The sequence below is a fragment of the Croceibacter atlanticus HTCC2559 genome (genome assembly GCF_000196315.1).
Lineage (GTDB): Bacteria > Bacteroidota > Bacteroidia > Flavobacteriales > Flavobacteriaceae > Croceibacter > Croceibacter atlanticus.
The window spans coordinates 749,730-807,400 of record NC_014230.1 but is presented as its reverse complement, the minus strand read 5'-3'; the positions used below and the strand labels follow the sequence as shown (position 1 = coordinate 807,400).

At 32.8% G+C, this 57,671-nt stretch carries 55 protein-coding genes and 2 tRNA genes (2 of these 57 cut by a window edge); 33 read left to right on the top strand and 24 right to left on the bottom strand.

Annotated elements, in window-relative coordinates; translation table 11 throughout:
- Both CA2559_RS03545 and CA2559_RS03540 read left to right on the top strand, forming a co-directional pair.
- Positions 1-457, top strand: the 3' portion of a protein-coding gene (locus tag CA2559_RS03545; protein WP_041240893.1) for a DUF4292 domain-containing protein. It extends 320 nt beyond the left edge of the window; the window shows 457 of its 777 coding nt (coding positions 321-777); its start codon lies beyond the left edge, outside the window; its stop codon occupies positions 455-457.
- Positions 454-1,677, top strand: coding sequence for a murein hydrolase activator EnvC family protein (locus tag CA2559_RS03540; protein WP_013186471.1), 1,224 nt, complete (start codon positions 454-456; stop codon positions 1,675-1,677). Before CA2559_RS03545 ends, CA2559_RS03540 begins: the two co-directional genes overlap by 4 nt.
- 16 nt (positions 1,678-1,693) lie before the next feature.
- On the opposite strand, the gene CA2559_RS03535 is transcribed toward CA2559_RS03540, so the two are convergent.
- Both CA2559_RS03535 and CA2559_RS03530 read right to left on the bottom strand, forming a co-directional pair.
- A complete protein-coding gene (locus tag CA2559_RS03535; protein WP_013186470.1) occupies positions 1,694-2,206 on the bottom strand; it encodes an acyl-CoA thioesterase in 513 nt (170 codons plus the stop codon).
- Positions 2,207-2,268: 62 nt separating this feature from the next.
- A complete protein-coding gene (locus CA2559_RS03530) occupies positions 2,269-3,222 on the bottom strand; it encodes an HU domain-containing protein (RefSeq protein WP_013186469.1) in 954 nt (317 codons plus the stop codon).
- A gap of 100 nt (positions 3,223-3,322) precedes the next feature.
- On the opposite strand from CA2559_RS03530, the gene dprA reads away from it, so the two are divergent.
- Positions 3,323-4,423 (top strand): DNA-processing protein DprA, encoded by a 1,101-nt coding sequence (gene dprA, locus CA2559_RS03525; protein WP_013186468.1) that lies wholly within the window; start codon positions 3,323-3,325, stop codon positions 4,421-4,423.
- Between the two features lie 40 nt (positions 4,424-4,463).
- The gene (locus CA2559_RS03520) at positions 4,464-5,066 is read left to right on the top strand and encodes a hypothetical protein (RefSeq protein ID WP_013186467.1); all 603 of its coding nucleotides are present in this window, start codon (positions 4,464-4,466) and stop codon (positions 5,064-5,066) included.
- Positions 5,067-5,079: 13 nt separating this feature from the next.
- Here CA2559_RS03520 and trpS read toward each other — a convergent pair whose 3' ends face one another.
- Positions 5,080-6,048 carry a tryptophan--tRNA ligase gene (trpS, locus tag CA2559_RS03515; RefSeq protein ID WP_013186466.1) on the bottom strand — a complete coding sequence of 323 codons (969 nt, stop codon included), beginning with the start codon at positions 6,046-6,048 and terminating at the stop codon, positions 5,080-5,082.
- A gap of 74 nt (positions 6,049-6,122) precedes the next feature.
- Here trpS and CA2559_RS03510 point away from each other — a divergent pair, with 74 nt between their 5' ends.
- Positions 6,123-6,869 (top strand): lysophospholipid acyltransferase family protein, encoded by a 747-nt coding sequence (locus tag CA2559_RS03510; protein WP_041240892.1) that lies wholly within the window; start codon positions 6,123-6,125, stop codon positions 6,867-6,869.
- A gap of 126 nt (positions 6,870-6,995) precedes the next feature.
- Here the strand turns inward: CA2559_RS03510 and CA2559_RS03505 are convergent, their stop codons facing one another.
- The 4 genes from CA2559_RS03505 to recA all read right to left on the bottom strand — a co-directional run bounded on the left by CA2559_RS03505 (position 6,996) and on the right by recA (position 10,580).
- On the bottom strand, positions 6,996-8,492 hold the full coding sequence (locus CA2559_RS03505; RefSeq protein ID WP_013186464.1) for a hypothetical protein: 1,497 nt from the start codon (positions 8,490-8,492) through the stop codon (positions 6,996-6,998).
- Between the two features lie 8 nt (positions 8,493-8,500).
- A complete protein-coding gene (locus tag CA2559_RS03500; protein WP_013186463.1) occupies positions 8,501-9,040 on the bottom strand; it encodes an RNA polymerase sigma factor in 540 nt (179 codons plus the stop codon).
- Between the two features lie 15 nt (positions 9,041-9,055).
- Positions 9,056-9,466, bottom strand: coding sequence for a hypothetical protein (locus tag CA2559_RS03495; RefSeq protein ID WP_013186462.1), 411 nt, complete (start codon positions 9,464-9,466; stop codon positions 9,056-9,058).
- Positions 9,467-9,566: 100 nt separating this feature from the next.
- Positions 9,567-10,580 (bottom strand): recombinase RecA, encoded by a 1,014-nt coding sequence (gene recA / locus CA2559_RS03490; RefSeq protein WP_013186461.1) that lies wholly within the window; start codon positions 10,578-10,580, stop codon positions 9,567-9,569.
- Between the two features lie 411 nt (positions 10,581-10,991).
- Between recA and trhO the strand changes: the two genes are divergently transcribed.
- From trhO to CA2559_RS03460, 6 genes are all read left to right on the top strand, one after another.
- Positions 10,992-12,023: an oxygen-dependent tRNA uridine(34) hydroxylase TrhO gene (trhO, locus tag CA2559_RS03485; protein ID WP_013186459.1), complete on the top strand. Its 1,032-nt coding sequence runs from the start codon at positions 10,992-10,994 to the stop codon at positions 12,021-12,023.
- A 95-nt stretch (positions 12,024-12,118) separates the two neighbouring features.
- A complete protein-coding gene (locus tag CA2559_RS03480) occupies positions 12,119-13,291 on the top strand; it encodes a PSP1 domain-containing protein (protein ID WP_013186458.1) in 1,173 nt (390 codons plus the stop codon).
- A 3-nt stretch (positions 13,292-13,294) separates the two neighbouring features.
- Positions 13,295-13,777 carry a gliding motility lipoprotein GldH gene (locus tag CA2559_RS03475; protein ID WP_013186457.1) on the top strand — a complete coding sequence of 161 codons (483 nt, stop codon included), beginning with the start codon at positions 13,295-13,297 and terminating at the stop codon, positions 13,775-13,777.
- 9 nt (positions 13,778-13,786) lie between these two features.
- Positions 13,787-16,108: a penicillin-binding protein 1A gene (locus tag CA2559_RS03470; RefSeq protein ID WP_013186456.1), complete on the top strand. Its 2,322-nt coding sequence runs from the start codon at positions 13,787-13,789 to the stop codon at positions 16,106-16,108.
- A gap of 3 nt (positions 16,109-16,111) precedes the next feature.
- Positions 16,112-16,936 (top strand): sterol desaturase family protein, encoded by an 825-nt coding sequence (locus CA2559_RS03465; protein WP_013186455.1) that lies wholly within the window; start codon positions 16,112-16,114, stop codon positions 16,934-16,936.
- 48 nt (positions 16,937-16,984) lie between these two features.
- Positions 16,985-17,365 carry a hypothetical protein gene (locus tag CA2559_RS03460; protein ID WP_013186454.1) on the top strand — a complete coding sequence of 127 codons (381 nt, stop codon included), beginning with the start codon at positions 16,985-16,987 and terminating at the stop codon, positions 17,363-17,365.
- A 52-nt stretch (positions 17,366-17,417) separates the two neighbouring features.
- Here CA2559_RS03460 and CA2559_RS03455 read toward each other — a convergent pair whose 3' ends face one another.
- Together CA2559_RS03455 and rpiB are read right to left on the bottom strand one after the other, a co-directional pair.
- Complete coding sequence (locus tag CA2559_RS03455) at positions 17,418-17,861, bottom strand: GNAT family N-acetyltransferase (RefSeq protein ID WP_013186453.1); 444 nt, start codon at positions 17,859-17,861, stop codon at positions 17,418-17,420.
- A 1-nt stretch (position 17,862) separates the two neighbouring features.
- Positions 17,863-18,294: a ribose 5-phosphate isomerase B gene (rpiB, locus tag CA2559_RS03450; protein WP_013186452.1), complete on the bottom strand. Its 432-nt coding sequence runs from the start codon at positions 18,292-18,294 to the stop codon at positions 17,863-17,865.
- 986 nt (positions 18,295-19,280) lie between these two features.
- Between rpiB and rnr the strand changes: the two genes are divergently transcribed.
- The 3 genes from rnr to CA2559_RS03435 are packed head-to-tail and all read left to right on the top strand — an operon-like array spanning position 19,281 to position 22,430.
- Positions 19,281-21,488 carry a ribonuclease R gene (gene rnr, locus CA2559_RS03445; RefSeq protein ID WP_013186451.1) on the top strand — a complete coding sequence of 736 codons (2,208 nt, stop codon included), beginning with the start codon at positions 19,281-19,283 and terminating at the stop codon, positions 21,486-21,488.
- A 31-nt stretch (positions 21,489-21,519) separates the two neighbouring features.
- Positions 21,520-22,212, top strand: coding sequence for a LysE family translocator (locus tag CA2559_RS03440; protein ID WP_013186450.1), 693 nt, complete (start codon positions 21,520-21,522; stop codon positions 22,210-22,212).
- Positions 22,212-22,430, top strand: coding sequence for a VF530 family protein (locus CA2559_RS03435; RefSeq protein WP_013186449.1), 219 nt, complete (start codon positions 22,212-22,214; stop codon positions 22,428-22,430). The genes CA2559_RS03440 and CA2559_RS03435 overlap by 1 nt, the downstream gene beginning before the upstream one ends.
- A 31-nt stretch (positions 22,431-22,461) precedes the next feature.
- Here CA2559_RS03435 and CA2559_RS03430 read toward each other — a convergent pair.
- Both CA2559_RS03430 and folB read right to left on the bottom strand, forming a co-directional pair.
- A tRNA-Cys gene (locus CA2559_RS03430) sits at positions 22,462-22,532 on the bottom strand.
- A 71-nt stretch (positions 22,533-22,603) separates the two neighbouring features.
- Positions 22,604-22,963 carry a dihydroneopterin aldolase gene (gene folB / locus CA2559_RS03425; protein ID WP_013186448.1) on the bottom strand — a complete coding sequence of 120 codons (360 nt, stop codon included), beginning with the start codon at positions 22,961-22,963 and terminating at the stop codon, positions 22,604-22,606.
- Between the two features lie 161 nt (positions 22,964-23,124).
- On the opposite strand from folB, the gene CA2559_RS03420 reads away from it, so the two are divergent.
- The 4 genes from CA2559_RS03420 (at position 23,125) to CA2559_RS03405 (ending at position 26,002) form a co-directional block, all read left to right on the top strand.
- The gene (locus tag CA2559_RS03420) at positions 23,125-24,792 is read left to right on the top strand and encodes a glutamine--tRNA ligase/YqeY domain fusion protein (protein WP_013186447.1); all 1,668 of its coding nucleotides are present in this window, start codon (positions 23,125-23,127) and stop codon (positions 24,790-24,792) included.
- Positions 24,793-25,029: 237 nt separating this feature from the next.
- Entirely contained in the window at positions 25,030-25,404 is a 375-nt protein-coding gene (locus tag CA2559_RS03415) for a YtxH domain-containing protein (RefSeq protein WP_013186446.1), read from the top strand.
- A 9-nt stretch (positions 25,405-25,413) separates the two neighbouring features.
- Positions 25,414-25,776, top strand: a complete 363-nt coding sequence (locus tag CA2559_RS03410) for a hypothetical protein (protein ID WP_013186445.1) — start codon at positions 25,414-25,416, stop codon at positions 25,774-25,776.
- Positions 25,760-26,002, top strand: coding sequence for a DUF6327 family protein (locus CA2559_RS03405; protein WP_013186444.1), 243 nt, complete (start codon positions 25,760-25,762; stop codon positions 26,000-26,002). The genes CA2559_RS03410 and CA2559_RS03405 overlap by 17 nt, the downstream gene beginning before the upstream one ends.
- Positions 26,003-26,057: 55 nt before the next feature.
- Here the strand turns inward: CA2559_RS03405 and CA2559_RS03400 are convergent, their stop codons facing one another.
- Genes CA2559_RS03400 through CA2559_RS03390 form a run of 3 tightly spaced genes read right to left on the bottom strand, consistent with a single transcriptional unit; the run spans position 26,058 to position 27,980 of the window.
- Complete coding sequence (locus CA2559_RS03400; RefSeq protein ID WP_013186443.1) at positions 26,058-26,723, bottom strand: ATP-binding cassette domain-containing protein; 666 nt, start codon at positions 26,721-26,723, stop codon at positions 26,058-26,060.
- Positions 26,710-27,012, bottom strand: coding sequence for a hypothetical protein (locus CA2559_RS03395; RefSeq protein ID WP_013186442.1), 303 nt, complete (start codon positions 27,010-27,012; stop codon positions 26,710-26,712). Before CA2559_RS03395 ends, CA2559_RS03400 begins: the two co-directional genes overlap by 14 nt.
- Positions 27,012-27,980, bottom strand: coding sequence for an SPFH domain-containing protein (locus CA2559_RS03390; RefSeq protein WP_013186441.1), 969 nt, complete (start codon positions 27,978-27,980; stop codon positions 27,012-27,014). Before CA2559_RS03390 ends, CA2559_RS03395 begins: the two co-directional genes overlap by 1 nt.
- An 82-nt stretch (positions 27,981-28,062) precedes the next feature.
- Here CA2559_RS03390 and CA2559_RS03385 point away from each other — a divergent pair, with 82 nt between their 5' ends.
- Positions 28,063-28,725, top strand: a complete 663-nt coding sequence (locus CA2559_RS03385) for a hypothetical protein (protein ID WP_013186440.1) — start codon at positions 28,063-28,065, stop codon at positions 28,723-28,725.
- Positions 28,726-28,779: 54 nt separating this feature from the next.
- On the opposite strand, the gene gltX is transcribed toward CA2559_RS03385, so the two are convergent.
- On the bottom strand, positions 28,780-30,315 hold the full coding sequence (gltX, locus tag CA2559_RS03380; RefSeq protein ID WP_013186439.1) for a glutamate--tRNA ligase: 1,536 nt from the start codon (positions 30,313-30,315) through the stop codon (positions 28,780-28,782).
- 160 nt (positions 30,316-30,475) lie between these two features.
- On the opposite strand from gltX, the gene CA2559_RS03375 reads away from it, so the two are divergent.
- From CA2559_RS03375 to CA2559_RS03355, 5 genes are all read left to right on the top strand, one after another.
- Complete coding sequence (locus tag CA2559_RS03375; protein ID WP_013186438.1) at positions 30,476-33,916, top strand: DUF4175 family protein; 3,441 nt, start codon at positions 30,476-30,478, stop codon at positions 33,914-33,916.
- The gene (gene ybeY / locus CA2559_RS03370) at positions 33,909-34,325 is read left to right on the top strand and encodes an rRNA maturation RNase YbeY (RefSeq protein WP_013186437.1); all 417 of its coding nucleotides are present in this window, start codon (positions 33,909-33,911) and stop codon (positions 34,323-34,325) included. The genes CA2559_RS03375 and ybeY overlap by 8 nt, the downstream gene beginning before the upstream one ends.
- Positions 34,326-34,327: 2 nt before the next feature.
- Entirely contained in the window at positions 34,328-36,199 is a 1,872-nt protein-coding gene (mnmG, locus tag CA2559_RS03365) for a tRNA uridine-5-carboxymethylaminomethyl(34) synthesis enzyme MnmG (RefSeq protein WP_013186436.1), read from the top strand.
- 39 nt (positions 36,200-36,238) lie between these two features.
- A complete protein-coding gene (locus CA2559_RS03360; RefSeq protein ID WP_013186435.1) occupies positions 36,239-37,096 on the top strand; it encodes a class I SAM-dependent methyltransferase in 858 nt (285 codons plus the stop codon).
- A gap of 221 nt (positions 37,097-37,317) precedes the next feature.
- Positions 37,318-37,827: an OmpH family outer membrane protein gene (locus CA2559_RS03355; protein ID WP_013186434.1), complete on the top strand. Its 510-nt coding sequence runs from the start codon at positions 37,318-37,320 to the stop codon at positions 37,825-37,827.
- A 59-nt stretch (positions 37,828-37,886) separates the two neighbouring features.
- Here CA2559_RS03355 and CA2559_RS03350 read toward each other — a convergent pair whose 3' ends face one another.
- From CA2559_RS03350 to CA2559_RS03330, 5 genes are read right to left on the bottom strand one after another with little or no spacing between them, the layout of a single operon-like run.
- Positions 37,887-38,477 (bottom strand): HAD family hydrolase, encoded by a 591-nt coding sequence (locus tag CA2559_RS03350; RefSeq protein WP_013186433.1) that lies wholly within the window; start codon positions 38,475-38,477, stop codon positions 37,887-37,889.
- Positions 38,474-39,196: an SDR family NAD(P)-dependent oxidoreductase gene (locus CA2559_RS03345; RefSeq protein WP_013186432.1), complete on the bottom strand. Its 723-nt coding sequence runs from the start codon at positions 39,194-39,196 to the stop codon at positions 38,474-38,476. The genes CA2559_RS03350 and CA2559_RS03345 overlap by 4 nt, the downstream gene beginning before the upstream one ends.
- The gene (locus tag CA2559_RS03340) at positions 39,193-40,503 is read right to left on the bottom strand and encodes an FAD-binding oxidoreductase (RefSeq protein WP_013186431.1); all 1,311 of its coding nucleotides are present in this window, start codon (positions 40,501-40,503) and stop codon (positions 39,193-39,195) included. Before CA2559_RS03340 ends, CA2559_RS03345 begins: the two co-directional genes overlap by 4 nt.
- Positions 40,504-41,367, bottom strand: a complete 864-nt coding sequence (locus tag CA2559_RS03335) for a decaprenyl-phosphate phosphoribosyltransferase (protein WP_041241100.1) — start codon at positions 41,365-41,367, stop codon at positions 40,504-40,506.
- A gap of 19 nt (positions 41,368-41,386) precedes the next feature.
- A complete protein-coding gene (locus tag CA2559_RS03330; protein WP_041240891.1) occupies positions 41,387-42,538 on the bottom strand; it encodes a DNA polymerase III subunit in 1,152 nt (383 codons plus the stop codon).
- Positions 42,539-42,670: 132 nt separating this feature from the next.
- Between CA2559_RS03330 and CA2559_RS03325 the strand changes: the two genes are divergently transcribed.
- From CA2559_RS03325 to CA2559_RS03310, 4 genes are read left to right on the top strand one after another with little or no spacing between them, the layout of a single operon-like run.
- Complete coding sequence (locus CA2559_RS03325) at positions 42,671-43,855, top strand: phosphoglycerate kinase (protein WP_041241099.1); 1,185 nt, start codon at positions 42,671-42,673, stop codon at positions 43,853-43,855.
- A 43-nt stretch (positions 43,856-43,898) separates the two neighbouring features.
- Entirely contained in the window at positions 43,899-45,470 is a 1,572-nt protein-coding gene (locus tag CA2559_RS03320) for a LysM peptidoglycan-binding domain-containing protein (protein WP_013186427.1), read from the top strand.
- A 22-nt stretch (positions 45,471-45,492) separates the two neighbouring features.
- Positions 45,493-46,464: a DUF4837 family protein gene (locus tag CA2559_RS03315; RefSeq protein WP_013186426.1), complete on the top strand. Its 972-nt coding sequence runs from the start codon at positions 45,493-45,495 to the stop codon at positions 46,462-46,464.
- 15 nt (positions 46,465-46,479) lie between these two features.
- The gene (locus CA2559_RS03310; protein WP_013186425.1) at positions 46,480-46,854 is read left to right on the top strand and encodes a lysozyme inhibitor LprI family protein; all 375 of its coding nucleotides are present in this window, start codon (positions 46,480-46,482) and stop codon (positions 46,852-46,854) included.
- Here CA2559_RS03310 and CA2559_RS03305 read toward each other — a convergent pair.
- A complete protein-coding gene (locus tag CA2559_RS03305) occupies positions 46,851-48,047 on the bottom strand; it encodes an ABC transporter permease (protein WP_013186424.1) in 1,197 nt (398 codons plus the stop codon). The genes CA2559_RS03310 and CA2559_RS03305 overlap by 4 nt on opposite strands.
- Complete coding sequence (locus CA2559_RS03300) at positions 48,044-48,442, bottom strand: ribosome-binding factor A (RefSeq protein ID WP_013186423.1); 399 nt, start codon at positions 48,440-48,442, stop codon at positions 48,044-48,046. The genes CA2559_RS03305 and CA2559_RS03300 overlap by 4 nt, the downstream gene beginning before the upstream one ends.
- Positions 48,443-48,516: 74 nt before the next feature.
- On the opposite strand from CA2559_RS03300, the gene mce reads away from it, so the two are divergent.
- The 4 genes from mce (at position 48,517) to CA2559_RS03280 (ending at position 51,277) form a co-directional block, all read left to right on the top strand.
- Positions 48,517-48,924 carry a methylmalonyl-CoA epimerase gene (mce, locus tag CA2559_RS03295; protein WP_013186422.1) on the top strand — a complete coding sequence of 136 codons (408 nt, stop codon included), beginning with the start codon at positions 48,517-48,519 and terminating at the stop codon, positions 48,922-48,924.
- A gap of 70 nt (positions 48,925-48,994) precedes the next feature.
- Positions 48,995-49,068, top strand: a tRNA-Ile gene (locus CA2559_RS03290).
- Positions 49,069-49,197: 129 nt separating this feature from the next.
- A complete protein-coding gene (locus CA2559_RS03285) occupies positions 49,198-50,601 on the top strand; it encodes a sensor histidine kinase (protein WP_013186421.1) in 1,404 nt (467 codons plus the stop codon).
- Positions 50,573-51,277, top strand: a complete 705-nt coding sequence (locus CA2559_RS03280; protein ID WP_013186420.1) for a response regulator transcription factor — start codon at positions 50,573-50,575, stop codon at positions 51,275-51,277. The genes CA2559_RS03285 and CA2559_RS03280 overlap by 29 nt, the downstream gene beginning before the upstream one ends.
- 54 nt (positions 51,278-51,331) lie before the next feature.
- Here CA2559_RS03280 and CA2559_RS03275 read toward each other — a convergent pair whose 3' ends face one another.
- Complete coding sequence (locus tag CA2559_RS03275) at positions 51,332-54,544, bottom strand: T9SS-dependent choice-of-anchor J family protein (protein WP_013186419.1); 3,213 nt, start codon at positions 54,542-54,544, stop codon at positions 51,332-51,334.
- Between the two features lie 165 nt (positions 54,545-54,709).
- On the opposite strand from CA2559_RS03275, the gene CA2559_RS03270 reads away from it, so the two are divergent.
- The gene (locus tag CA2559_RS03270; protein WP_013186418.1) at positions 54,710-56,296 is read left to right on the top strand and encodes a T9SS type A sorting domain-containing protein; all 1,587 of its coding nucleotides are present in this window, start codon (positions 54,710-54,712) and stop codon (positions 56,294-56,296) included.
- Positions 56,297-56,331: 35 nt separating this feature from the next.
- Here the strand turns inward: CA2559_RS03270 and CA2559_RS03265 are convergent, their stop codons facing one another.
- A protein-coding gene (locus CA2559_RS03265; protein WP_013186417.1) for a phytoene desaturase family protein crosses the window boundary here: on the bottom strand, positions 56,332-57,671 show its 3' portion. It continues 91 nt past the right edge of the window; 1,340 of the gene's 1,431 nt are visible here — the last part of the coding sequence; its start codon lies beyond the right edge, outside the window; the stop codon is at positions 56,332-56,334.

The window sequence follows — 57,671 nt, the reverse complement described above, 5'->3', positions numbered from 1 at the left end:
AATTTCAGGAAGTTATTTTGATGGTGATTTTAGGTTATTATCTGATGTACTAGGAACTGAATTAGATTTTAATAAAGTTCAAAACATCTTATTAGGCCAAACAATTTATGACCTAAGACAAGAGCCTTACATATTAGAAACTTCAGATCGTGGTTATGTTCTTCAACCAAAAAAACAATTTGATTTATTTACGAGGTTATTTTTGCTAAACGCATCAACATATAAAACAGAAGCGCAGCAGTTGGTAAATAATAATGAAAACCAAAGTGCAATTGTGACCTATCCCACTTATCAAACTATTTCTGGTCAAGTGTTTCCAAATGAAATAAATATTGTTGCAAACCAAAACAATAAAAACACATTAATAGATATAGAATACAGGTCTGTAGAGTTTAATGTAGATGTAAGCTTTCCTTTTAGTATCCCAAGTGGTTATGATGAAATTGAACTTAAATGAGTAGAGTACTAAAAACCTTAGTAATAATAAGCCTTCTTTTAGGAGGATTTTTGTCTCATGCACAAGACAGCAAACGTAAAGAGTTAGAAAACAGGCGTTTTGAGTTACAACAGGAAATTAAGCGTATTAATGCCTTACGTACAAGTAACTTGAAAAAGCAAAAATCTGTATTAACTCAGGTTGAAGACTTAGATACTCAAATTTCTACAACAGAACGGCTAATTAAGGTTACTAACCAACAAGCTAATCTGCTTACTCGAAACATAAACAATAACATAAAGAAAATTGAAAAATTTAGGGATGAGTTAGTGAGCTTAAAAGAAGATTATGACAAGATGATTGTCAAATCATATAAAAGCCGAAGTAACCAAAACAGAATTATGTTCTTGTTATCTTCTAAAAACTTTTTGCAAGCTTATAAACGTGTACAGTATATGAAACAATATACAGAGTATCGTAAAGAGCAAGGTGAGCAAATACAAGAACGCACAAAAATGCTGCAAACCTTAAATGCAGATTTAATTGAGCAGCGTAAGGATAAAGACAAACTCATTAAAGAAAATAAAGTTGTACAAGCGCAATTAAGAAAAGATAAAGAGGCGCAAGAAGTATTAGTTGCACAAATACGAAAGAAAGAAGGTCAATTTACTGCTGAGATTCGTAAGAAACAGCAAGAAATTAACCGTATAGATAATGAGATAGACCGCATTATTAGGGAAGCCATTGCAAAAAGTAATAAAGGCGCTGCTAAAGAAGATGTGGATCGTGGTCGTTTTAAAGCTACACCAGAATCTAAAGCCTTAGCATCTAAATTTGAACAAAACAAGGGTAAGTTACCATGGCCAGTTAAAAATGGTGTGGTTTCTATGCGTTTTGGTACACAACCACATCCTATTGTAAAGTCTACCACAATTTCAAGTAATGGTGTTAGGATAGATACTGAAGATAAGGGTCGTGCTCGTGCAGTATTTGGAGGAAAGGTAAGTGAGATACAAGCTGTAAAGGGTGCTAATAAAGTAGTGATGGTAAGACATGGTGACTATATTACAATTTACTCTAACCTATCTAGCGTATCTGTAAGAAAAGGAGATGATGTAGATATTAATCAAGATCTTGGCGAAATAGGAAAAAGTACCGCTACAGGAAAAACAACGCTTTACTTCCTTATATATAAAAACACCCAAAAACTGAATCCAGCAAGTTGGGTGTTTAAAATGTAATGTGATTACTGTTTAGTTAATCTTCAAACAGTGCCTTTAGTTCTGTAGCATCATTAGCTTTCATTTTACCTGCTAACACTAAACTTAATTGCTTACGTCTTAATGCAGCGTCATAACGAGAAATTTCAAGGTCTGTTTCTGGTTTTAATGGTGGTATTGCAACTGGACTACCTAAATCATCTACAGCTACAAATGTATAAATCGCTTCGTTAGAAAGGCTTCTAAGACCGCTTTCTCTATCTTCTACATACACTTCAATAAAAACTTCCATAGAAGTTCTAAATGCCCGAGAAACAATAGCCTCTACGGTAACAACACTTCCTACGGGAATGCTTCTATTAAATGCAACGTGATTTACAGATGCAGTTACTACTATACGACGGCTGTGGCGCCTTGCAGATATACTTGCTGCACGATCCATTCTTGCTAAAAGCTCACCTCCAAAAAGATTGTTTAAAGGATTGGTTTCGCTTGGTAATACCAAGTCTGTATACGTAGTTTTAGATTCTTTTGGGGTCTTTGCCTCCATAGCATTTTCTTTTTTGCAAAGGTACTATGGAAATGAGGAGTATAAAAGTAATTAACGCTTATTTAATCTTTGTCCTGTACAAGCAACCAAGCGCTTGCATTTTCGTCACGCTTTACATTGCGTAATGCCTGCAAAGCCTCTAGCCTATCTGAATGGCTACTATATACAACTTGGTGTAAACCATATTTGTTTTTACCAATACGTCTAGCTTTAAAGCCTTTAGCTTCTAATTGGCTTACCTTTTTATCTGCATTTTCTTCAACTCTAAATGCTCCAGCAATAATATGGTAATTACCTTTTGGTTTTTCTACCTTAAAAGTAACAGGCTGTAAAGGGTTATCTATAACAAACGTTGCTTGTTGTATGTGTTGTTCTAGTTGAGCATCTGCTTTTTGTTGTTCTGCAATGTTATGTGCTTTTACTTGAGAGCTATAATAGTTTAAACCTAAAAACCCAGAAAGACCTAGTGCCAACAAGCCAACGGCAGCATACTTTAAGTATGGACGTTTGGTTTCTCTTGTTTTTTCTAAAACTACTACAGGAGCTTGTTCCTCAACCTCTATTTCGTCTTGCTCTAAATGCTCTTGTACAGTTTCCCTTACTACAGAAGAAGATGTAAAAGAAGATAAACCAAAAGATGATGCTAGGTAGTTTATATGGTAAGAAGGGTCAAATAATAACTTTCCTTCTTCTGTTCTAGAAAAGGTACCTATATTTTCTAATGAAAAGGTATTCTCTGTATCTAATGCCAATTTTGATTCTCTAACAAAAGTTTCAACTTTTGAAGATGCCGCATAATAGTTAGAATGCTCTGTAGTTGCAATATGGTTAACTAACAACCCATCAGATTTTCGAAGTTGTTCATTAAACGATACTACCTTTCTTGGCGGATAAAATGCATTGGTAGTTTCGTGAACGCGTGCCGATTCTGTTTGAGTAATAAAGGCTCCAAAGTTTGGAACAATTACGCACTCGTATCGGTATAGTAAATCTGATATGTGTTGAGAAATAGTCATTGTTTCAAAAGTAACAGAAAAAATAGCGTGGTAGAAGACAAATCTTAAAATTTATCAACAGCTTAAAAATTGATAAAATACAGTAACTTAGTCAACTGTCATGAATACCAATAGCCTTTTACATCTTCTTGCCTTACAGAAAGCGCCAAATCTTGGAGATACCACAGCAAAAAAATTAATTGCTGTTGTAGGATCTGTTGAAGGTGTTTTTAAGGAGAAACGTCAAAATTTATTAAAAATAGATGGTATTGGAGAGCATCGCATAAAAGGATTGTTTGATGTAAGTTTATTTGACGCTGCTGAAACTGAACTCGAATTTATAAAAGCTAACAATATCACTACACAGAGCTATATGGATTCTGAATATCCTGAGCGCTTAAAGCAATGTACAGATGGCCCTATTTTACTATTTCAACGTGGCGCTATTAATTTAAATAACAGGCATATAATAAGTATTGTTGGCACTAGAAAAGTTACCACACAAGGCATCTCTTTTTGTAACGAGTTTATTGAATCATTGTCTCCATTAAACCCAATAATAGTTTCTGGTTTTGCTTATGGTGTAGATATAACTGCGCAAAAGGCTGCTGTTAAACACCAATTGCAAACCATAGGTTGTTTAGCTCATGGTTTAAACCAAATTTATCCTAAAGTACACTCTAAGTATGTGTCACAGATAGAAGATAATGGTGGTTTTATTACAGACTTTTGGAGTAGTGATACTTTTGACAGAAATAATTTTTTAAAGCGTAATCGTATTATTGCTGGCTTAAGTGAAGCCACAATTGTTATAGAAAGTGCTGAGAAAGGTGGTTCCTTAGTTACTGCAGATATTGCCAACTCTTATGACAGAGAGGTTTTTGCAGTTCCTGGAAGACCTAAAGACACACAAAGTGTTGGGTGTAACACCTTAATTAAAAAACAGCAGGCACACGTACTAACAAGTGCAGCAGATTTAATTTATATGCTAAATTGGGACATAAATGAAAAACCAAAAACAGTTCAAAAAAGCTTGTTTGTAGAATTAGATGATACAGAAAAAACTATTTATAAGTATTTACAAGAACAAGGTAAAGAGCACATAGACCTTATTGCTTTAGGCTGTAATATGCCTAGTTACAAAATTGCTTCTGTATTGCTTACTATGGAAATGAAAGGTGTTATAAGACCGTTACCTGGTAAGTTATTCGAAGTGTTTTAAACTTTTATTGTTTAGATTTAGAGAATTAATAACTATTTCTATGCATCAATCACCTATTAAAAAGGCTTTATACGCATTTATATTTTTAGCGATAACTAATAATATAAACGCACAAACGTCCACTCAAAAGGCAAGTGTTGAAAAATCTTTATACGGGATACAAACTGGCTTTCTTGGTATTTGGGGTCATAATGAAGCAAGACTCACAAACACCATTGCCTTACGTACAGAAATAGGTCTTGATGCAGATATTTTTAATGCAGAGTTTATTGGCTCTAATGATAAATTTCTTTTAACACCTGTTATAACTTTAGAACCAAGATGGTATTACAACCTTAATAGACGTTTTAGAAAAGGAAAAAAGATAGCCAATAATACAGCAAACTTTCTAGCACTTAAAATTAGTTATCACCCCAATTTATTTGTCATTAGTAATGTTGAAAATATTGAAGTTATTCCAGATCTTCAAATAATACCGAAATGGGCAATTAAGCGTACAGTAGGAAAACACTTTACCTATGAAACAGGTATAGGTATTGGTTATCGAAAACTATTTTATCAAAATGACCGCAACAGAATATTTATCGTAGATGATTCTGATGTGGCAGTAGATCTGCATTTAAGACTTGGCTATACCTTCTAGTATTTTAGATAAATTAATATCCCAATTTTTCTCTTACTCTTTTCAACACCTCGTTAGCGGTTTTGGTTGCCTTTTCTTGTCCAATTTTTAAAGCAGCATCTATTTCATCTGTATTATTCATATAATGATTAAAACGCTCACGTTCGGCAGCAAATTTTTCAATAATAAGTTCGTACAATGCTTGTTTGGCGTGACCGTAACCATAGTTTCCGCCAGCATAGTTTTGCATCATCTGCTCTACTTGTTCTTTAGTACCTAATAATTTATACAGTGCAAAAACATTACAAGTATCTGTATCCTTAGGTTCTTCAAGCGGTGTGCTATCTGTTTCAATTGTCATTATTTGCTTACGCAATTTCTTGTCTGGTAAAAATAAGTTAATGATGTTTCCTTTAGATTTACTCATCTTAGCTCCATCTGTACCAGGAATATACATAGTTTCCTCTTGTATCTTGCCATCTGGCATCACAAAGGTTTCTCCTAATTTAGCGTGAAATCTGGAAGCTACATCTCTTGTCATTTCTATATGTTGCAGTTGGTCTTTTCCTACTGGAATAATTTCAGCATCATAAATTAATATATCTGCCGCCATTAACATTGGATATGTAAACAAGCCTGCATTTACATCTTCTAAACGGTCTGCTTTGTCTTTAAATGAATGTGCTAATGTTAAGCGTTGGTAGGGATAAAAGCAGCTTAAATACCAAGATAACTCTGTAACTTGAGGTATATCACTTTGGCGATAAAAAACAGTCTTGTTTACATCAAGACCAAAAGCTAACCAAGTAGCTGCGGTGGCATAGGTATTTTGGCGTAATGTTTCTGCATCTTTTATTTGAGTAAGCGAATGTAAATCTGCTATAAATAGATATGATTCGTTTTTAGGATCGTTCGACATTTCTATTGCCGGTATAATAGCTCCTAATAAATTACCCAAATGTGGCGTTCCAGTACTTTGTACGCCTGTTAATATCCTAGACATTCTGTTATCTTTAAATTTGACAGCAAAGGTACTTTTTTTAAGAAATATGACATACAAATCCCTACTTTTGAAAGATGTCTTTAGTGCGTAATTTTTTTATCCTTCTGTGGCGCATTTGGTTTTACCTATTAATGGGTTTACCATTGGTCATTATGTTCCCTATTTTATTAATAAGCATTTCAAAAAAATCCTGGTATCCTTTCTTCTTTAAGTTAGCGCGTTTTTGGGGTAAACTTATTTTATATGGTATGGGTTTTATTCCTTCAAGAACGTATGAGCAAAAACCTAAACCAGGACATTCTTATATGTTTATAGCAAACCACACTAGTATGATAGATATTATGCTAATGCTACACACCATAAAAAATCCATTTGTTTTTGTAGGTAAAGCAGAGTTGGCTAAAATTCCAATTTTCGGTTTCTTTTATAAACGTACTTGTATTTTGGTAGATCGCAATAATGCATCAAGCAGAAAAGCTGTATTTGATAGTGCTAAAAAACGCTTAGATACAGGAATAAGTATTTGCATTTTTCCTGAAGGTGGTGTTCCAGATGATGAGTCTGTTGTATTAGATGTATTTAAAGATGGTGCATTTAGGCTGGCAATAGAGCATCAAATACCTATTGTGCCTATTGTATTTTATGATAATAAAGCTCGGTTTTCTTATACATTCTTTAGCGGTAGTTTAGGAAAAACAAGAGCTAAAGTTTTAAAGTTTGTTAATACAAAAGGGAAATCGCAAGCTAATAGAGCAGATTTAAAATCTGCGTGCAGAACTGAAATATTAAATGAATTAAAAGCACAAAAAATCCGCTCTTAAAAGAACGGATTTTCGTCATCATTGCTGTAAGCTATCTCATCAGATAGAGTTTTGCAATAACTACCTAACCAACTAAAAATTAACCTAAAACAAATGTTAGGAGAACCACCTCGCTAACATTATACTTTAAAACTTAAAGCTAAACCCAGAATATACACCTAAATAATAAGGGTTAAAATTACTAGAGTTGCTAAACGTATTTATTTGATATTTAAATGTAGGCTCTACATTAAACTGTAGGCTACTTGTAATTTTATAATTTACTCCTAATCCAAGATTTGTTGAAAAACTCACGTTGTTTACATTTGTAGCTTCACCAATCTCATTTCTATTACCATTATTTACAACGGCAATACTATTATCTTCTAAAAACAACGTGCTGGCACCACCAATAAGGTTAACACCAAACCTCTTATTTATTAGAGCATATTCAAGCTCAACAGGAACTTCAATAAATCCTAATTGTTGATTTAAGTCTCCTAAAAATACTGATGTCCTATCTGCTACAAGCTGGTCTTCTGTAAAGGTAGATGTAGCGGTTGGCGTAAGGGTTTCGCTATCTCCTACTTGTACATACACACCGCTATTAGTGTTTGGTTTTAAGTTTTGTAGAGATGTTTCTCTTCCCGAAGGACTAAATGCAATATTATTTGTGTTGGTACTGTGTGTCATTCTAGTTACACCAGAACGAATCTTTAAGCGTTCGTTAACTGCATAAGATACATTTACACCATATGCCAAAGTAACATCACTACTAGTTTCATTATCTGAAAATTGAGGATCTATAGTGCTACCGTTTCCAAAACCACTAGCATAAATAGGAGCAACATAAGGGCTTGCATTCCATTTTTTAAAAGTAGTAGCTTCCACTACATCTTCATCTTCTGTCTCTGCTTGCTTTTGTTTTTCAGCTTCTTCTAAAAGCGATGGTAAGTTAGTTTCAGCAACCTCAGTAGTCTCATTATTTTCTTTTTCACTTGAAATGTTGGAGTTAGTGCTACTGTCTTCAGAAGTTACTGCAGTAGTATTCTGAGTAGAGTTAGGTTGCTGAAACTTATTGTTTTCATTAGAATTTAAACGCTTGTCTAAAGGCTCTAAATTATTATTCTGTTTTTGATTTACGTTACTCTTGTTAGCTACTCTAATATCACCTTTAACATTAGAAATAGATTCTTTTAAAGTAACTGAAGATTTATACGTGTTCTTATTTGATTTAATTTCTTTAGATGTTTTTTGCCCAGTTGAAGAAACAATTTCATTGGTTGAAGATGTTTCAGGCTCAGGTGTCTTGTTAGTATTTTCAACAACGTCTAATTTAGAATTGTTGTTAACTGTATCTTTATCTTCTACTTGGGTTTTAACTTTAGTGTTTTCTAAACCATCTTGATCAACTATAGTATTAGTAGTATCTGTAGTTAATAATGATTGGGAAAACCAAAATACCAAAACTAATGCGGCTGCAATTCCTCCAATCTTATACCATAATGGGATAATAAATGGCGTTCTTTCCTTATCTTCTTTGAGTTCCTTTTCAATATTAGCCCAAACTTTAGCGCTAGGTTTTGCGTTAAAGTCTTTAAACTTTTCTTGAAATAATCTATCTATGTTTTTTTCCTCTTTCATTAGTCTTTTTAAAGAGACTGTTGTCCTTTTGGTTGGGCGTCTTCTATAGTTGCCTTTAATATATGTCTTGCTCTTGCAAGGTTAGATTTAGATGTTCCTACAGAGATGCTTAACAAATCCGCAATATCTTTATGTGCGTAACCATCTAAAACATATAGGTTAAATACTAACCTGTACCTGTCTGGTAATTGTTGTATGCACTTTAAAAGAAAGTCTAACTTAATATCATTTTCTTCTACTTCTACACTAGGTTCTTCTAGTTGTTGTTCGTCTACAATTTCAAAATAGGTTTGCTTCCTATATTTTTGAAGTGCTATGTTTATTACAATACGTTTTAACCAACCTTCAAAAGAACCTTTATTTTTATATTGATCTATTTTCTTAAATATCTGTAAAAAAGCATCTTGCAAATTGTCTTCTGCTTCGCTATAATTACGAGAATACTTTAGGCTTACACTAAACAGCTTATCTGCAAATAATTGATACAGCTGTCCTTGTGCCTTTATGTCTTGCTTTTTGCATTTAAGAATGAGTTGATCTAAACTCAAATTTTCTGTTGTTAATTAATTTTCTGCAACAGGAACTTCAACGGTTAAAAACTGTGCGTCACCATTACTGTCTTCTCCTTGATAGAACTTGAAAATATAAAAATCGTCTCGCTCTACAATAAAATTTAAATCTGTTGTTCCAGTCAAGTTTTCCATCTCTGGACAAGATTGGTTTTGCTCAAAAGCATTAATCACCGCAACTTCTCTGGTGTTTTGATTTTTAGCATAGTCAAATCCTGCAAAGAAATGGCATTCTGTAGGGCGATTGTAAACAACTTCAAATTGATACGTGTTACCAAACACAAGTGTATCTGGAAGGTTTACACTCTCTACGTTAACAAACTCAAACTCAAAGTCTTCTTCATCATCAATGCTACAAGCGGTAATACATACACCTAAAAGTAGCAAAAGCATTAATTTTTTCATCTTATTAAAATGGGGTTTTTTATTAAGATGCAATTTTTTATAAATGGTTGCGTTTGAGACAAAAAAAAATCTCAAAAATTAATTTGAGATTTTTTTTGTTTTATTCTTTTGCCACTTTTATGGCGGCTTTAATTTTGGTTTCTAACTCTTCCATTAACTCTGGATTATCTAGTAATAATGCTTTTACAGCATCTCTACCTTGTCCTAGCTTTGTGTCTTCATAGCTAAACCAGGAACCTGCTTTTTTAACAATTTCATAGTCTACACCAATATCAATAATTTCACCAACCTTAGAAATTCCTTGACCGTACATAATATCGAACTCTGCAGTTCTAAATGGTGGTGCTACTTTGTTTTTAACAACTTTTACACGTGTCTTATTACCTTGCACCTCGCTATTGCTGTCTTTTATTTGTGTAGATCGACGAATGTCTAATCTAACTGAACAGTAAAATTTAAGTGCATTACCACCTGTTGTAGTTTCTGGGTTACCAAACATAACTCCAATTTTTTCACGCAATTGGTTAATGAAGATAACGGTACACTTGGTTTTACTTATAGATCCTGTTAGCTTTCTTAATGCTTGAGACATTAATCTTGCGTGAAGACCCATTTTAGAATCTCCCATTTCACCTTCAATCTCACTTTTAGGTGTAAGTGCCGCAACCGAGTCAATTACAATAATATCTATAGCGCCAGATCTAATTAAGTTGTCTGTAATTTCTAGAGCCTGCTCACCATTATCTGGTTGAGATATAATTAAGTTCTCTAAGTCTACTCCTAATTTTTCAGCATAAAAACGGTCAAAAGCGTGTTCTGCATCTATAAAAGCAGCTATGCCACCCGCTTTTTGAGCTTCTGCTATGGCGTGCAAGGTTAAGGTTGTCTTACCTGAAGATTCTGGACCGTAAATTTCAACTATACGTCCTCTAGGGTAACCACCTACTCCCAAAGCTAAATCTAAACCTAAAGAACCTGTAGAAATTGCTTCAACATCACTCACAGATTGATCACTCATTTTCATGACTGTACCTTTACCATAAGTCTTGTCCATCTTATCTAAAGTAAGCTTTAGTGCTTTTAGTTTTGCTTCTTTTTCTTTTTTATCGCTCATTTTCAATCTTTTATTAAATTCTGTCTTATGCCGCTAAGGTAGTAACTCTTTTGGCTAAGGACAATGTTTTTAAAATTAACATATCAACACACGCAACCTTTTTAAAAATAAAGCATCTTTTATAAAAGCAAATGAACAAAGTGCTATGAAGTTTTTTCAAAAAACAATTATTTTGAACTCTTCAGGAAGCTGCAAAGCTGCAATCCTTTTAGGTTGTAGCTTTAAAGCTGATGGAGGCTAATGCGTTACAACGATTTTTTTAGAACACAAAAAATTTTAGTAACGAATTAGCCATTCGAAAAATGCCCGATAAGGTAATCTCAACTTATCGGGCATTTTTAATTGTAGCAATAAAATATACTTTAACTACCTTTGTAGCTTAAATTTTCTTAACCTTAAATCACGTATAGCATGCAACTGTACAACAAATTAAGCGCAAAAGAAAGAGCAGAACTTATAGACAAGGCTGGAGAAGACCGCCTTACGCTCTCTTTTTACAAATACGCCAAAATTGGCAATCCAGAAATTTTTAGAAATCACCTGTTTCTTGCTTGGGACCAACTTGAGGTTCTAGGAAGAATTTATGTTGCTCATGAAGGTATAAATGCGCAATTATCTGTACCAGCAAAAAAATTCAATGAATTTAAAGCTTTTATAGATGATATAAATTTTCTTGAAAATGTGAGGCTTAACATTGCTGTAGAGCAAGATGCTAAATCATTTTTAAAACTTAAAGTTAAGGTGCGTCCTAAAATTGTTGCAGACGGTTTAAATGACACCTCTTTTGATGTAACTAACAAAGGTGTTCACGTAGATGCTGAAACATTTAACCAACTTATTGAAGACCCTAATACGGTGTTGGTTGATATGCGTAACCACTATGAGAGTGAAATTGGTCATTTTAAAAATGCTATCACACCAGATGTAGATACTTTTAGAGACTCTTTAGATATTATTGAAGAAGATCTTAAAGATCATAAAGAAGACAAGAAACTCGTTATGTATTGCACTGGTGGCATACGTTGTGAAAAAGCTAGTGCTTACTATAAGCATAAAGGATTTAAAAACGTATTTCAGCTAGAAGGTGGTATTATAGAGTATACCCGACAGGTAAATGAAAAAGCATTAGAAAATAAGTTTCTTGGTAAGAATTTTGTGTTTGACCATAGGCGAAGTGAGCGTATCTCAGATGATGTCATCTCAAACTGTCACCAATGTGGAAAAGCTTGTGATACTCACGTAAATTGTGCTAATGAGGCTTGCCATTTGTTATTTATACAATGTGAAGAGTGTTCAAAAGCTATGGATACGTGTTGCTCGACAGAATGTCAAGACATTAATGCCTTACCTATTGAGACACAACGTGAATTGCGAAAAGGATCTCATAACAGTAATAAGATTTTTAAGAAGGGACGTTCAGAAAAATTAAAATATAAAGCTTAAAAATATCAATGCACTATATTTTGGTATCTTTACGCTAGTAGATAATTAATACAACAAGACTATAATAATAGTACTTGTTTCAATATATATGATATATGGCGTGTGGAAGTTGTTCGACAGGTAAAGACGGCCAACCTAAAGGTTGTAAAAATAACGGAACTTGCGGATCAGATGGATGTAATAAACTTACAGTATTTGATTGGCTTTCAAATATGGAGCTCCCACAAGGAGTAGCTCCTTTTAACTATGTAGAGGTTAGGTTTAAGAACGGCAGAAAACTATTCTTTGAAAACTCAGAACACCTTACACTTTCTATTGGTGATGTTGTAGCTACAGAAGCCGATTCTGGACACGATATTGGTATTGTAACACTTACAGGCGAGCTTGTTAAAGTGCAGATGCGTAAGAAAAAAGTAAGAACCAATAGCGATGAGGTTAAAAAAATATATAGAAAGGCTTCACAAAAAGATATTGATATTTGGCAAGATTATCGAGCCAAAGAAGATCCTTTTAAAGTAAAAGCTAGGCAAATTGCTATAAGGCTTAAGCTTAAAATGAAAATTAGTGATATAGAGTTTCAAGGAGATGGCTCTAAAGCTACCTTTTATTATACAGCAGAAGAACGTGTAGATTTTAGACAACTTATTAAAGAGTTTGCTCAAGAATTTAGAACTCGTATAGAAATGCGACAAATTGGTTTTAGACAAGAAGCTAGTAGGTTAGGAGGTATTGGGTCTTGTGGTAGAGAATTATGTTGCTCTACTTGGTTAACAGATTTTAGGAGTGTAACCACATCTGCAGCAAGATACCAACAACTATCATTAAACCCATTAAAGCTTGCAGGACAATGTGGTAAGCTTAAATGTTGCTTAAACTATGAGTTAGATTCATATTTAGACGCTTTAAACAACTTCCCTAAACAAGATACCAAGCTTTTTACAGAAAAAGGTAAGGCTGTTTGTCAAAAAATAGACATTTTTAAAGGATCTATGTGGTTTGCTTATGAAGGTGAATGGATGAACTGGTTTGAATTAAGTACAGATAGAGTTCATCAAATTATTGAAGCCAATAAGAAAAGAGAACCTGTGGCAAGTTTAGAAGATTACGTTGTTGAAACAGCTTCAGAAATAAATACGTTTAAAGATTCTGTAGGAGAAGACAGTCTCACACGTTTTGATAAACCTAAGAATAAGCGTAACAATAACAAGCGTCGTCGTAATAAACGACAAAAAAGTAAGCGACCTAAAAACAATTCTCAAAAGAAATAATTCATGCGTTTTTTAATCGTTTTATGTCTTAGCCTATTATGTTGCTCTTGTTCAGATAATAGCGTATATGATAATTATAAGACAGTTTCTGGACAATGGTCTTCTAAAGAGCCATTAACCTTTAAGATTTCTGGATTAGATACGATACAACCCTATAATGCGTTTATTAACTTAAGAAACACAAGCGACTATAATTTTAGTAACTTATTTTTAATTACAGAGTTACAATATCCTAACGGTAAAAAAGTTACAGATACTTTAGAGTATCCTATGGCATATCCAGATGGTACTTATATGGGAGATGGTTTTGGAGATATAAAAGAAAATAAACTTTGGTATAAAGAACATCTAGTTTTTAATGAAGCTGGAGAGTATAGCATTAGTATTAAACATGCCATGAGACAAAACGGCTCTGTAGCAGGATTAGAAACATTAAAAGGTATTACAGAAGTAGGTGTAAGAATAGAAAAACCAACTTCAAAATAACATAAGAATATGGCAAAGACAGCACCTAAATCTTCTTCAAAGAAAAAAGAAAGTAAGGAGGGTTTTAGTAAATATATAAAGTGGTTTTGGATACTTTTTTTTGGAGGTATCTTATCTGTAGCACTTCTTTTCTTATTTACTGCTTGGTTTAGTGACTTACCAGATGAAACCCAAATGGAAAATCCTGAGACTAATCTTGCTACAGAGATTATAGACTCTAAAGGAGAAACACTTGGAAAGTTTTATAAGGAAAATAGAACTCCAGTTAAGTATGACTCTTTACCAGACCACTTAGTAAATGCTCTAATAGCTGTTGAAGATGAGCGTTATTATGACCATTCTGGTATAGATGGTAGAGGTACTGCAAGAGCTATTACTTATTTAGGAACAAAAGGTGGAGCTAGTACTATAACACAACAATTGGCTAAGCAATTTTTTACAGATCAGGTAAGCTCAAGTAAATTTCAGCGTGCGCTACAAAAAGTAAAAGAATGGGTAATTGCTGTTAGGTTGGAACGCCAATATACTAAAGAAGAAATTATTACTATGTATTTTAACAAGTATGATTTCTTAAATCAAGCAATAGGTATACGCTCTGCAAGCCGTATATACTTTAGTAAAGAGCCAATGGAACTTAATACTGTAGAGTCTGCAATGCTAGCTGGTATGTTTAAAAACTCTTCATTATATAATCCCTTAAAGCGACCAGAACTTGTAAAACAACGTCGTAATGTTGTATTAGCTCAAATGGCTAAAAATGGATTTATTACAGAAGAGGTTAAAAATGAATTACAAGCCGAAGATCTAAATATTGAATATTCTCCAGAAGGTCATGATGAAGGTGTAGCAACATATTTTAGAGCCTACCTTCAAGAGTTTTTAAAAGAATGGATTAAGGAAAATAAAAAGACAGACGGCTCAACATATAATATTTACAGAGATGGTCTAAAAATTTATACCAGCATAGATTCAGATATGCAAAGACACGCAGAAGATGCTGTAAAAGAACACATGTCTCACATTCAAAAAGAATTTACAAGACAAAATAAGAAGAATAAAACAGCGCCTTTTAGAGATATAGACGTAGACGAAACAGAAGACATTATTCAACGCGCTATGAAGGTTAGTGATCGTTGGAAAAAGATGACTGCCGAAGGAAAATCTGAAAAAGACATTAGAGCTTCCTTTAAAAAGAAAACTGATATGCGTGTCTTTGGTTGGGATGGTGATATAGATACAACAATGACGCCTAGAGACTCTATCATTTATTACAAATCGTTTCTTAGAAGTGGTATGATGAGTATGAAACCACAAACAGGTGAAGTAAAAGCTTGGGTTGGTGGTATTAACTATAAACACTTTAAGTATGATGCCGTTAAAAAACAAAAGCGACAAATAGGTTCTACATTTAAGCCTTTTGTTTATGCAACTGCAATTGATCAATTACACCTTTCTCCTTGTGATAAAGTTCCTAATACACAATATACAATTGAAGCAGGAAAACACGGTAACACAAAAGATTGGACTCCTAAAAATAGTGACGGTAGTTATGGTGGTTTAGTTACTTTAAAAGATGCTCTTGCAGGATCTATAAATACTGTTACCGCTAGGCTTTTAGATAGAGTTGGCCCTAAACCTGTTATAGATTTAATAGATAAATTAGGTGTAGATACCCGAAAAATACCTGAAGTACCTTCTATTGCTTTAGGAACACCAGATTTAAGTATTTTCGAAATGGTTTCAGCTTATAGTGCTTTTGTAAATGAAGGCGTGTATGTTAAGCCAGTTATTGTTACTCGTATTGAAGATAAGAATGGCACAGTGCTTTATCAACATATTCCAGAAACAAAAGATGTGTTAAGTAAAGAAGCTGCTTATGTAACAGTAAACCTTATGGAAGGTGTTACACAAGCAGGTTCAGGACGCCGTTTAAGAGGTACTTGGGCAACATCTAGGCAAGACTATAAGAATGCTGTTACAGGCTATCCTTATGATTTTAAAAACCCTATTGCAGGTAAGACAGGAACAACACAAAATAATAGTGATGGTTGGTTTATGGGTATGGTACCAGACTTAGTAACTGGCGTTTGGGTTGGTGGTGAAGATCGTGCCACACACTTTTCATCTACAAGATATGGTCAAGGTGCTACTATGGCACTTCCTATTTGGGGTATTTATATGAAATACCTTTATGCAGATGAAAATATTGAGGTTTCTGATGGAAACTTCCCTAAACCAGAAAATATTTCGACCATTTTAGATTGTGAAGAATTTGAAGAAAACAACACTAATAATGGTGATGAAGATGTTCCAGAAGAATTAGACTTTTAAACAATGAACGCTTTTCTGCACTTTTTTGAGACATTGCCAACTGCCTTAAAAGTTGGTTGGGTTGTGCTTATATTAAGTGTATTTTGGATTGCTGAAGGTTATTATTCCTTTGTAAAATTTAAGTACAAGAAATGGCAACATGCAAAGACCAACTTTATACTTTTAGGCTTTGTTTTTTTAATTAATTTCTTATTCGGTTTATTTACGATAGGAATATTTAAATGGTTAGATGACAATAATTTCGGTATTTTACATCTTATTGAATTACCTACTATTATTGAGCTTTTTCTAGCCATATTAGTGTTAGATTTTATAGCACAATATTTAGTACATTATCTATTACATAAAGTACCTTTATTCTTTAGGCTCCACATTGTACATCATAGTGATTTAAATGTAGATGCCACAACAGGTACAAGACACCATCCATTAGATTTTTTATTGCGGGAAACGTTTGCTTTAGTTGCAGTTATCATCATGGGAATGCCAATTTCTTACTACCTATTTTATAGAATTTTAAGTGTATTCTTTACATACTTTACACACGCCAATATAAAGCTACCCTCTAAATTTGATAAGGCATTAAGTTATGTTTTTATAACACCAACGGTTCACAAATTTCACCATCACTGGGAATTACCTTGGACAGATAGTAATTTTGGTAATATGTTTTCTATTTGGGATCGGTTATTTGGAACCTTTGTATATGCAGATCCTTCTAAAATAAAATATGGCTTAGATATACTAGATCATTCTACCTCAAATACTATTACTTACCAACTTTATGCACCGTTTAATAAGCATATAAAGTACAAGAACAAAGGCTAATAGCCTCAATAGTTGTGAGTTCGCTTAATTTTTATTATATTCTGAGTTATGATACCGATAGATAAAAATGAAAGTACAGTGTTCTTAAAGGAATCTGTAGAGTACTTAGAAGAAAGAGGCTTTGAGAATATTAAGGCAGACGTTGAGGGTTACGAATCCCCAAAATCGTACATACGCAAAGGTCGTGGACAAGAAACTACTATCACACCAGATATAGTAGCAGAACGTAATGGTGAAGAATACATTTACGAGGTAAGCTTAAAGTCCGAAAAACCAAGATTACTTAAAAGTAAATGGAAATTTCTTCAGTTGCTTAGTAATATGAAGAATAAGAAATTTAAAATCATTACAACTCGAGGTCATTATAAATTTACAAACACTATGTTGAGTGATTTAGATATGCAGAAAAACCTTATTAAGATTAATTAATCTGTAAAACGCTAACTACCAAATAAAAAAACCTCTTTTTAAGAGGTTTTTTTTATGATTTAATCATTGCAATATGTGGTATACCATCTTCTAGGTAGCCTTCTCCTATATTAGAAAAACCAAGATTAGTATAAAAAGTATTTAAATAGGTTTGAGCAGAAATTTTTATAGTGTCTGTATCGTATACATCTTTAATAGCTTTAATAGATGCATTCATTATATCATAACCATAACCATATTTTCGTTCTTTATCTTTTACAACAACACGACCAATACTTGCTTCCTCAAAATAAAAACCAGGCTTAAAACATCTTGTATAAGCAACTATAGCATCATCTTTCACACCAATTACATGTAAAGCATTTTGATCTTTAAAGTCTATATCTTGATATACACAGTTTTGTTCTACCACAAATACTTCCGATCTTAGTTGAAGAATACTATATAACTCTTCGGTACTAAGTTCTTTAAATGTTTTAATAGCAATTGTAATCATATTAAGAACACGCTATTTTATCTACACGTGTTTGGTGACGACCACCTTCAAACTCAGTATTTAAAAACACTTTAACCATCTCTAAAGCTTGTTGTACAGATGTAAATCGTGCAGGAATGCTTAAAATATTAGCATCATTATGCTCTCTGGCAAGTTTTGTAATCTCTTTTGTCCAGCATAAAGCAGAACGTACGCCTTGGTGTTTATTAGCTGTCATAGATGCACCATTACCACTACCACAAATTATAATACCAAGATTTACACTATTAGACTCTACATCTGCTGCAACAGGATGTACAAAGTCTGGATAATCTACACTATCCTCAGAGTTTGTCCCGTAATTAATAACTTCAATATTTTCAGATTTAAGGTACTCTACAATTGTATTTTTGTAAAATGTACCAGCGTGGTCATTACCAATAGCAATTTTCATAATAAGTCTAATTTTATGATACAAAGGTAGTTAAAGTAGAAGATTTACATTGTTAATTACAAAACTAAAATTAACACCTTACTATCTAACAATCAATATATTAACAATTAACTAGTTGTTGTTTATAACTCGTGATTAATAATGCAAAACAAAATTTTGAAATCTCGATTAAAAATTCATTATAACCAGATTTATATAAGAAACAAGTAAAGTTGTTAGATCTTAATTAAAAGTTTTCAGCACTAAAAAAACAGTTATTAACAACCAGAATTAGAAATAGATTTTAGCCACAGGTTGTCAACAATTGTAATTTTTAAAACACAACTTTTGTTATTAATTTTCAATACAGGTTGATTTATAAATGTTTAGATAATTTTAACATTGTGAATAAGTATTGATAGAATATTAATAACCTAAAATCAAAAGAAAAATTTAAAATTCTTTACCGCTATTAACACACTATAATACCCAACAGTTTTATTTAAAATTTAAAAGAAAAAAAATGATAGTTATATATACTGTTAATAACAACTATTAAAAATGAGATTTTAATTTTAGTAAAAACAGAAGCTAAAAAAATATTACTAAGTTTAATGTAGTATAGTATAGAGCAAAAAAAAACGGCTAATTAAAAGCCGTTGTATATTGAAGTTTGTTCTGAATTTTCATCGAAGGATTCTTTATGGTCATCTGCTAAAGAATTAGATATATATCTAGCAAAACCAAATATTCCTAAGAGAAAAATTAGAATGAATAAAACGAATATGATTCTTATTTTTTTCATATGTGCAACACAAGTTAAATCCTTGTCTTAAACAAATTTATGATAATTTTAAGAGTTGTGAAAATTATTTATTAAAATATCGTTAAAATATTATTATTAAATATAAAATTATGGTTCAACCATATGTTTGTATGTGTTATTCCTATCATAGAATTCATATTGTTTAATTTATAAGCCGTAATTTTAAGCCTAATTTAAATAAATGAGCAAGAAAAAATTCGGTAAGAAAAAATCTACACAGATTCCAAACCTTACTAAAACTATATTGGACATTATTCGTAAGCGTCCAAATCAAAACTTCAATTACAAACAAATTGCTTCCCAACTTAACATTACAGATGCTAGCGGAAGAAATCAAATCATAAAAAAACTTTCCCAATTAGCTGCTAAACAACAAATTGTTGAGGTAGATCGTGGTAAATTTCAATTTAATGGCCCTCAAGACTATGTTACTGGTACCTTAGATATGACTAGTAAAGGTGATGGTTATGTGGTCGTTGAAGATTTAGAAGACGATATTTTCATTCCTAGTAAGCATATTAACAAAGCATTTCACGGTGATCAGGTAGAGGTATATATTTATAATACCAGAAGAAAAAGCAAGAATGAAGGTGAAATTACCAAAGTAATTGAACGAAAGAAAAAAGAATTTGTAGGCGTTATTACTATCTCAGAAAAGTTTGCATTTGTAAACATTCAGGATACTAAAATGTATACAGATTTCTTTATTCCAAAAAGTAAGATAAACGGCGCAGAAAATAATATGATGGTCGTTGTAGAGCTAGAAGATTGGCCAGAAAAAGCCGATTCTCCTTTTGGTCGCGTTATAGAAGTTCTCGGTGTTCCAGGAGAACATGAAACAGAAATACATGCGATTCTTGCACAATATGGATTACCACATGAATTTCCAAAAGAAGTAGAAGAGTTTGCTAACAAGATAGATACATCTATACAAGAATCTGAAATTAAGAAACGTAGAGATATGCGTGATACGCTAACCTTTACAATAGATCCTAAAGATGCAAAAGATTTTGATGATGCCTTAAGTTTTAAGATTTTAGAAAACGGGCATTACGAAGTAGGAATTCATATTGCAGATGTATCTCACTATCTTAAACCAGGTACAATTTTAGATGATGAAGCTTATGAACGTGCAACATCTGTTTATTTAGTAGATAGAGTAGTGCCAATGCTTCCAGAAGTATTATCTAACAATGCTTGTTCATTACGTCCTAATGAAGAAAAATATACCTTTTCAGCTGTTTTCGAGATAGATGAAAACTCAAAAATACACAATCAATGGTTTGGTAAAACTGTAACCTATAGTGATGCCAGATTTGCATACGAAGAAGCTCAGGCAATTATTGAAAGTAAATCCACTAGCATTCCTGCAGATGTTTCTTTAACAGGAAAAGCCTATAAAACAGACGATGCTATTGCAGATGCTATTTTAAAAATGGACAAAGTAGCTAAAATCATGCGTAGAAAACGTATGGGTCAAGGTGCTATTTCTTTTGATAAAGTTGAAGTTAAATTTGAGCTTAACGAAGCTAATGAACCAGTTGGAGTTTTCTTTAAGACATCTAAAGATGCTAATAAACTTATTGAAGAATACATGTTACTTGCCAATAAGAAAGTAGCAGAATTTATAGGTAAACAAGACCCTAAAAAAACATTTGTATACCGTTGTCATGACGAGCCAAATTCAGATAAATTAAGTGCCTTACAAAACCTTGTAGGTCGTTTTGGGTACACTCTTAATTTTAAATCAAGAAAGACTACTACGCAATCTTTAAATAAACTTTTACAAGATGTAAATGGTACTAAAGAACAAAATTTAATAGATACGCTTACCATTCGTACTATGAGTAAAGCCTATTATTCTACAGAAAATATAGGGCATTACGGTTTAGCATTCGATTATTATTCACATTTCACATCGCCAATACGTCGTTATCCAGATGTCATGGCACATCGTTTATTACAGTATTATCTAGATAAAGGTAAATCTGCAGACGCAGAAACTTATGAAGATCAATGTAGCCATAGTAGTGAGATGGAGTATTTAGCTACCAAAGCAGAACGTGACTCTATAAAATTCATGCAGATTAAATTCATGCAGGATCATAAAGATGAAAATTTCTTAGGTGTAATATCTGGAGTTACAGAATGGGGAATCTATGTAGAAATTATAGATAACAAATGTGAAGGTATGGTAAGGTTAAGAGACATCTCAGATGATCACTATGATTTTGATGAAGAAAACTATGCTATTGTAGGTCGAAAAACTAAAAAAGTGTATCAATTAGGAGATGAAGTTTATGTAAAAGTAAAAGATGCAGATCTTGTAAAACGTCATTTAGATTTTACACTAATAGGAAGTAAAGCCGAAGTAGAAACACAAGGATAGTAAGTATGCATATCTTTGTAAAAAACTAACAATGTTTCAGGACATTTTTACAGCAATACCTCTAGGATTTTTTCTGGCCTTCCTTTTAGGTCCAGTATTCTTTGTATTATTAGAAACTGCTGCAATAAAAGGTTTTAGAGCTGCTTTGTCTTTTGATATTGGTGTTATCCTAGCAGATGCTATTTTTTTATTAATTGCCTATTTTTCTACAAGCAAGCTTTTAGAACGTATAAAAGATGATCCTGCATTGTTTATTTTTGGTGGTGTTATCATGACAACCTATGGTGTCATGGCTTTCATGAAACTTAAAAAAGCATTACCTCAAGAAGAACAACCTGAAATACGAAAACTAAGTAAGAGTGATTATATAGGTCTTGCAGTAAAAGGCTTTCTTTTAAACTTTATAAATATTGGTGTTTTAGGATTTTGGCTAGGTTTAATCATAGTATTTGGCCCTAAGATGGATATGCAACCTAACAGACTTCTCGTATTCTTTGGCACTGTATTAGCCACTTATTTAGTTGTAGATGTATTTAAGATGTTGCTTGCTAAAAAGTTAAATCACAAACTAACACCAGTAAGAATATTCAATTTTAAACGTATTATAAGTATTATCATTATCATATTTGGAGTAATACTTATAAGTCAAGGTTTATTTCCTTCAGAATTAGATGCATTAAAACACGAGTTAGAAGAACGTATTCCAGAAACACCATTAAAATAATGCAAGAACAACCTAATAATCCTTTACACGGTGTAAAATTGGCCGATATCTTAGATACTCTTGTAAATCATTACGGTTGGGATGAGTTAGGAGATCGTATTAAGATTAATTGCTTTAATAGCAATCCTACAATAAAATCCAGTTTAAAATTCTTAAGGCGAACGCCTTGGGCTAGAGAAAAGGTAGAACGTTTATATCTTAAAACCATTAAAAAATAAAAAACCCCTAACGTTAGTTAAGGGTTTTTAGAGGTATCGAGCGGATTCGAACCGCTGTACGAGCTTTTGCAGAGCTCTGCCTAGCCACTCGGCCACGATACCAATATTGGACGGCAAATATAACAAAAAATGTTAGTTTAACCGTTCCTATATTGCAAAGCTACAATCTTTTTTTATGACCTTCGCTTTGTACGCTCTACAGTAACCATAGCAACGTCTCCACCAATAGGAGGATTTACTTTACTTACAGAAACAGTAGCGCTTTGTACAATAATTAATTCTTCAAAAATTCTAGTTAAAATACGTTCTGCAACAGTCTCTAAAAGATGAGATGGTTCTTTCATTTCTTCTTTTACAACTCTGTTTAAATGTACATAATCAATAGTATCATTAAGATTATCTGTTTTTGCAGACAAAGATAAATCACCTTCTACAGTTAAATTTACAAGATAGTCGCTACCAATTTTACTCTCTTCAACAAGACAGCCGTGATAGGCAAAGACCTTTATATTGGTTAAATGTATTTTTCCCATGGGTTAAGTTTTTACAAAGGTAATTCAATACATGAGTTTTCCTAAGTATTATAAGAGTTGAAGCGTTTTACTTTCATAACTTTGCAGTTCTGTTTATAAAATAAACAGATGCATTATAAACTTAAAATCACCTTAATAATACTAGGTAATTTCATAACATTATGTCTGAAGAAAAATCGCTCAATTTCATAGAGCATATCATAGAGGAAGATTTACAAAATGGGTATTCTAAGGAAGATCTAAGATTTAGATTTCCACCAGAACCAAACGGCTATTTACACATTGGCCACTGTAAGGCTATTTGCTTAAACTTTGGTTTAGGTGAGCGTTACAATGCTCCAGTGAATTTAAGGTTTGATGATACTAACCCAATGAAAGAAGAACAAGAATATGTAGATGCTATCAAGCAAGACATAGAGTGGCTTGGGTTTACTTGGGATAAAGAATGTTATTCTTCAGATTACTTTCAACAACTTTATGATTGGGCTGTACAACTTATTAAGGAAGGAAAAGCTTACGTAGATTCTCAATCTAGTGAAGCTATGGCAGAACAAAAAGGTACTCCTACGCAAGTGGGAAAACCTGGACCTTATAGAGACAGATCTGTTGAAGAAAACTTAGATCTATTTGAAAAGATGAAGAATGGTGAGTTTGAAAACGGCCAACACGTCTTACGAGCAAAAATAGATATGGAAAGCCCAAACATGCTTCTGCGTGATCCTATAATGTATCGTGTTTTAAATAGAGCACACCATAGGACAGGAAATGATTGGCACATATACCCAATGTACGATTGGGCTCATGGCGAAAGTGATTATATAGAAAGTGTTTCCCATAGTCTTTGTTCATTAGAGTTTAAACCACACAGACCGCTTTATGAATGGTTTGTAGATAATATTTATACTAGTAATACAAAACCTAAACAAAGAGAGTTTGCGCGTCTTAATTTAAGTTATACCATAATGAGTAAGCGTAAATTACTCACATTAGTTGAAGATAACGTAGTTTCTGGTTGGGATGATCCAAGAATGCCAACAATATCAGGGTATAGAAGACGTGGTTATACACCAGAATCTATTAAGAATTTTATAGATACCGTTGGAGTAGCTAAACGCGAAAATGTGATTGATGTTTCTTTATTAGAATTTAAGATTAGAGAAGATCTTAACAAGAAAGCAGATCGTGTAATGGGTGTTTTAGACCCATTAAAACTTGTAATTACAAATTATCCAGAAGGAGAAGAAGAATGGTTAATGGCAGAAAATAATCCAGAAGACGTTTCTGCAGGTGAGCACGAAGTTCCATTTTCAAGAGAGTTATATATTGAAAAAGATGACTTTAAAGAAGAAGCAAACCGTAAATTCTTCAGATTAAAATTAGGTGGAGAAGTTAGATTAAAGAACGGTTACATTATTAAAGCAGAAGAAGCTATTAAAGATGCCGATGGTAATATTACTGAAGTTCATTGTACATATGATCCTAAGAGTAAAAGCGGTAGCGGTACAGAAGAATCTTTAAGAAAAGTAAAAGGTACCCTACATTGGGTTTCAATTAAGCATGCCGTTAAAGCAGAAGTTAGGTTATACGACAGGTTGTTTAATGATGAATCTCCAGATGGACATAAGGACAAAGATTTTATGGAATTTTTAAATCCAGATTCGTTAAAGACCATTACTGGTTATGTTGAGCCTCATTTAAAAACACTTAAACCATTAGATACAGTACAATTTCAACGTATAGGATACTTCTGTGTTGATAAAGATACGACAGACACCAATTTAGTATTTAATAGAACTGTAACGCTTAGAGACTCTTGGAAAGGTAAATAATACTTAAATACAATATGTTCCCTTTAAAATGGCTCTCAAATTGGTATTTGAGAGCCATTTTGGCATATATGTACTTTTGGAACCTATTTTGAAGCTCATTTAAGTAAGATATGAGTCTAATCATAATTAAGAAAACTTTAGTACTAACGTTCAAATAGTTAACCAGCAATTAACACAGTGTTGTTTAACTTTCGCGTAAATTGCTAAAACAGATTAATTAACACAAAACACATTAAAATGGCAAATACAGGAAATACATTGTTAGCATTATTAACAGGTGCTGCAATTGGTGCAGGAGTAGGATTACTTTACGCTCCAGACAAAGGAGAAAAGACTAGAAAGAAGTTAAAAAAGAACGCAGATAAAGCTAAAAAAGAGTTTAGCAAAAAAGTAAAAGAAACTACAGATGATCTTAGTGTACAAGCTAAGAAAGCAAAAGCTACTTTTGAAGAACGTCTTAATGATACTCTTAACTCAGCTAGCCATAAAGCAGACGATATTATTGTTGCAATGGAAGAAAAGCTAGAAGCTTTACGCAAACAAAATGCAAAATTACAGCAAGAAAATGTTGTTGAAAAAACGAAAGCAAACGCTAAGAAAGCAGTAAGCTAAAAACCATTTATGGGATTAGGAAACGTTACAGAAAACGTAAGAGACGTTAATGATAATGCTAAAAAGTATATAGACAGTAGTATAGAGTTTTACAAGCTTAGCTTCTTTAAGAAGTTTATGAAAGCTACCGTAATTCTTAGCATGTCTTTGCTATTAGGCGCAATTGCTTTCATGGCAATACTAATATTTTCTATTGCAATTGCAAGAAATATAGGACAGGCTGTAGGTGATATCATTACTGGTTTCTATATAATGGGAGGCATATATGTATTATTAATGGTACTAGTATACGTCTTCTTTAAAAGGCCATTAGAAAAATTATTACTTAAAAAATTCTCAGACATATTTTTTGAAGATGAAAAAGATTTATAGTTCTTTTGATGAGATTGATAAGGATCTGAAGATTTTAAAGCTTCAGAAAGATATAGATCTTGAAGAAGTAAAAATTAGTTACCACGAAGTAAAAAATAGCTTATCTCCAATAGGCTTAATAAGCAATGTTGCTGGTGCAATTGCACAAAAAGCATTTGTACTAAAAGCAGTAAATAAACTATTGGGAATAAAGAGAGTAAAAAAAGTAGACGACGCAAAGATTTAGAAAAAGAGAATACCCAAATGTAAAAACCCTGAAGTTTATCTTCGGGGTTTTATGTTTATACCGATTTTAAATAGTCGTATTTTAATAAATCTTCTTTAGTAGTAATAGTATTTATTAAGCCATCCTTAAGAATAATATTTTGGGTAGATACCTCTAAGACATCATTGTAATAATGGTCTGTAATAATAATTCCTTTTGTTCTTTTTATAGAATTCAAAAAGCCTTTTAAGCGCTCTTTATGTAAAGGTTCTATCATAGAAAACGGCTCATCTATTAATAAAAAAGGATGTGAGCTATTGGCAAGTAATACAACTTCAAAATAGCGCCTTTGCCCCAAAGAAAGTTCAGATACCTTTCTAGCTGTAAAACTTGCAATGTATGGGTCATAAAACACCGCATCTTGTAGTTCTTGATTCTGGTGATACATTGGTATAATATCCCTAACTTTTTGAGAAGACGGTAAGAACGGATGTTGTGGTATATAAGCTATACTCTTATTTAATCTCGAAGCTTTTGGAGTTGTTGCGGTACCATTTACTAATAATTCTATGTTGTTAGCTTTAAGAGTGCCAAATAGAATTTTTAATAGCGTAGATTTTCCACAGCCATTTCTTCCATATAACGCTAAAATTTCACCCTTTGAAACAGAAAGAGTAACATTATTTAAAACAGTTTTCTTTCCAAAAGATTTATGGACATTCTTAATACTAAGCGTTTGCAAAAAAGAGCTGTTTAAAAATTATAAATATAACGGCAAATGGTAAACCAACAATAGCGTTTATAATAACTAAGCTAAGCAATAGCTTTAGCTTGCTGATTCCTAAATTATAATAAAAATAAAATTCCTGACTTTTCAATGAAGAAAAGGCCAGGAATCCTATACCATTTGCTACTGTAAATAAGATAAATAATCCTGTTAGGGCATCTACAAATGCTAAGCATACTAATGCAAAGCTGTATATAAATGGAAAGCAATCTTTATAAAACTGCCAATGAGCCCTAATATTCATTATTTGTCATTTTCAGAATCTCTGTCGCCACTCTTGCTTTTGTTTACAATTCCTTTTTTAGCATTTGCTAATTTCATTTGCTCACCAATTTGGTTAGAAGCTGTAAATGAAGCAATCATATTATTTAACATATCACTTCCTGCTTGAGGAGAATTAGGAAGTAAGATTAAGTTTGAGTTAGTTTCTTCTCCTATAGATTGTAATGTGTCATAATGTTGTGTTACTACAATTAATGCAGAGGCCTCTTGAGAATTAATCCCAACATTATTTAGCACATCTACACTTTCCTCTAAACCACGTGCAATTTCACGACGTTGGTCTGCAATACCTTGTCCTTGCAAACGCTTGCTTTCTGCTTCTGCACGAGCTTTTGCTACAATTTTAATACGTTCTGCCTCTGCTTCATACTCTGCAGCCACTTTCTCGCGTTCTGAGGCATTAATACGGTTCATAGCAGCCTTTACCTGAACATCAGGATCTATATCTGTTACAAGCGTTTTAATGATGTCATAACCATAATCAGACATTGCTTCATTAAGCTCAGACTTTACAGCAATAGCAATATCATCCTTACGTTCAAAAACATCATCTAATTTCATCTTAGGAACTTCTGCTCTTACAACATCAAAAACATAAGATGTAATTTGGTCTTGTGGGTTTTCAAGCTTATAAAACGCATCATACACACGAGATTTTATTACCTGAAATTGTACAGAGATTTTCAATTTAACAAACACATCATCCTTAGTTTTAGTTTCTACCAAAACATCTAGTTGCTGTATTTTTAAGTTTATACGGCCAGCAATACGGTCAAATATTGGAATTTTAAAATGAAGTCCAGAGTTTCTAATACTCTGAAATTTTCCAAAACGCTCTACAATTGCAGCTGTTTGTTGTTTTACAGTGAAAATTCCGGAGAATAAGATGATAATCCCGAAGATTAAAATGGGAATGAGAAATAAGATCATAGATATAGATTTTTAGTTGATAGAAAGTTACATAATTTAATAGGATTACATTTGCAGAAAACTATACTTAAAAAGCTCTCTAATGAAATCTCTATACTTTTTAGTAGTAACATGCCTACTATTTGTTACAACAACATCTGCCCAGCGCAATTATAATGACAGTTATAACCGTATTGGATTACAAGGTGGTCTTACAATTTTTGATATTAAGACAGATAATTTTAATACTAATTCTGCTGAAGGTTTTAAAGCAGGATTTACCACTCGTGGTGCTTTTTACAACAATTTTGATTTAATTTATGGCCTAAATTTTTACGACTTAAATGTAAATATCAAGGCTAGAGAAACGGTTGCTTCTCAAGAACGCGATGTTGAGTTTGGTATTTTTGGAGTACAGTTAAACCTATTAGCTAGTTATAATATTATAGAGCAACATCTTAGTATTGAAGCTGGACCAGCACTTTTAATAAATAGTAAGCTAACTACTAATGAGCAATATGAAAACTATATAATAGATGGTTACACAACATTAACCGCAAAAGAAATTGAAGACATTTCTAAAATTAATGGCGTAGCAATAGTGGGTCTTACAGGTGGTTTTGAAAATGTGAGGCTTTGGGCTCAATACCAATATGGTTTCACTAATATTTTAAATGGGTTAAATGATGAAAACCTCACTGAAACTACAGAAGATTTTAAGGGTAACTTAAGTTTAATAGCCGTTGGCTTAGTATTTTATTTATAAAACTAAAAAAGGGGAACGTAATTATACGTTCCCCTTTTAATGAGTTATAATATACTAGCCTAACGTACTTATTGCATTTCTTAAACGCTCTAATGTTTTATCTTGGCCAAGTAAAGATGCGATTACAAAAACATCTGGCCCCGACATTTCACCAACAAGACTTAACCTAAAAGGCTGCATAACTTTTCCAAAACCATAATCTGTTGAGTTAATCCAAGATTTTACTTCTTGTTGAACATTTTCTGCAGTAAAATCTTCAATAGTTGAAACCACACCTGCTAATTCTGTCATTATATCTCCTGTTTGATCTTTCCAAGCTTTTTTAACAGCTTTTTCGTCGTAAGAATTAGGTGTTTTAAACAAGAAACTACCTTCTTCCCATAAATCTGAAACAAACGTGCAACGTTCTTTTAAGATAGAAACTATGTTGGTGATATATGCTAAATCTTTGTCTTTTGATAAAGAGACACCTTTATCACTATTATTTACATAATTGATAAACTGTAATGCTATATCTTCATTACCAACTTGTTGTAGGTAATGGTGTTGAAACCATTTAGTTTTTTCTGGATCAAATTTAGCACCACTTTTAGACACGTGCTCTAAGCTAAAAGCTTCTACAAGTTCCTCAAGCGTATAAAATTGCTTCTCAGAACCTTCACCTTCATTCCATCCTAAAAAGGCTAACATATTAATAACAGCTTCTGGCAAATATCCATCTTCACGATATCCAGCAGATATGTTATTATCTTTGTCTTTCCATTGTAGTGGAAATACAGGAAAGCCCATTTTATCTCCATCACGTTTACTTAATTTACCTTTTCCTTGTGGTTTCATAATTAAAGGTAGGTGTGCAAATTTAGGAGCATCCCAACCCAAAGATCTATACAATAACACGTGAAGTGCTAAACTAGGCAACCATTCTTCACCACGAATTACGTGTGTAATTTTCATTAAATGATCATCTACTATATTGGCTAAATGATAGGTTGGCATTCCATCACTTTTAAACAATACCTTATCATCTAATACATTGGTGTCAATAGTCATTTCACCTCTAATCTCATCATCTAGATATAGTGTTTCATCTTGAGGAGACTTAAATCTTATTACATAATCTTCTGCAGCAATTCTCTTTTCAACCTCTTCTTTAGGCATTGTTAAAGAGTTGTCTAATTTCTCACGGTTGTGCCAGTTATAAATAAAAGTTTTACCGTTTTTTTCATGACTCTTACGGTTCGCATCTAGGCTTTCAGCACTATCAAAAGCATAATACGCATGACCGCTACTAATAAGTTGGTCTGCATATTCTTTGTACAGGTGTTTACGTTCACTTTGGCGATAAGGACCATAGCCTTTATCTTTTCCTGGACCTTCGTCATAAGGTATGTTACACCATTCCAAACTTTCTTTTATATAGTCTTCTGCACCTTCGACATAACGATTTTGGTCTGTATCCTCAATTCTTAGGATAAAATTTCCACCGTGTTTTTTAGCAAATAAATAATTAAATAGGGCAGTGCGTACACCACCAATATGTAATGGTCCTGTAGGACTTGGAGCAAAACGTACTCTTACTTTTTGAGACATAAAAGATTTATTTTTAGTGTTGCAAAGGTAAGAGTTTGAGAAACGATTACATAACCCAATTAGCCTCAACTTTATCGGCAGGATTTTTGATTATTTTGAGATATGGCAATCAACAGAATAAATTGTAAGTTTAACAGTTACAGTAAGACAGCTACAATTAATGAATCATTATAATCAAATTATAGATAAGCTAGAGCGGTTTATCAGAAAATATTACACCAATGAACTGCTAAAGGGTATTATATTATTCTTTGCAATAGGATTGCTGTACTTTCTCCTTACCGTATTTTTAGAATGGGTGCTTTGGTTAAGTCCTTTAGCCAGGACCATTTTATTTTGGACATTTATAGCCGTAGAAATTGCACTTTTTGGCCGATTTATTATTTACCCGTTATCTAAACTATTTAAGCTATCTAAAGGCATAAGCTATGAGCAAGCATCTGCAATAATAGGACAACATTTTACAGAGGTAAATGATAAGTTATTAAACGTTCTCCAGTTAAAACAAAATACAGAGAGCTCAGAATTATTATTAGCGAGTATAGATCAAAAAGCAGAAGAACTGCAACCTATACAATTTAATTTTGCAGTAAATTTTAAAGACAACACTAAGTATTTAAAATATCTAGCTATACCAGTATTAATCTTATTGGCAATTTGGATTTCTGGAAAGAGTAATTTATTTACAGAAAGTTACGATCGTGTTGTTAATTACCAACAAGCTTATGAGCCACCAGCACCTTTTCAATTTTTTGTAGTAAATGATAATTTAGACGCAAAGGAAAATCAAGATTTTACTATTGAAGTAAGAACCACAGGAAATTTTATACCACAAGAAGCTACCATAAATTACAATGGCGAAACTTATTTTATGAAATCTGTTTCTGCCGGTGTTTTTCAATACACATTTAATCAACTTAAAGAACCATTAAGCTTTTACTTATCTGCAAACGAAGTTAAAAGTATACCTTACACTATTTCATTAACCAAAGTTCCTACACTTTTAAGTTTTAATATGGCCTTAAATTATCCTGCATATACTGGTAGGAGAGATGAGGTTTTACAAGGAACCGGCAGTGCCACAATTCCGGAAGGCACAACAATTACTTGGGATCTTGCAACACAGAGTACAAGCCAAGTATCTATGATATTGCGTTATACTACGCAAGAGTTTACCGTAAATGACAATACGTTTAGTTTACAAAAAAGAATCTTTAATAACTTTAATTATGAGATTTCTACAAGTAACGAGCAACTAAAAAATTATGAAAATCTCGCTTATGGTTTACGTGTAATTAAGGATCAATATCCAGAATTAGTATTAAAAAGTGAAACAGATTCTTTAAATAAGCAAGCAATGTATTTCTTCGGAAGTGCTTCAGATGATTACGGATTATCTAAATTAGAGTTAGTGTATTATCCCTCAGAAGATGAAGCTTCTTCTAAAAAGTTGCCAATTGCAATTAATTCTACAACATATGACGATTTTGTCTACGCTTTCCCAGACACCTTAAGTTTGCCTAAGGGTGTACCTTATAACTTTTATTTTCAAGTATTTGATAATGATAGGGTTAACGGTTCTAAGCGTGTAAAATCTGAAGTATTTAGTTTTAGAAAATTAACAGATAATGAAGTAGAAGAGCAACAGTTTGAAGAACAAAAAGAAACAATTTCTGGAATGAATAAATCTCTTGAAAAGATGAAAGATAGAGAGAAGGAATTGGAAGAATTAAATCAACTACAAAAAGAGAAGGAAGCACTTAATTTTAACGATAAGAAAAAGTTAGAAGAATTTCTGAAACGCCAAAAGCAGCAAGAACAAATTATGCAGCAGTTTAGTAAGAAGATGAAAGAAAACCTTCAGCAGTTTCAACAAGATAATCCTGAAAACGATCCTGTTAAACAAAAATTAGAAGAACGCTTTCAGCGTAATGAAGAGCAACTTAAAAAGAACGAAGAGTTGTTAGAAGAGTTACAAAAAGTACAGGATAAAATAAATAAAGAAGAATTATCTGAAAAACTAGAAAAGCTTGCTAAGCAAAACCAAAATGAAGAGAAAAACTTAGAACAACTCTTAGAACTTACAAAACGTTACTATGTAGAGAAAAAAGCTTTAAAAGTTGCTGAAGACCTTGAGAAACTTGCACAAAAACAAGAAGAACTAAGTAAGAATGATGGCGATGAAAACACTAAAGAAGCCCAAGAAGAATTAAATAAAGAATTTAAAAAGTTACAAGAAGATTTAAAAGATCTAGAAGAGGAAAATAAAGATCTTAAGGAACCAATGGATATATCTCGTGATGAAGAAAAAGAAGAATCTATAAAAGAAGATCAAGAAGACGCTTCAGAAAAATTAGATAGTGAATCTAAAGAAAATCAAGAGGAAGAATCAAGTGAACAAAAAAATTCAGATAAACAAGACGCTCAGAAAAAGCAAAAATCTGCTGCAGATAAGATGAAAGAAATGGGTCAAAAAATGGCTTCTCAAATGCAAGAGTCTGGTGAATCTGGTGAAAGTGAAGATGCAGAAATGTTACGTCAAATTTTAGATAACCTTGTTACATTTTCCTTTGAACAAGAAGGTCTTATGGACGATTTTAAAGCTATGGAACGTAATAATCCTGCCTTTGCTAAAAAATTAAAAAGACAATCTGTTTTAAGGGAGAATTTTACTCACATAGATGATAGTCTTTATGCTCTTTCTTTACGTAATGCAGAACTAGGTGAAATTGTAAATGAGAAGCTAACAGACATTGAATTTAATATAGATAAATCCTTAGAGCGCCTTTCTGATAATTATTTACCTCAAGGTATTTCTAACCAACAATACACAGTTACCGCTGCAAATGAACTTGCATTTTTACTTGCCAATAGTTTAGATAATATGAATGCATCTATGGGTTCTTCAGGAAAAGGAAAATCTGGAAAAGGTAAGGGCAAAGGAAAAGGTGAAGGGCAAGGTAAAGGTTTTCAATTACCAGATATTATCAAAAAGCAAGAGGAGTTAGGTGAACAGTTAAAGAATGGAATGAAACCTGGACAAAAACCAGGTGAAGGTTCTCAAGGTAAAAACGGTAAGAGTGGTGAAGGTGGTGAAGGAGGTTCTTCTGGAGAGAATGGCAAATCCGGTACAGATGGTAAAAATGGAAACAAAGAAGGTGAAGGAAAAGATGGTAATCAACTTGATGAACAAATGAGTGGTGAACTTTTTGAAATTTATCAAAAGCAACAACAATTAAGAAATCAGTTAGAAGATAAAATAAGAGAAGAAGGTTTAGGAGCAGACGCAGAACGATTAGCTAAACAAATGGAGCAAGTAGAACAAAGCTTATTAGACAAAGGATTTGATAATAAAGTTTTGCAACAAATGACCAATTTAAAACATCAACTTCTAAAGTTAGATAGTGCTACTTTAGAACAAGGTCAAGACGATAAGCGTGAATCTAAATCTAATTTAAAATCGTTTTCAAACCCCACAAATTCTCATATTTTAAAAGCCAAGGAATACTTTAATACTACTGAAATTTTAAATAGACAAACCTTACCTTTGCGCCAAGATTATAAGCAGAAAGTACAAGACTATTTTAAAGAGAATGATTAATTTTTTTACAGAAACTGAATTTATTATTAATGAAGATGAGTTTAACTCATGGCTGTTATCTGTCATTGCTTCAGAAGGTAAAAATTTAGGAGAAATTAATTATATCTTTTGTGATGACGCGTATTTGTTATCTATAAATCAACAGTATTTAGATCATGATACTTATACCGATATTATAAGTTTTGATACGTCTGAAGGCAATGATTTGTCCGGAGATATATTTATTTCTGTTGAAAGAATTCAAGAAAATGCTCAACAGTTTAACGTCAGTGTTGACGATGAATTAAAGCGTGTTTTAGTTCATGGTATTCTACATTTTTGTGGTTATAAAGACAAAACTGACGATGAAGCTAAGCTAATGAGAGAAAAAGAAGATGAAAAACTTAAAATGTTCCACGTGGAACAATAGGTATGTTTGAAAGTGAATATGATGTTATAGTGGTCGGTGCAGGCCATGCAGGAAGTGAAGCAGCAGCAGCAGCAGCAAATATGGGTTGTAGTACATTGTTAATTACAATGAATCTTCAAAATATTGCACAAATGTCTTGCAATCCTGCTATGGGAGGTATTGCTAAGGGTCAAATTGTAAGAGAGATTGATGCTTTAGGTGGTTATAGTGGTATTGTAAGTGATACAAGTGCAATACAGTTTAAGATGCTTAACAAATCTAAAGGACCTGCAATGTGGAGTCCAAGAGTACAAAGTGATCGTATGCGTTTTGCAGAAGATTGGAGACTTAAGTTAGAGCAAACCCCAAACTTAGATTTTTATCAAGAAATGGTTGCTGGCCTAATTGTCGAAAAAGACAAACTTGTTGGTGTAAGAACATCTTTAGGTTTAGAGGTAAGAGGAAAAACAGTTGTTTTAACAAATGGGACATTCCTAAATGGTTTAATCCATATAGGAGAAAAACAGTTTGGTGGTGGTAGAGCAGGAGAAAGAGCCGCTACAGGAATTACAGCAGACTTATTAAATTTAGGATTTGAATCTGGTAGAATGAAAACTGGTACACCACCAAGAGTTGATGGCCGTTCTTTAGATTATTCTAAAATGACAGAACAACCAGGTGATGATATTCCTTGGAAATTTTCATATTCAGACATTACTAAACCTTTAGAAAAACAACGTTCTTGTTATATGACTTACACAAGTCCAGAAGTACATGATTTACTTCGAGAAGGATTTGATAGGTCACCAATGTTTAATGGTAGAATACAAAGTATAGGACCAAGATATTGTCCAAGCATAGAAGATAAGATTAATAGATTTGCAGATAAGGATAGACATCAAATGTTTATTGAACCTGAAGGTTGGAATACCGTCGAGGTTTATGTAAACGGTTTCTCTACGTCACTGCCAGAAGATGTTCAATTTAAAGCTTTACGATCTGTAGTTGGTTTTGAAAAGGTTAAATTTTTCAGACCTGGTTATGCAATCGAATATGATTATTTTCCGCCTACTCAATTAAAACATACATTAGAAACTAAACTTGTTGATGGTTTGTTTTTTGCTGGTCAAATTAATGGAACCACAGGTTATGAGGAAGCAGCTTCTCAGGGTTTAATAGCTGGTGTAAACGCAGCTTTAAAAGTAAAAGAACAAGACGAGTTTATACTTAAAAGAGATGAGGCCTATATAGGTGTTTTAATAGATGATCTTATTACTAAAGGTACAGAAGAGCCATATAGAATGTTTACAAGTAGAGCAGAATATAGGACGCTTTTAAGACAAGATAATGCAGACTTTAGGCTAACTGGAAAATCTTTTGAAATAGGATTAGCTTCTGAAGAACGCTATAATAAAATGCTAGATAAGAAAGATAAGTCTGAAAGTTTTGTTGATTTTTTTAAGAATACTAGCTATGATTGGAAAGAGGCAAATGAAATTTTAAAAGAAAATAATTCAGCTACAGTTAAACAAAACGATAAGTTATTTAAACTCTTTTCTCGTCCTCAAATTACTATGGATGATGTTAGACAATTTAATGACGTTGAAAATTATATTCAAGAACACAATCTAGATACTGAAGTTTTAGAGCAAACGGAAGTGCAAGTTAAATATGCTGGCTATATAGAAAAAGAAAAAAATAATGCAGATAAATTACAGCGTTTAGAATATGTAAAAATACCTTCAGATTTTGACTATTCTCAACTTAAGTCAATGAGCTATGAGGCAAGAGAAAAACTTCAAGAAATTCAACCTCGAACAGTTTCTCAAGCTAGTAGAGTAAGTGGAGTAAATCCAGCCGATATTTCTGTTTTATTAGTGTATTTGGGAAGATAAATAATTTACGTTCCACGTGGAACATCTTTTTTAATTTATATGAATTACCCAGATTTCTCTTCCTTAAACACCAAACTTACCTGTAAAGATTATACTGTAAGCGAAGAGTTCTTTCAGCTTAAATATTGGGATGAATATGATATGTTAGTTACATATCCTCAACCTAAATTAGATGAGTTAGATAGTTATTATGAAAGTGAAGATTATATTTCTCACACAGATTCTAAAGCCACTCTTGTTGATAAAATATATCAGAGTGTGAAGCGAATCATGCTTAACAAGAAATTAGAAATAGTTTCGAGCTTTAATCAAAACAAAGGATCACTTTTAGATGTAGGAGCAGGAACAGGTGATTTTTTAAATGCAGCAAAAAATGATGGTTGGTCCATAAGTGGAGTAGAGCCAAATTCAAAAGCGAGAAGTCTAGCTAATCAAAAAAAAATATTACTAGTTGAAGACATTAATCAGTTACCAACTCAAAAGTATGACGTCATTACACTTTGGCATGTGTTAGAACATGTGCCGAATCTTTTTGAATATATCGAGACCTTAAAATCTTTATTAAAAGAGAATGGAATCTTAATTATTGCAGTCCCAAATTACAAGTCTTATGATGCAACATACTATAAAGAGTTTTGGGCTGCTTATGATGTGCCAAGACATCTTTGGCATTTTTCACCTAAAGGCATAAAAAAGTTATTTGCTCAATTTAATTTTAAATTAGAGAATACATTTCCTATGACATATGATGCATATTATGTAAGCCTACTTTCTGAGAAATATAAAAACTCCTCTTTTCAAAAATTGAAAGCGCTTAAAACAGGATTTCTCTCTAATTTAAAAGCCAAGCATTCTGGAGAGTATTCTTCGCTTATTTATTGTTTTAAAACTATATAATTCGCTGTTTAAAGTGCTTTTTAAGCCTTTTTTAAGCTGAGCAACATAATTTATAAGCTGCACCTTAGAAAATAGCTTAGAATTGATTTATTTGCAGACATTTTGATAAATATAAATTATGTTAATTGTAAATTCTATATATTTTAATTATACTTATGTAAAATGCAATATTTCATAAACACTTTCCTATTTTTGCCGCTTAATTTAGAAAAACAAACATTATGAAAACTATTGTAATTGCTTTAGGTGCGCTTTTAGTTTTAGCGTCTTGCAACCAAGATAAAACAGCTTATGTAGACAATACTGTTTTATTAAAGGAATACAAAGAAATGAAAGATACAGAAGCCAAGTATAATACTATGGCAGAAGCTATGAAGAAAGAAATGGATTCTGTAGCAAAACAATTTCAAGCAGAAGTACAAGAATACCAAAGCAACGCTAACTCTATGTCTAATTCACAACGTCAAGAAGCAGAAGGAAAGCTAATGCAAAAACAACAACAACTGCAACAACAACAGCAAATGCGTTCGCAGCAGTTAAGAGCAGAGAGTGATAAGGAAATAGATTCAATAATTACAAAAGTTAAAACTTATGTAAAGGATTACGGTAAGGATAACGGTTACACTTACATTTTTGGATCTAATGAAACAGCAAACATTATGTATGCTAAAGAAGGTAAGGATATTACTCAAGATGTTCTTGAAGAAATTAATGCTGAAGTTAAAGAGTAACTTTCTAACTAACCAACTTTTTAATTTAGCAGAACGCTTGTCTTAGGATAAGCGTTTTTTTATTTAAAATAATTGAGATGAAACTTGGTAACTATGGGCTTCATGTTTAAATCTCCTTTTGAATCTCCATAATAAACAATGCTATCATAATTTGAAAGGTCTATCTCTGCTTTTACGCGTCTAGCTTTTTCAGCATAATTGCAATTAGGTGTAGAAAATTTACCTGTAAAGACTGAGTCATTATAAGCAACCTCAGTACAAATTAATTGTACATCCAATGCAGCTGCTATTGGTTTAAGCCAAAATTCTAAAGATGCAGAAACAATATATACATCTCCGCCTTTAAGATCGGTTTCAAGTTGTTTTAAGGCTTTTTTTCTAAATAAGGATTCCTTGTTTGCTAATTTTAAATAGCGCTTTGCAAGCTCTTCTAATTCTTTTTTAGAATATCCCTTTAAAAACAATGAAACCAAAGATTCCTTGGTTTGCCCTTTTTTTAAAATACCTAGTTTGGTGAGTATTAATTTTGGAGCAAACTGTAAAATTTTCAAATAATAAATAAACGTACTTGTGCTTAGCTTTAGGACATCGAAAAGTGAATCACGAGTGGTGATGGTTCCATCAAAATCATATAGATAAAGTGTTTTCAAAGAGACAGTTTCTTAAATATAAATTCTGGAATCATTTTTATTATAGCCATAATATACCTCCAAATTCCAGCTATATATATTGTGTTTTTTTTAGACTTATAGCCTTTATAAATAAGATGTGCAGCTTTCTCGGCAGTTATGGTTAAAGGCTTAGGCGTATCTATGTCTTCAATCATTTTAGTATCCATAAAACCAGGTTTTACGGTGAGAACGTGACAATTTTTTGAAACCAAATAGTTTCTCAGACCACTTAAATAAGCTGTAAAACCTGCTTTTGCACTACCATATAAAAAATTACTCTGCCTGCCGCGTTCTCCAGCAACAGAACTTAATCCTATAATAGTACCGGAGCCTTTTGAAACTAAATCGGTTGCTATCTTATTAAGCTCTACCACTAACTTTGCATAGTTTATTGTGACAATTTTTAAACTATCGTGTTCATCTAAAATGCCTTTTTCTGCAGGTTTCCCTAAGTAACCAGAAGCACAAAATACAAGTTTATAATCAAGCGCTGAATAATCTATATTAACAGTGTTAGCTAATAAGTTAAATTCTAAAACTTCAATATCAACAGAATACTTAACCTCCAAGTGAGCTTTAAAAGGCGCTAATTCTTTAGGATTAGATGAGCAAAGATATACTCGCTTTAAGTGTTGTTCTTTGAGTATCTTTTCAACAAAAGCTTTTGCTACATCAGAGTTTGCTCCTAATACTATCATATGGTCTTGTGGGATTTAATTCGTTTATTCTGGATAGAATCAAATTTAGGGTTATGTGCGGTTACATAGTTGGTTAATTTCGGGTTAGAGCAAGAATCTTTTGCTCTATAAATGCGTCCTTCATATTTTAAAATAATAGCATCTAAAATAGGAATCAATTGCAAAACTTTTTTATTCAATTTAAAATCTAATGCCAACGTATACCCTTCAATAGGAAATGAATTAAATGCTTTAATATTTTGTTTGCCAAAAAGCTTCAATACAGCTAAAAAAGATCCTTGTCCACTTTTAGAGATAGCTTCTAAAACTTCTTTCATTGCAGCTTTACTTCGGGCTTTATCTACCACAAATTGATATTGTATAAATCCATTTTTTCCATAAACATTATTCCATTGGTGTATGGCGTCTAAGGGATAAAAAAATGAATCATAATGTACAACACTTGCTGTTGTTTTATGAAACTGCTTAAAGTAATATAGTAGATTAAATACTTTAACTGTGAAAGTATTTAGAGCAAAACTTGGAAAAAAGAATGGAATCTTAAGTTTACCGGAACTGTGTATTTTAAGAGGCTTTTCTAATTGTTTTTTACTTAAATCGGAAGGTGCTGCATGGTCTCCTTTTATAAGTATAGACCTGCCAAGACCTTTACCTTTCTTAAGACAATCTATCCAAGCAACGGTATAAGTAGAATCTTCATGGGTTTCAAAAAGCTGAAATACTTCATCAAGGTTTTTAGCCTTAATGCTTTCTTGTTTTATGTATGATGTTTTTATGGGTTTAAGCTGAAATGTAGCACTTAAGATAATACCTGTTAAACCCATGCCACCTATAGTTTCCCAAAACAACTTCTCATTTTCAGTTCTTGAACACGTTATTATTATGTGCTGTGCAGTTAACAACTTAAACTCAATAACAAACTCTGAAAAACAACCCTCATTATGATGGTTTTTGCCGTGTATATCTGCTGCAATTGCACCTCCAACGGTAATAAATTTTGTGCCAGGTGTTACAGGAAGAAAAAATCCTTTAGGAACTATAAACTCTAATATATCAGAAAATAAGACACCACATTCACAAGTTATATACCCTTTCTTGCTATTAAAATTTATAAAGTGTTTTAAAGGTAGTGTAGAAACAACACTACTATTTAAGGATGCATCGCCATAACACCTTGCGTTTCCACGTGGAATTATAGTCTTGCAATTAAAAAACTCCTGAGAATTGTCTGTATTTCTAAGCTTAAATTCTTGAGCTTTAATTTTAGGGAAGTTACCCCAATTGGTTATGTGTTTTAGTTTTGGCATTTACTTGAAGTAAATGATTAATGCAAATGAGATTAGCCAAAGCGCAATCATAACCTGCATAAAATGATCACTATAAACCACTTTTGTAGGAGATTCTGTTTTATTATAAACAAACGTAAGTTGTAAATACCTAAGTAATGCTATAATAACAAACAGAGTAGTAAAGTATATGTAGTCTGATCCAAATGCAACAATTACATCATCTGAAATTGTGTACATCACATAGCATACTAAAGTAATAGTCACACAAATAATTAACGCAGTATTTAAAAACTCCTTATTGTAACCATCTAAAACTTTTCGAGATGTAGAGCTTATTGAAATAAGCTCGCCACGACGTTTACCCAAAGCTAATACTAACGCTAGAAAAAATGTGAGTAAAAAAGCCCACTTAGAGACAAAGATTTCTGTGGCTAAGCCACCAAACACCACTCTTAAAATAAACCCTATAGCAATTATACTTACGTCTAAGATAGGAATATGCTTAAGACCAAAACTGTAACCAAGATTTAAAATTATATAGAGAAGTAATGGCAGCAATAGTAATAGGGAAAAAGAATATAATCCTAATATTGTAATTACTAATGCTAATACGCCAGCAATAATTAAAGCACCTTTTGGTGTAATCTTACCACTTGCAATTGGTCTATCTTTTTTTAAAGGATGTAATTTATCTTGTGCTCTATCCACATAATCATTTATAATATAGATTAAACTAGCTGAAAGTGAGAATAGGAGAAATGCTATAAGTGAAGCTTTAAAAACATTTGGTTCTAAAATTAAACCAGAGAAAAATGCAGGTAAAAAAACAAACAGATTTTTAATCCAATCTTTAATTCTAAGTAAAGAAAAAATCTGTTTTATCATGTTAATTTAAAATTGCCTAGGCGCTTTTTGTGTGTAAGAACCTAGTTAACTTAATACTTAAATCACTAAGAATAATTTTAGGATTTCCATTTCGCTCAATATGATACATTGCATCTTGTAGCGCTTCATTTATTTGCAAGATATTATTTTCGTGTACAAATGGTGCAAATTTATTTATATCAAAGCCAGAGGTTTGTGGCTGTAGGTAAACTAACTCTGGTGTGTTGTAATTTATAAGCAAAGCTTGTCTAAAAAAGTTTTGACAGTATTCTAAAAATCGTTTTTGGGTTTCTCTACCAGATTTAGCTATTGTTTCACTCCAAGTTAATAATGGATTTATTGCCTTTTTATTTCCTTTTGCTCTAAATGCGGTACGTACCCAAGTAATAAACCATTCTTCAAAAAGTGCATCGTCTTCATTCTTGTGTAATAAATGCATGGCAATATTATAATCACCATCAGACTGATGCGCTATTTTTTGAGCATTTACGATATCTAATCCTTCATAATCAATTAGATGTTTTGCTATGTCTCCTTCTCCTAAAGGTGGAAAATGCAATACCTGGCATCTGCTTAATATAGTTTGAATAATACTATCCTCATCATCTGTAATTAATAGGAATACAGTTTTTTCAGGTGGCTCTTCTATTAGCTTTAGTAGCTTGTTAGAAGCTTCTGTATTCATTTTATCTGCACCCCAAATAATCATACACTTAAAACCACCTTCATAAGCTTTTAAAGACAGTTTTTTTACAACATCTTGAGCTTCATCTACGCCAATTCTTCCTTGTTTATTTTCTATTTCTAAACGCTTATACCAATCAAAAACATCTGCATAAGGTGAGTCTTTAACAAAATCTCGCCATTGGGCCATAAAGTGATTAGAAACAGCATGTTTAGACACTTCTTTTGTGTTGGCAACAGGAAACGCAAAATGCAAATCAGGATGAGACAGGTTATTAAACCTCATATTACAAGAATTGTCTTCTAAATTATCACCGTTGCTATTATTACAGAGAATATATTGTGCATAAGCAATTGCCATTGGTAAAGTCCCGCTTCCGCTTTTACCAACAAACAATTGTGCATGAGGAATCCTGCGCCTGTCGGCAGTTGTTGTAAGGTGGTTTTTAATGTGGGGCAACCCGATAATATCCTTAAAAAGCATACGCAAATATAGCATTCCCATAGCAAAGGATATTGAAAATTAAAATTTATAGAAATGAGTAATGTTAACCTCTTTTACTTAACAATGGTTAAAAGAGATATTTCATTACTTTTGCCTTTAAACTTTGTAACTATGAAAACCCTTAACGACTATAATTTCAAAAATAAAAAAGCATTAATTAGAGTAGATTTTAATGTGCCTTTAAATGATGATTTTGAAGTTACAGACACAACTAGAATAGAAGCTGCAAAAGACACAATTATTAAAGTCTTAGAAGATGGTGGTTCTGCTGTTTTAATGTCACACTTAGGGCGTCCTAAAGGAGAGCAAGAAGAATATTCTTTAAAACACATCTGTTCTAAAGTTTCTGAAATTTTAGGTGTGCAAACAAAATTTGCTTCTAATTGTGTAGGACCAGTTGCAGAAGATGCAGTATCTAGGTTAGAAAACGGTGAAGTATTACTACTGGAAAACCTTAGATACCATGAAGAAGAAAAGAAAGGCGATCAGAAATTTGCAAAGCAGCTGTCTAAATTAGGTGATGTTTATATAAATGATGCTTTTGGTACAGCACATCGAGCTCACGCCTCAACAACAGTAGTAGCAAATTATTTTGAAGACAAATGTGTAGGTTACCTTTTACAAAAAGAAATAGAGAGCTTAAACAAAGTTCTTAATAACTCTACCAAACCAGTTACAGCTATCCTTGGAGGTGCAAAAGTATCCACTAAGATTACTGTTATAGAAAATATTTTAGACAAGATAGATCATCTTATTATAGGTGGCGGAATGACATTTACTTTCATTAAAGCCAAAGGTGGTAAAATAGGAAGTTCTTTAGTTGAAGAGGACAAACTAGACCTTGCTCTAGAAATTATTGAAAAAGCTGAAGAAAAAAACGTGCAAATTCACCTTCCTTCTGATGCGATTGTTGCAGACAGTTTTTCTGAATTTGCAAATACAAATATTGAAGCTGTAGATAACATAAGTGATGGTTGGATGGGCTTAGATGTTGGCCCAAAAACTCTTGAGGAGTTTAAAGGCGTAGTATTACAATCTAAAACTATTTTATGGAATGGTCCATTAGGTGTTTTTGAAATGGAGCCTTTTGCAAAAGGAACTATAGAGTTAGGTAATTATATAGAAGAAGCCACAGAAAAAGGAGCGTTCTCTTTAGTTGGTGGTGGTGATAGTGTTGCTGCCGTTAAGCAATTTGGTTTTGAGAACAAAGTAAGTTATGTATCTACTGGTGGTGGTGCAATGTTGGAAATGCTAGAAGGAAAAAAATTACCAGGAATTGCAGCGTTGGAAGATTAAAGAATAATTTTCCTATTTTATCGTTTGCTCACAAAGCCCATTTATGTTTAGATATATCTTTATTACGCTCCTAATAGGAGCAACAAGTGTTAGTGCTCAAGACAGTATTAAAAAACCACGTAAGATTATTCAGGATTCAACAGGAATAACAATGTATAAAAGCATTGATACTACAGTTGTAGACACAAAAAACCCAGAGTTTAAACGTACCATTCCTGCTGCATTAGTAAGACTTGAAAATAAAGAACCTTTACAGGATATTAAAGAAGCCATACGTGTAGATTCATTGTGGATGGCAGAGCTTTCCAACGAAGATATTTTCGAAGAGCTTCACGCAAAATTAGACAGTTTACCATATAACGAGACAGTAATTTTTGATTTACCAACAGACACTCTTAAAGCACGTTTAGCAAAACTTAACGCTAAAACGCCTTTTAATATTGAATATAATCCATCTTTAGAGAACGTCATAAAATCGTACTTAAAACGAAATAAAGAAAGTTACGAACGCCTTATGGCTATTAGTGAATATTACTTTCCTATGTTCGAACAAATGTTAGACAAGTATGACATACCTCTGGAAATGAAATATTTGGCTATTGTGGAGTCTGCTCTTAATCCACGAGCTAAATCTCGCGTAGGAGCAACTGGCTTATGGCAATTTATGTTCTCTACCGGTAAAATGTATGACTTAGATGTGAGTTCTTATGTAGATGAACGTATGGATCCTATCATGGCTACAGAAGCAGCTTGTAAATACCTTTCTAAGCTTTATGATATTTTTGAAGATTGGGATTTGGCACTAGCAGCCTACAACTCAGGTCCAGGTAATGTAAATAAAGCAGTAAGACGTAGTGGCGGTTATAAAAATTATTGGAATTTAAGACCATTTCTTCCACGAGAAACAGCAGGTTATGTGCCTGCATTCCTAGCTTCCATGTATATTTTTGAATATGCTGAAGAACACGGCTTTCAACCTAAAAGGCCTGAGATTCCATACTTTAAAACAGATACAATTCATATAAAAGATATGATCACTTTTGATCAAATTTCAGAAGTAACGCAATTAGACTCTGGAATGTTAGAGTTTTTAAACCCAAGCTATAAACTAGGGATAATACCTAAGATAGAAGACGAAGCTTACTATTTAAGATTGCCAACAGAGCAAGCAGGAATATTTGTAACTCATGAAAATGCAGTATATGCATATGCTAAAACAGAGTTAGAAAAAAGAGAGAAGCCGCTACCTAATTTAGTTGAAGCTAATGATAAGGTTAGGTATCGTGTAAGATCTGGAGATGTTTTAGGAAAAATTGCAGAACGCTACGGCGTTAGTGTAAGCAGTATAAAACGCTGGAACAGGTTACGTAGTAATAATATAAGAATAGGACAACGCCTAACCATTTATCCAAGAAAGCCTGTGGCAGCAACCAGAAATAGTGCTAGTAGCTCAAAACCTATAACAGGAAAAGTATATACAGTTAAGTCTGGCGACTCACTTTGGAGCATTGCGAATAAAATTCCTGGTGTTTCAGTTTCAAATCTTAAAAATTGGAACGATATTAGCAGTAATTCCTTGAAACCAGGAATGCGACTAAAACTATCTAAAGGTTAGGCGCGTTCGCAAAACCAACATCATGAAAAAATTTGTACTACTGTTAAGTGTTCTAGCAACAGTGTTTACCTCTTGTGAAGACGAAAAGGTTATACTCACAACCTCTTCAGGAAACATTAATAACCTTTCTGTTATTGTAGAAAATGATTTGTGGAAAGGTGAAGTTGGAGATGCCATAAGAACAAACCTTGCAGCAACCGTTGAAGGTTTACCACAAGAAGAGCCTTTATTTAACATGAATCAAATTCCACCAAAGGCATTTAGCGGTTTTGTGACAAAAAACAGAACCTACCTAAAAGTTGAAAAATCTGATTCCATAGCTTTAAAAATTGTAAGAAATCAATTTGCTAGGCCACAAACGGGTGTCATTGCTAAAGGGCCAGATGCGGCTTCAATTGCTAAATTAATTAATGAAAGAGGAGCAGATATAGTTGCAGTGTTTAAACAAACAGAAATAAAAGAGAAGCAACGCAGGATTAACAAATCCTTAAAGGCAGATGATGTTATTAAGAAGAAATTAGGTGTTTCTTTAAAATTTCCAACGGCATACAGATATGCTAAAGAAGACGATAAGTTTTTCTGGCTTCGTAAAGATCTTAAAAATGGAGGTATGAATATTATGATATATGAAATACCTATGCAAAAGATAAATGCAGATACAAATGTTATCTCTAGTATAATTAAAATGAGAGACAGTATTGGTCAAGCACATATTCCTGGACCTGTAGACGGCAGCTATATGATTACTGAGGCTGCATACGCACCATACCTTTTCGAAAGTGAAATAGATGGTAGGTTTGCTTATGAAACAAAAGGAACATGGGAAGTTAAAAATGCATTTATGGCAGGACCTTTTCTTAACTATACTATTGAAGATAAGGCAAATAATAGGTATATTGTACTAGAAGGTTTTACCTTTGCACCATCGGCTCCTAAACGAGATCATATGTTTGAGTTAGAGGCCATATTAAAATCAGCCAAAATAGGATTTTAAAAACCACCAAAGATTATGAAACATATATTACTAGTAGTATCTATTTGTTTCTTCTCTCTTACATACTCCCAAAACCAAGCAGAGTTAGAAAAAGTAGCTTATTCTGAATACCTACAATCAGATAAAGAACTTAAAAGTCTCTTTAATTCTATTTTAAAGGGTCACAATGAAAATCCTGAATTTTCAAAACGCTTAAAGCAATCTCAAGAACTATGGTTAGGGTTTAGAAATTTTGAGTTAGAATCAAGATTTCCAAATTCTGAAGTAAACAGATCTTCAAATAACAACTATGGGATCTGTGAATCCATGTTTTTAACTGAATTTACATTAGATAGGATTAAGTATTTTAATACCTGGTTTAATGACACAACAACAGAGCCTTGTAATTAAGCTAAAGCTCTATGTATTCTACTCGAAGCTATATAGCTCGCCATGATTCCAAGAGACATAATTGTCACAAAAACAATCAATATGTTTTTTATGGTAAGACTTACGGGATATGGTAAGCTAGGAGTAATCATGATCATATTAAACTGTAGTTGGGCATAAATAATTAATACACCTACAAAGAGCCCTAAAACGCCTCCTAAAAGCGTCATTAACGTTCCTTGTAACAAGAAGACCTTCTTTATCTGAGAAACGCTTGCACCTACATTATATAGTGTTTTAATGTTATCCTGCTTATCAAGAATAACCATAATAATAGAGCCTATCACATTAAACAAGGCGATAATTAACACTAATGTAAAAATGAGGTATACAGCAAGGTTTTCTGTATTGAGCATTTTATAAAGCTTATCATTAAGCTGTATTCTATTTTTAATATTTATAGGCTTATCAAATAAATTATTTAGAGATGCTCTTACATCATCTTCTTTAGCTGTGGGACTTAGTTTTATTTCGAGAGCAGAAAATTCATTTGCATCTAATTCCAGAAGTTCTTGAGCAAATGCCAAGCTTGAAAAAACATACTTATTATCTAGTTCCTCATTAATGCTATAAATGTCAGAAACCACACTTTGCTTAGCATTAAAAGCATCTGTGGGATTTGTAATTTGTCCTTTTCCTGGCTTTGGCACCATTAATCTTAATGTGCTACCATAATCATATGTTCCAAGAGATAGTGATTGCGAAATACCATTACCAAGCACAACATGGCTAGGTTTATCACTTAGCCAAGTGCCATAAAATAAAGAACTATCAATAGCATTTACACTTTTAAAACGCTCATCGACACCTTTAATAAAAGCCATCTGGTTTTTTTCTCTAAAATCTAAAAAGACACGTTCTTCTATCACTTTAGAGTATGCTACTATTCCTTCAACTTCAGAAATTTTTTCTTGCAAAAGGCTATCTACAACTATTGTTTTGCCTTGTTCTGGAAGTAGTTTTAAATCTGGATCAAACTCATTAGTAAATGAAAGGCTAAAATCTTTAAGCCCAGAAAACCCTGATAGCACAATAAATAACGCTAAAGCACCGGCAAAAACACCAATAGTAGCTATTAATGAGATAATATTTATAGCATTGTTTTTACTTTTTGTAAATAAATACCGCTTAGCGATGTAATAGGAAAAATTCAATTACCTGCTTTCTTGCGTTTATCTAATAAATCTCTGTTTTCAATTGGGTTTTCTTTACCTTTTACAGCATCTTCTATTCCTGCGATATAATCTAAAGAATCATCGTTAAAAAACTCTAGGTTAGGCATTCTGCGTAATTGGTTCTTTGTTTTAAGCGCTATTTGATGCTTAATTTGATATTTCAACTTATTTATTTCAGCAATTACTGTTTCTGCTTTATCTGAAGGAAATATACTTAAATAGGCTTTTGCCTGAGACAAGTCTGTAGTTACCTTTGCTTGAGTCACAGAAATAATGATTCCTTGAGTGCCAGCTTCGCGTAAAGCACTTTGCAAAACATCTGCCAAATCACGCTGCAATACGCCTGCTATTTTCTTTTGTCTGTTTGTTTCCATAGTGCAAAAATACGATATTTAGCGCATTAAGTTAGATTTACAACGTGTAAACCAATCACAATTAAAATTGAATTATGTTAACTAAAATAGAACATATAGGCATAGCTGTAAGCAACCTAGAAGAAGCTAATAAAACATATGAAACATTATTAGGTGTTGCTCCTTACAAAGCAGAAGATGTAGAAAGTGAAGGTGTAACTACTAGCTTCTTTAAAGTTGGAGACAGTAAGATAGAACTTTTGGGCGCAACGCATGAGGATAGTGCCATTGCTAAGTTTATAGCAAAGCGTGGTGAAGGCATTCATCATATAGCATATGCTGTCGAGGATATTGAAAAAGAAATGAAGCGACTAAAAAATGAAGGGTTTAAATTATTAAATGAAACTCCTAAAAAAGGCGCAGATAATAAGCTTATTGCGTTTCTGCACCCTAAATCTTCTAACGGTGTTTTAGTAGAATTATGTCAAGATATTAAGAAATGATACATTTAGCTTGCCTGAAATTTATCAAAGTGTTATTTTTGCGCTCTATTTTGGCAAACACTTGTCAAAAGGTCCCATAGCTCAGTTGGTTAGAGCACCTGACTCATAATCAGGTGGTCCTTGGTTCGAGCCCAAGTGGGACCACAGAAACTAAAGCCGTTATCATTTGATAGCGGCTTTTTTTTGTTTTTAATGTATACCAATCGGTTAATGTAAAGTTAACAAGAGATATAAAAAGTTTTCGTTTTACATTTTTGTCTTAGTTTTAACTTCATGAAAATTAAATCTAAACTACTAATAGTAGGTGCAATACTTGCGCTAATAGCCTTAACAACAATGCAAGGCTATTTAATTTTCAATACGTATGACTTAAGAAAGAAAAGCTATGCTGTGGAGTCTAGAACTAAAATAGGCAGTATAGTAAAAACACCATATGTAGATTCGCTTTCCTGGAATTATAGAATGGAATTTGTAGAAAAAATTCCAGAATATAAAAACGGAATAATAACTAAAGACTCCTTACTAAACAGTTTGGAAAAGTTTTCCAGCTTAAAAAACGATACGTTTTTAGACTACTTTAAAAAAGGAGCAGAGTATTACAACTTAGATGATAATATTCAGTTTAAAAAAATTGCTACCTCTATTCAGCTGTCCGAAAACGGTGAAACAGAAGATCTTTTAATAGATGGAAAAGATGAACCTATTTTCTTATTAGGCACAAATTTTCCCACAGATGAAGGCTTAATTATTAATGCCTGGAACTGGACTTTTGATAAAGACTATACTAATACGCTTAATCAAGAATCTACTGTGGATATAAAGTATAGAGCAACAATTTATATGAAGATCCTAAATTGGGATACTATCATATTTAAGAGATTATTATTACTGTTTTTTGTTGCGTTTTTGCTCTTTCTCTTTATCATTCTTTTAGTAACATATTCTATAAGAAACCTCTTAAAGTTAAAGCGTATATCAGACATAAAAACAGACTTTATAAATAATATCACTCATGAGCTTAAAACACCTTTAGCAACGCTATCTATTGCTACAAAAACGCTAACTAACAAGTTTGCAAAAGACAATAAAGACATAGCAAAAGACTCTATAGATACCATTAATAGGCAAAATAAAAGACTCCAAAACCTTATAGACCAAGTAGTAGACAATAGCGTTGGTTATAATGATATAAACCTTAATAAAGAGCAGGTAAACCTCTCAAGCTTTCTTAAAGATTTAAGTGAAGACTATGCATTAACACTGCCAAAGCATATTCAATTTATAAAATCTATTTCAGATGTTTCAGAAGAGGTAAGTGTAGATCAATTTTACTTTAGCACAGCAATTGTCAACATATTAAACAATGCAGTAAAATTTGAAGGAAGCGTTATAAAAATAACGTATCAAATTGAAAATTTTGAACATATTATTTCTATTTCAGACAATGGAATAGGAATTTCTAAAAAAAATAAAACACTTATCTTTGGTAAGTTCTTTAGGGTAAGTGAGAAAAACACACACAATTTTAAGGGTCTAGGTTTAGGCCTTTATTATTGCAAACAAATTATAAATGCTCATAAAGGAACGTTGGATGTTAAAAGTCGGAAAAATGAAGGCTCTACATTCTTTATAAAACTTCCTTTAAGCAATGGAAAAAAGAATCTTATTAGCAGATGATGATATAGATTTTGGCACGACTCTAAAACAGTATTTAGAACTTAATAAGTTTGAAGTATTTTGGGCTAAAGATGGTGTTGAAGCTTTCGATTTGTTAAAAATGCACTCTTTTGACATTTGTATTGTAGATGTAATGATGCCAAAGCTTGATGGCTTTAGTCTTTCCAAGAAAATTTCCAAGAAATTTCCAGCAACACCTTTTTTATTCTTAACAGCACGAAAAAACAAACCAGACCGTATTAAAGGGTTAAGTATTGGTGCAGACGATTATATTTCTAAACCCTTTGAGGTAGAGGAGCTTATCTTAAGAATAAATAATATTATTAAAAGAACAAAGCAGCAGCAAACAATTAATATCGAAGAAGAGGTCTTTGAAACCTTACAAATAGGAAAATACTTGCTTGATGTAAAAAATCTTTCGTTAACTATTGAAAACCATACTTTTAAGATTACCGAAAAAGAAGCACAGTTAATTGTTTATCTCTATAAAAATAAAAATAGCCTTATACCACGAGATGATATTTTAGACAATGTTTGGGGGCAAAGTAACTTCTTTTCTGGCCGAAGTATGGATGTCTTTATTTCAAGAGTTAGAAAACACTTTAAAGATGATAAGAATATTAGTATTAACAGTGTAAGAGGTGTTGGTTTAGAGTTTGTAATTAAAGATCAATAAAAAAAGCTCTCATAATTGAGAGCCTTTTTTAATTATAGTTGTTAATCTATCTTACTACTGCTTTATTACTTTTTTCATAATACGTTTTCCGTCTTGGTCTTTTAACTCTACAAAGTATATACCTGCATTTAGGTTTGTAATATTAATAGTTTCAAGCGATTCACGTTTAGAAAACACTTTTTTACCATTAATAGTATAAATGGTAATAGAGGATATATGCTCTCCAGTTATATGTAACGCGTTTTTTACAGGGTTAGGATATATGCTAACGTCACTTAAACTATTTTCTGAAGTGCTTAACACTGGATTTGTGTCGTAGCTAAAGTTATCAATAAATAAATTGTCAAAAGTAGAAGCAGCAACATACCTAAAAGCAATATATTGATCTGTACCGGTATAGTCTTCAAAGGTTACAATCTTCTGTTCCCAAGCATCATCAGTTAAATCTGCATCTGTAAAAATCTGATATGGTGTAAAGGTTGTGGCATCATTTTTATTAGTCATTGTACCAACTTCTAAAGCACCCATATCATTATCATAAACATAAAAACTAATTTGTTTTGTGGCATCTAAACCTAATAGTTGAGGACTAATTAATAATAAATCAGTATCTGTGGAATTTCCGCTATAAAGTCTTGCGCTTAAGCTACCATCTTGTGCTTGTGTACTACTATACGTTATTGTAGGACTTGTAGAAAAAGGAGTAATTAAACTAGACCAACAAGGCTCAATAGGTGTATTGCTCTCAAAGCCCTCAAAACTGTGTGTAAAGTTATCAGACTCACCTACACAAAGTGTTGTAAAAGTTATGGGAGCAGACCAATCACTATAACCATCTGTATCACAATTTGCCCTAACATATATTTCATAGCTAGTATTAGCATCTAACATACTAAAATCTGAATTTGAAGTATTACTCATCGTGCTTTGTCCAGAAACAGGAATTCCAGTATTTAATGGTTGTACAATATACTCCCATTGTGTTTGGTCTCCAATAAACTCCCAACTCACGCTTACAGAAGAAGCTGTAACATTATTCGCTGTAACATTAAACACTTCTGTACAATCTGGTTGCTCTGTAATTGTAACATCATCTAAATATAGAGCAACACTAGCAGCATCTCCAGCTTCATGCTTTAATACAACATAGTCATTATCATTAAAAGGTAAGTTTACAAAATACTGTACATTTTCTCCAGAAGTACCTCCAGTTAATACAGGTACTGCTGTAATTTCCTCAAAGGTATTAGCGTCTAAAGGATCACTCATTGTACCAACAATCAAGTTAATATCTGTATTAACATTTGTTTTTCTTGCATAATATTCCAATCTATGATTACCATCATTAGCAATTGTACTTTGTGGCAGTATTAATAAGATATTGGCATTAGGATCATTACCAGTATTCATTATTAAAGAATTACTACCTGAGTTTGCATAACTGGCAAAACTGCTTACTTGCACTAACGGAGAACCTGTTGAAGTCATGTTCTTAGACCAACAAAAAGGAAAATCTGCATTACTATAGCTTTCAAACGTTTCTGTAAAACCATTGTTTAACGGAGCGCAATCTGTTCTCAAATCATATGGACCAAACCAACTACTATATCCTGAGCCATCACTTCCCGCAGCATCACAATTAGCTCTTATAAACACTCTGTAAGGACTGTTTGGTAAAATAGAGCCTCCATCAGAATCTGTTGTAATAGGAGTTGTAAGTGTGTTCACTACAATAGGCGTCTCTAGGTCTGGATTAAAATTTAAGTCTGTTTGCACAACAACCAATTCCCATTGAGTTTGTGGTTGTATATCTGCCTCCAGTGTAAGGTTAAATGAAGTGTCTGTAATTTCACTAGCTTCCAAGTTTAATACCTCAAAACAGCTTGGTTGCGATGTAATCACAATATCATCTAGACTAACAATCTTATTAAACGTAGATGTTGTTTCTATGTTAAATGCTAAATAATCTGCGTTAATATTTTCAGGTATGTTTACATAGTATAAAGTATAATTATTGTTATTGTTTGATGAGCTGTTTAGTGTAAATGAAGACAGCGCTTCAAATGTTGTTTCGCTATTGGGGTCTGTCATAAGACCTACATTTAAAGTAGTTTCACCACTTGTGGTAGAATTAACTTTTGCAGCAAACTCAATTCTTTTCGTACCATCTGCTATAGTTAGACTTTGTGGTGAAATAACAAATAACTCATCATCTTCATTAATTTGAATTTCATAATAATTATCTGGAGAATAGGATTGAGACGCGCTTGAATTTACTTTGTAAGATGCCTCTGTACCTGTAGATGTTGAAATTACAGACCAACAATATGGGATAGCTAATTCATCTGGTAAACTTTCAAAAGATTCAGAAAAATCGTTTACAGTTTCACAACCAGTTCTAAAATTTATTGGGCCAATCCAATCACTTGTATCATCTGTATCACAACTTGATCTTACAAAAAACTCATAGGCTGTATTGCTAGTTAAACCTTGTGGGTTAATTGTGGAAGAAGAAGCTTCAACTGGTGTTGCAGCATCTGGGTTTCCTAAGCCTGCAAATTGGATAACATAGTCCCAGTTAGTTACAGGAGATTCCCAGCTTATAGTAACTGCTGTAGGCTCTATGGTGCCAATGGCAATGTTACTTGGAGGAAAACAAGTTATCTCATTAAAATCTATTTCTATATTTGGTCTATAATAATCTCTTGTACCGCTTGGAGGAGATATTGGGTCTGGGTTTGTAAAGTTATTCCCATAGTGTAAAACTCTACCATTTGCTTCAGAGAAACCTAGGTTATGTGTAATAAAATCATTGCTATCACTATCGTCTTGATTCTCATCTACAATTATAACAAGGTTAGAAGTGTTACTGTAGTTAAAAGGTGTGTCTAGTATTATTGAAACCTCATTACCATAAACCTCATATGTTCCAGAAAAAACTTCAGTAAGACTACTAAACGGAAGCCAATCATCATTGGATGAAAAGACATCTTCAGTTTTTTCTGCCATATAAACGGTAATGTCATTTGAGTTTTCTAAGACACCATCTGTATAATATGTAATTTTGGAAATTGTCCCAGCAACATTAATTTCAGATTGCAAATATATACTTTGTGAGTACGAGTAATTATCATCTGCATCTATAGGGGTTTCTTGAAAAGTACTAGTAGAGATTCCACCTAATGTAATGTCATTAATTGAAACTACTTGAGCATTTATCTTTAAGGTTGCAGCAACAAGAATTAAAATGATGTAAATGTTTTTCATGATATCTAAATGTTTAATCTGAATATTAATTTTTAGTGATGTAAACTTATCTACTTATTTGATTTTAAAAAAGTTCACTTCGGTTAACGATAAGTTAACGGTTAAAAAACACCTACTTTATAACTTGTTTTTTTTGATTTTTGTTACACTTAAAAACCACTTATTATGACTAGATATATACTTTTAATTGCTTCGCTAGTATTGGCTTGCAACCTAAGTGCACAATCTGACGAAGCAAATGGAGCAGTTGCTACAGAGTTATCTGCAACTTACGAATGCGAAAATTCAGAAATCTCAAACTTTCAAGGCTTTACAAAGTCTGCAGAGTTTAACTGTGTAGATTATGATTTTTGGGTAGATTCTTGGTACACATTTACACCAACTGAAACTAAGATGTATGCTATTGAAATAGAGTCTTTAAACTCTAACAATCAAAATGTACGCATTGGTATTTTTACAGGCACACCAGGAAATCTTACAAGCCAAACAGGATGCGCTACAAGATATTACAGTGCAGTCTTAAATAGTGGCCAAACATACTACATTAACGCACGTGGTGCATCTGAAACAACACAATACCGTATGTGTGTTTATCCATTTCCAGACTCACCAGATAATAATGATACAGCAAATGCAGAAGAGATATTAGAATCTACCATAGATATGTGTGAGAACAGTGTCGTTGGGTACACTGCAAACGCAAGCACCTCTGGAGAGTCTTATTGTACAAACTCTAATCCGGATGTTTGGTATACATTTACACCAACAGAAAGCGCAGAGTATACATTTTCTGCATCTTTAGTAAATGGTGCAGCGCCTTTATCTATTAGTCTTTATAATGGAACTCCAGGATTTTTAAATCCGCTGTCAGAAGAATTTCCTTCACAGACCAACCAATGTGAAGATATTGTATTGGGAGATTTAGAAGCAAATGAAACCTATTATATAAATGTGACATCTGCATTATCTTCACAAGCAATTTATTTTGATTTGTGTGTTTACAAATCTCCTGCACCACCATCTAATGATGATTGTACTAACCCAATAGCATTAAATGTTGGACAAAGTTTTGAAGATAGCTTTATAGTAGCTACAAACACTTCAGCAACAATAAATCCAGGCAACTCAAACTTTCCTAGTTGTGGTACTTTAGATTTTTCTACACGAGGAAGAGATATTTGGTTTACAGTGGTAGTACCAGAATCTGGTAGCTTTACTATAGAAACTAGGGTTGAGCCTGACGAAACAAACCTTTATGATACTGCAATCGAAACCTATACAGGATCTTGCGGTACAGACACTTTAGAGCCTTATTATTATAATTTACCACCACCAAATACCACAACAGCTTATTGTAATGATCAATTTGTAATAGGAGGTAACCAATTTGCAGGAATTTTATTTACAGATAAAACACCAGGTGAAACGGTAATAGTAAGAGTTTGGGGATGGTCTCAACAATTTGGTAAATTTAGAATCGCTGCTTATGATTCTTCTACGCTAAGTACAGATGAAGTTGAATCAAATGAATTAGAAGTTTACCCAAATCCTATTAAAAATGAAGTTAACATCTCCTATAGTAATATAATTGATGAAGTTGTAATTTATGATATTAGAGGTAAGGAAGTCTTAAAGAATAAGGTGAACAATAATTATATTAACCTAAATACTAACAGCTTAGAATCTGGTTTATATATTATAAAAGTTAAATCGGAAGACAACGTACACACTTATAAAATTGTTAAGAACTAGTTTATAGTGTTTAAAATTAAACCTTTAAGAAGCCACTATCTTTTGATAGTGGCTTTTTTATTTAGGACACTCTTAGCCGCATAATAACCACACATACCATGAACACCACCACCAGGTGGCGAAGATGCAGAGCAAATATAAATTGAATGATTAGGAGTGGAATAAGGGTTTAACCTTGCAACTGGTCTCGTAAATAATTGAGAAATATCTGAAACTCCGCCAGTAATTGCACCTCCTAAATAGTTAGGATTGTAATCCTGAAACCCTTTTGTTGAGGTTTTATGTCTGCTTAGTATAATATTCTTAAACCCTGGCGCAAAACGCTCTATTTGGCTTTCTATAGCAGCTGTCATATCTTTTGTAGATCCATTTGGTACGTGACAATAGGCATATCCTGTATGTTGCCCCTTTGGTGCTCTAGTTGCATCAAATTCACTTTGTTGACAAAGAATTAGAAATGGCTTTTCAGAATGTCTGCCTTCCCACATGTCTTTTTCACTTTTTGCAATCTCATTAAAAGTACCACCAACATGAACTGTTGATGCTTTTAAGCAATTAGGATCTTTCCAAGGAATAGATTCAGACAAAGCCCAGTCTACTTTAAAAATTCCAGGACCGTATTTATAGTTATGAAGACGGTTTAGGTAAGATTTTGGCAACTCAGCTTTACAAATAGCAGCAAGCTGCTTAGGGTCTGTGTCAAACAAATAAGCTTTAGCTATTGGTAGTTGCTCAAAATTAGTAATACGAGTATTGGTTGTAATAGTACCTCCTAAGCTTACAAAATAACCTGAAAGTGCCTTTGCTAAATTTTGTGAGCCTCCTTTTACTATTGGCCAATTGGTAACATGGCCTTGTATTACAAACATCATAGCAAAAGCTGAGGTTAACATTTTATCAAATGGTAAAATACTATGACCGGCACATCCCGCAAACAATGCCTTAGCTTGTTCATCTTTAAAATAAGAGTTTACAAAAGATACTGCAGAGCGCGCACCTTTTAAACCAAATTTAGAAAGTAAAATAGGATTATTGGGAATTTGTAATGGTGCCATTGTATCTTTAAACAGAGCGTCTGATGCACCTACAAACTCCTCAAATAAAGACACCCAGCGATTAGAGTCCTGCCCCAATTGTGTAGAAGTGTCTTTAATAGATTTTTTTAAAAGAATAGCAGGAGCATTGTCTAATGGATGTGCAACAGAAACCTCCGGATGTATCCATTCTAAACCAAACTTCTCTAAAGGTAATGTTTTAAAAAACGGTGATATAAACCCTGAAGGGTGCACGGCAGAACAAACATCGTGATGAAAACCAGGTAAGGTAAGCTCTGCAGTTCTTGTGCCACCACCAACCTCTTTATGAGCTTCTAAAA

Coding starts and splice junctions, on each gene's coding strand:
- CA2559_RS03540 (WP_013186471.1), top strand. CDS start 454: ATGAGTAGAGTACTAAAAACCTTAGTAATAATAAGCCTTCTTTTAGGA.
- CA2559_RS03535 (WP_013186470.1), bottom strand. CDS start 2,206: ATGGAGGCAAAGACCCCAAAAGAATCTAAAACTACGTATACAGACTTG.
- CA2559_RS03530 (WP_013186469.1), bottom strand. CDS start 3,222: ATGACTATTTCTCAACACATATCAGATTTACTATACCGATACGAGTGC.
- dprA (WP_013186468.1), top strand. CDS start 3,323: ATGAATACCAATAGCCTTTTACATCTTCTTGCCTTACAGAAAGCGCCA.
- CA2559_RS03520 (WP_013186467.1), top strand. CDS start 4,464: ATGCATCAATCACCTATTAAAAAGGCTTTATACGCATTTATATTTTTA.
- trpS (WP_013186466.1), bottom strand. CDS start 6,048: ATGTCTAGGATATTAACAGGCGTACAAAGTACTGGAACGCCACATTTG.
- CA2559_RS03510 (WP_041240892.1), top strand. CDS start 6,123: ATGTCTTTAGTGCGTAATTTTTTTATCCTTCTGTGGCGCATTTGGTTT.
- CA2559_RS03505 (WP_013186464.1), bottom strand. CDS start 8,492: ATGAAAGAGGAAAAAAACATAGATAGATTATTTCAAGAAAAGTTTAAA.
- CA2559_RS03495 (WP_013186462.1), bottom strand. CDS start 9,466: ATGAAAAAATTAATGCTTTTGCTACTTTTAGGTGTATGTATTACCGCT.
- recA (WP_013186461.1), bottom strand. CDS start 10,580: ATGAGCGATAAAAAAGAAAAAGAAGCAAAACTAAAAGCACTAAAGCTT.
- trhO (WP_013186459.1), top strand. CDS start 10,992: ATGCAACTGTACAACAAATTAAGCGCAAAAGAAAGAGCAGAACTTATA.
- CA2559_RS03480 (WP_013186458.1), top strand. CDS start 12,119: ATGGCGTGTGGAAGTTGTTCGACAGGTAAAGACGGCCAACCTAAAGGT.
- CA2559_RS03475 (WP_013186457.1), top strand. CDS start 13,295: ATGCGTTTTTTAATCGTTTTATGTCTTAGCCTATTATGTTGCTCTTGT.
- CA2559_RS03470 (WP_013186456.1), top strand. CDS start 13,787: ATGGCAAAGACAGCACCTAAATCTTCTTCAAAGAAAAAAGAAAGTAAG.
- CA2559_RS03465 (WP_013186455.1), top strand. CDS start 16,112: ATGAACGCTTTTCTGCACTTTTTTGAGACATTGCCAACTGCCTTAAAA.
- CA2559_RS03460 (WP_013186454.1), top strand. CDS start 16,985: ATGATACCGATAGATAAAAATGAAAGTACAGTGTTCTTAAAGGAATCT.
- CA2559_RS03455 (WP_013186453.1), bottom strand. CDS start 17,861: ATGATTACAATTGCTATTAAAACATTTAAAGAACTTAGTACCGAAGAG.
- rpiB (WP_013186452.1), bottom strand. CDS start 18,294: ATGAAAATTGCTATTGGTAATGACCACGCTGGTACATTTTACAAAAAT.
- rnr (WP_013186451.1), top strand. CDS start 19,281: ATGAGCAAGAAAAAATTCGGTAAGAAAAAATCTACACAGATTCCAAAC.
- CA2559_RS03440 (WP_013186450.1), top strand. CDS start 21,520: ATGTTTCAGGACATTTTTACAGCAATACCTCTAGGATTTTTTCTGGCC.
- CA2559_RS03435 (WP_013186449.1), top strand. CDS start 22,212: ATGCAAGAACAACCTAATAATCCTTTACACGGTGTAAAATTGGCCGAT.
- folB (WP_013186448.1), bottom strand. CDS start 22,963: ATGGGAAAAATACATTTAACCAATATAAAGGTCTTTGCCTATCACGGC.
- CA2559_RS03420 (WP_013186447.1), top strand. CDS start 23,125: ATGTCTGAAGAAAAATCGCTCAATTTCATAGAGCATATCATAGAGGAA.
- CA2559_RS03415 (WP_013186446.1), top strand. CDS start 25,030: ATGGCAAATACAGGAAATACATTGTTAGCATTATTAACAGGTGCTGCA.
- CA2559_RS03410 (WP_013186445.1), top strand. CDS start 25,414: ATGGGATTAGGAAACGTTACAGAAAACGTAAGAGACGTTAATGATAAT.
- CA2559_RS03405 (WP_013186444.1), top strand. CDS start 25,760: ATGAAAAAGATTTATAGTTCTTTTGATGAGATTGATAAGGATCTGAAG.
- CA2559_RS03395 (WP_013186442.1), bottom strand. CDS start 27,012: ATGAATATTAGGGCTCATTGGCAGTTTTATAAAGATTGCTTTCCATTT.
- CA2559_RS03390 (WP_013186441.1), bottom strand. CDS start 27,980: ATGATCTTATTTCTCATTCCCATTTTAATCTTCGGGATTATCATCTTA.
- CA2559_RS03385 (WP_013186440.1), top strand. CDS start 28,063: ATGAAATCTCTATACTTTTTAGTAGTAACATGCCTACTATTTGTTACA.
- gltX (WP_013186439.1), bottom strand. CDS start 30,315: ATGTCTCAAAAAGTAAGAGTACGTTTTGCTCCAAGTCCTACAGGACCA.
- CA2559_RS03375 (WP_013186438.1), top strand. CDS start 30,476: ATGAATCATTATAATCAAATTATAGATAAGCTAGAGCGGTTTATCAGA.
- ybeY (WP_013186437.1), top strand. CDS start 33,909: ATGATTAATTTTTTTACAGAAACTGAATTTATTATTAATGAAGATGAG.
- mnmG (WP_013186436.1), top strand. CDS start 34,328: ATGTTTGAAAGTGAATATGATGTTATAGTGGTCGGTGCAGGCCATGCA.
- CA2559_RS03360 (WP_013186435.1), top strand. CDS start 36,239: ATGAATTACCCAGATTTCTCTTCCTTAAACACCAAACTTACCTGTAAA.
- CA2559_RS03355 (WP_013186434.1), top strand. CDS start 37,318: ATGAAAACTATTGTAATTGCTTTAGGTGCGCTTTTAGTTTTAGCGTCT.
- CA2559_RS03345 (WP_013186432.1), bottom strand. CDS start 39,196: ATGATAGTATTAGGAGCAAACTCTGATGTAGCAAAAGCTTTTGTTGAA.
- CA2559_RS03340 (WP_013186431.1), bottom strand. CDS start 40,503: ATGCCAAAACTAAAACACATAACCAATTGGGGTAACTTCCCTAAAATT.
- CA2559_RS03330 (WP_041240891.1), bottom strand. CDS start 42,538: ATGCTTTTTAAGGATATTATCGGGTTGCCCCACATTAAAAACCACCTT.
- CA2559_RS03325 (WP_041241099.1), top strand. CDS start 42,671: ATGAAAACCCTTAACGACTATAATTTCAAAAATAAAAAAGCATTAATT.
- CA2559_RS03320 (WP_013186427.1), top strand. CDS start 43,899: ATGTTTAGATATATCTTTATTACGCTCCTAATAGGAGCAACAAGTGTT.
- CA2559_RS03315 (WP_013186426.1), top strand. CDS start 45,493: ATGAAAAAATTTGTACTACTGTTAAGTGTTCTAGCAACAGTGTTTACC.
- CA2559_RS03310 (WP_013186425.1), top strand. CDS start 46,480: ATGAAACATATATTACTAGTAGTATCTATTTGTTTCTTCTCTCTTACA.
- CA2559_RS03300 (WP_013186423.1), bottom strand. CDS start 48,442: ATGGAAACAAACAGACAAAAGAAAATAGCAGGCGTATTGCAGCGTGAT.
- mce (WP_013186422.1), top strand. CDS start 48,517: ATGTTAACTAAAATAGAACATATAGGCATAGCTGTAAGCAACCTAGAA.
- CA2559_RS03285 (WP_013186421.1), top strand. CDS start 49,198: ATGAAAATTAAATCTAAACTACTAATAGTAGGTGCAATACTTGCGCTA.
- CA2559_RS03280 (WP_013186420.1), top strand. CDS start 50,573: ATGGAAAAAAGAATCTTATTAGCAGATGATGATATAGATTTTGGCACG.
- CA2559_RS03275 (WP_013186419.1), bottom strand. CDS start 54,544: ATGAAAAACATTTACATCATTTTAATTCTTGTTGCTGCAACCTTAAAG.
- CA2559_RS03270 (WP_013186418.1), top strand. CDS start 54,710: ATGACTAGATATATACTTTTAATTGCTTCGCTAGTATTGGCTTGCAAC.